Here is a 57,671-nt window from a genome sequence, read left to right as displayed (position 1 = left end):
CAGTGGTAAGAGTTAATACCCATTAGGCGGAAGCCAAGGGATGCATCGATACCTTTTTCGTTAGACCATTCAGGACTAGACATAGCAAATGGCAATTGAGGTAAGTTAAGGCCAAGTTCTGCAGCAATACCGCCGAAGATACCAGAGGAACGCGCATTATCTACACATTCACCCACATGCCATACTGGTGGTTGATCATCGCCCAAGAACTCTTGCAATGCAGGGCTACATTTCTTGTTAGCATCTGTATTACAATAGCCAAGTTTCATCAATGGGAAAGATGCACAACCGTTTGTAAGGATGATACAGCCATTTTTAATAAGTGTATCAACAATATCTACAGTTGCCTTTTCATAGATAACACGAGGGTTAGAACAACCTACTACGTTAACGATACCGCGAACTTTACCAGATTTTAAAGCCTCTGCCAATGGTTTGAAGGAACCATAATGTTTAACAGTGGATTCTGGAGAGAAGCCAACTTCTGCTGTGATTTCGTATGGCGGAATGAATACAGGCATACCTTTACGCAATTCATGCGCTTCAAGAGCACGATCCAAAATTTTGCGAGCCAAATCTTTTGTTTCAGCCAAGTTAGTGTGATGATGATCGTAGCCGATGTGTTCAGCACCTGGTAAACGAGCTGCATCAGATGTAGTGATAACCTTTGTGTTGAAGCAACGTGCTACGTCCATGATAGCAGGATATACGTCTTGTACGTCAGCTACCCAGCAATCGAGTGCGCCTGTACCAAGTACGAGCTCAGCGCCGATAGCATTACACAATGGAATAACATTTTCATAGCGGTACATACTGGATAAGCCAGAGCAGCAAATACCATAGAATTGAATACCTTTAGCTCCGATAGCTTTTGCTTTTTCTAAATACTCTTCGGACGCACCAATCTTACAAATTTGAGAAACCAATGTTGGCAAGTGACCATGAACAGCGATGTTAACATACCCTTTTTTCAAGGCTCCAATGTTAACTTTGGATGTACGGCGACCGCCTTGACCGAATAATGCATCAGTAGCGATATCTGCGGCCACTACGCCTGTGAATGTGAACGCAAGACCACAACGTAAGAATTGTTTCATGTTGCTTTCCCAATCGCCATCTGTACCTACGGTTGTACGATGATATGCATCAAAGGCTTCATTGTATGCGGAAACAGGCAAGATATCCAAGTTTTTCCAAACTTCGCGACGCTCTGCAGGAGCCATAGCTGTAATTGTTTTATATTCACCTGGCAATGCACGGCTCAAATCTTCGAGCAATACATCTGCTAAATCATTAGCCACTTCTTTCAAGGAACGACCTTCTTCAGGGATGTTGAAAGCCTTACATACAGTACGGATTTTTTCTTCCCCTAAAATTGGAATGTCCAATTGGTCATTAGCAGCAGCTTTCAAAGAAATCAAGATTTCACGAGCATGTGCACCATGTTGAGTCAAACCACCTGCAGCAGCACGTGTCATATTACGAGCTACGATGAGGTCAGCATCCGCACCGCAGACACCACGAGGACTCTTAGGTGTAATTTTACAAGGGCCCATGAAACAGATACGACAACATATACCAGCAATACCAAATGTACATTGTGGTTGTTGTTTATCAAAGCGGTCAAATACCGTATCACAACCGATTTGCTCCATACGAAGAATCATTTCACGCACAGCAGGATCTGGTGTTTGTTCAATTACATCTTGTTTTGTAGGCCATGTTTTACGATACTCAGCAACAGCTTTCATGTAGTCATTTACACCATGTTCATGAGGTACCCCTGGTTCATGAGTGTGTGGCACCCATTTATCCGTCGGAAGAGCCTTTGCATGACTATGATCGTGGTCATGTTGATGATCGTGGTCGTGACCATGATGATCATGACCGCCACAGTGGCAATGATGTTCATGATTATGGTCGTGACCATGTTGTTCACCATGATTGTGTTCATGGGTATTTTTATTTTCCACATCTTTACTCATTTGAAACCTCCTAGGGGCCTACATAGGCCAACCAATAAAAACAAAAACATATTCTACTTTTAATTCACTTTAAATCCACTACAATGATGGGTTTTAAATCCTATCTCCTAAATATGTTTTAATCTACTATAAGTATATTTTCTGAAAAGACATTTGTCAATTAGAATTTGAGAAATTTTTGACGCATCTATATCTAAGAATATGATAATTACTATATTTATTTAATTCGATTTTTTCAGTTTCTTTTCATAAATAAAAAGAGACTAATTCCTAAATTTTACAGGAATTAGTCTCTTTATTTTATTGATTAATTGATTGATTTACGTATTAATTTATATATTAATTATTAATTTATTAATATGATCCACCCCTCAGGATATGCCACCTAACTATCTTTATACCTATACACTACAAAAATTGCAGCATGATATGTGCTACTTCAGATAAATGGAAACGTTTTGCCCGATCAGACCTCGCCACAAGAACTAATTGGCGGAAACAAAGTTTCGATGCAAGAGGATAGAATTTAACCTTATCGTCATCCCCCTTTCTATTGAGCGTGCTCGGCAAGAATGTAATACCATAATCATCTTCTACCAAGGACCGGCATGAATCTAGAGTTTCAGAGCCAATGACGGCTTTGGGCACAAAGCATTCCGCTTGGCATAAACGGTTTACCAACGTCCGTAATTTGAGTCCTTCTCTTAGCAAAATAAACGGAAATGCTCCAAAGGGTGCAATTTCTCGAATTCCATCACCAGTCATGAGAGAATCTGCAATGGCTATAGCCTTCTTATTTTCCACACTAATGGCCAATAAAATCTGCTCATCTAAAACGGGATAACTTTCAAGATCCTGAGAATAAATCGGCGTTGGGAATAACCCTACATCTACTAAACCATCACAAATTTGCTGTTCCAAGAAGTGAGATTCACCCTCTACAACATGGAACTCCCAAGACGGTTCAATCTGTTGAAAGCTTTTCAATGTTTTCCCGAGCATATGATGTCCATAAAATTGAGACAAGCCGATACGCACATGATAGGCTACATCTGTGCCTTGATTAATGATAGATTGCGTTAAAGCCTCCGCCTTTAAAACTAACGGCATGCCCTCTTTTGCAATTTGTAATGCCGCAGCCGTTGGCACGACTTTTGTACGATCACGAACAAACAACGTAACTCCTAGCTCTGCTTCAATACGACGAATTCCCTGACTCAACGCCGGCTGAGAAATATATAACTTTTTAGATGCCTTAGAAAATGATGCCATCTCAACGATGGTACTAATATATTTAATGTCTTTTATGTCCATATACGAGTCCTTATAACTATGTACATATACAAGTCTTATAATAAAACATTATTTCTATTATAACTATATATTACTAAAATATACGTTACATATACATGGGGAAAATAAAAAAATACCAAGAAATTTAGTGCCTTACAAACCTAAATTTCTTGGTATGTCTTATAAGTTAAACGAACTACATATAGTATGCGGTAAAACCGCATTCTATTACAGCCCTTTTTAATTTTTAGATTACATTAAAGATTTAAGTACATCCAATACTTCTTGAGGTAATTCGTTTTTATGACCTTTAAGTTTTTCTACATAATCATAGCGGAACTCAAAAGCTTGGTGCAATTGGTGATGATACTCGCGTACTTCGAATGGAGGTTCAAAACCAGGAACCTCTACATAAGAAAGATTTTCGTATTCACAGAACGGTTTAAATTCTAATGTACCTTCTACTAAACGCTCTAATAAATCAAGAGTAACTTCTTTAGGAATTTTATTTTCCAAGAAGAAGCCGGTGTTCATGATGTAGCACTCTACGCCACATTTAGAAAATAATTTTTTGTAGCTTTCATAATCACGAACCAATGGATATGTACGGAATGGATTTGCATATGGTTCGATAACAAGCGCATTTGGATCGACGTGAGCATCAAGTTTTTCTGCTGTAGAACGACGAGTCGCAAGGGTTGCACCCATTGTAGAAGCCAATACAGGATCAGAAATCTTAAGGATTGGTGGCAATGTTTTATCTTTCATAAGCCATACAATCGCATTAACAGGTTCACCTACGTAGTTTACGCGGTTATCTGTCCAGAATTGAGATTTAATAGCACGTCCATTGCTGTTTCGCACATCTTCGGCCAGTACAACCTTACGGCCATCCTCATCCATCGTTACACCTACATTTTGTAGCGTCAACAAGAATTCGTTAGCAGGATGTTCCACAGGATAATCTTGCATTTTGTCAAAGTATGTAGGTTCAAGAGCAATAGAACTCAAATCGTTTGTATTGATAACATACGCATCGTCATGCAAGATAGAAATATCATAACGACCATCATGTTTTTCATGAGTCAATGTGGATTTACCGGAACCGGACAAACCGAATACACCAATAGTGTAGGATTTGCCCCCTTCAAGGTTGTAACGTTTCATACCGCCGTGGCATGCAACATAATCAAAGCGGTTTGCCAAGGACCACGCAAGTGTAAGCGTACCTTTTTTATGCTCCCCGAAGTAGCGCATACCAAGAATCATGGCACAGTTATGAGCAGGGTCAAAAATAGCAAGACCACCTGGATGACCTGGCACAACATAGTCAGGATCAGAGTAAATATAGATATCGCCTTCCGGAATGTCTACACTATCGTTGTAGAATTCTTTTACAGCCGCATCAAAGAACTTAAAGTTCATAAGCCAAGAATATAAAATAGACGCGTGATCTTTTGGAATCATCAAATGAGCACGAGCTGTGAATTTTTTATCAAGACCAACGATAGATTCCGCAGAAATCCACTCTTTATTGCGGCTATCATATACTGCGTCACGTGCAATGTTAGCGAGTTCAACTTCATCTATGCCTTCATCGCCAATAATGCGGCGAGCTTTAGCATAACGGCCAGTAGTTTTACCATCGTTTGTAACAAGAACCTTTGCATCAGCTGGCAAACCTTGCTCTAACGGTTTAAATACTGGCATATCGAGGACGATAACACCTGGCTCTTCAGAGGCTAATTGATACGCTTGTGCCACAGATGTTACAGGAGTTACATTGTTCCCATAGAATGCAGTTTCAATTGTACTGCGCATCATAGAAAATAATGGGTTTGTTTTGATTTCACTTTGCTTCCAAACGCGTCTTGTCGACATAGTATCTAGATCCTCACCTTTAAATATATTAGTAATTTCTCTTGTAAAAGTAATGTTGTACATGAAAACACTGCTAAGGCAAATACTTTCATTATTTTCTATTTTACCCTGTTCAATCAAATTTGTATACATAAAACAGATGATTTATAGGAAATTAATGTATGTTTATTTTGAATTAGTGCAACACATTTGTAATGTAATAAATTAATACCTAGCGGCATGAAACTATTAGTATGCAATGGAACACCTTAAAAACTAGACAGAGTTACAAAGTAACTAGTTATATGTACAAATCAACTAGTCAAATAGCAAAACGAAAAAGAGGCAAAGTCCTAAGCACTTGCCTCTTTCACGTTTGAAAGTACAACTATTTCTTATCTTTATTGATAAATGCATCGATTTTACTAATTAGATCATCTACCTCAAAATCGCCACGTTCTGCCATCATCTTAATTGTTGCCACCTTGGCCATTACTTTTACCATAGGTGTTTTTAATTTCTCGAATTTAGGATTTAAAGAAATCAAATGATCTACAATATCCGGACAATGTTTAATTAGATTAGACAATGTTGTTTTTGCATCGATATGGAATCGACCATTTGCATCAGTTGTTAATGGTTCTTCTTCTACCTCTTCTGCTGCCTCTTGAGCCAAAGATTTTTCCTTACCACCATCGCCTACAAAATCAGTTTTATCCCAAGTCAACAATGTACGAGAACCCTCAAGTTCACGGATATGAGTACAGTCTTGCATCATTTCCAATACACCGCGGAATTTACCATTTTCATCGCGCACCGCTGTGTAGATAACATAGATGAACAAGCCTGGTTTATTGATCCAGAATTCCGCTTGGCTTTGTTCGCCAGAACGGAACTTCTCTACGATTTCCTCTACTATATGAACGGATTTTGCGGGGTGACAATTCTTCACCTCACGGCCGATAACGTTCGCACTGCGAGGGAAAATACGATGTGCCGTATCGCTGTAGAACTTAACTAGTTCATTTTCATCTACATAGGATAAATCTACCGGTAAATGACGGAACAACAAATTAATTTGCTCTAATGTCAATTTACCCGTTGCTACATCGAGGACTGCATCCTTACCAGCGGGCGCCGCACCAACAGGGCCTACATATTTAGATAGCAATCCGGCTAAATCATTTAAGAATTCGTTAGATACAGCACCACCTTGAGCTGAATTATTACCATTCAATTGCGCCGCAGAATCATTGATACCTGGCACTACATATAAGCCTGGCGCATTGATGATAGCATAACCAATTTCATGGTCATTTTTACTCATCCGAACAAACTCTTCGTCACTCAACAATTTATAAGAAGTCGGCAGTAAAACTTCTAGTTCTTTAGAATTCAAATCCCGTAATTTCGCCAAAGTTTCTGGCACAGACGCTAGGAATTCTTCATACTTATCTTCCCGAAGCAATGCATAGGATGCAGAGATAGCATCGCGCACAGCATCATCAAAGGTCCACATAATGCGCGTTGGGCGGTCAAAACCGTGGTCCTCAAGCATTGGATACAGTTGATTTTGCTTACGAGATAGATGAGTTCTCCACTCTGCTAAGGAATCAAAAACACCGAGCCACGGATTTTTGATAAACTTCTCTTGTTTCAACAATTCGTCTGCTTCAAGGGCTACCTTTTCAACAGCGTTGATTTCTTCCAAGTACGCCCACAACGGATGGTTCTCAGGATACTCATTTTCAGCACGCACCAAAACGCCATCAAATAGATCTAAGAGATCATCCATTTTCTCTAGGATTTCTTCGTCCTTGTAAACACCTTTCAAGCTTTGCTCTGCATAGGCAAACTCATCAGGTGTACAAGTACCTAGTTTCTCTTTTAAAATGCGATTGCCCTCTTCTAAGGACAATTTACCATCTAAATAATCTTCTTTAATGGACACAATAATTCTGTAACGTTCATTGTTAATATCTAGCTTTTGTTTTAATGGATTCATATGCTTATACCTCCACGGGCTAATCTATAATTATATTTTTATTATACCATTTTGAAAGTAATTTTCAGTTGCTACAGATACAATTTTGATTTATTTTTAAAATTTACGAATCCAATGTTATGAAAGTGAATAACCTTACTTTATTTTTTAGAATATTTTGGCATACAAAAACTGCACTTCAAAAATTGTGTCCAATTTTTGGAGTGCAGTTCTGTATGAGTGCCTTTGATTAGTTTTTAAAATCAATATATTCAGTTTTAGAAGATGCTACAGGTTTACCATTAGAATCTGTGGCAGGACTAAATCTCCATTTAGAAATAGTATCAACAATGGCTGCATCAAGAGCACTAGAGCCACTAGATGAGACAACTTCAACGTCCCCTACAGAACCATCTTCCTTGATGGTAAAACGTATATCTGCACCATGAGCAGCTTCACCATAGGCAGCGAGCAATGCTCGGTCAATAGGTGGTGTAGCTATAGCTACTGGTGGATCATATGGAGCTGCCAACACAGAAGCTACCATACTCATTACAAACAATGAGCTTAAGATAATACAACGCAACACTTTATTCATCATTTTCTCCTTATTTAGCTTTCACAGCTTGCTTAGGCAGAGTAATTGTCATCCCAATAATGGATTCGTGTGCCTTTTGATCTGTGCCAATAGCAGGGGTAAACTTCCACTGCAAAATTGCTTTTTTTACTGCTTCATCAACAGGAGCATATCCAGAAGAGCGCTCTACGAAAACATTTTTAACATTACCTTTTTTATCAATCAAGAAGCGTACGCGCATATCAGGCGCTACCGTAGCGGTTTGAGGGATTTCAGGCAACTCAGGTTTTACAATAGTAACCTCCCTTGGAGATTCTAAAAACTTCGCTGCATCAGCTGTATAATCACCTACCATGCCAAAAGATGCAACGAGTACTGCTACAGCAGCGTATCGGAATAATTTATTCATAAGAAGCCTCCTTATTAACCTTTTATCTATGCATAATATCATACTAAATAAAGATGAATATTAAAAGAATAAATTCTTATTGATAAAATTTCTCATTTATGATATATTGAATTCAAGATAACTGTTCGAACTCACATATCTAGTTGATATGACAAAAAACTACACAAAGGAGGTTCATCATGAGACGTAGAAAGCGTATTCAAATGAAGGTCATGATGGTACTTGGTATCGTTGCCCTCATTGGGCCTAGCCATCTACAAGCACTTATTCCCTAGATTATTTTGACCTTAGCAGAAGACCGTATAACTGCCACTAGCCGCTACGTTAGTAGCGGCTATTTTTCCGTTTAGATTCAGAGAGATATTTTCCTTCTTCAAATTATTTCATTATTAGAACAAAATATTTCCCTCAAACAAAGTCATTAATGTTTTTAAATTTAGTATCTATTAAAAAGGAGGCTTATTATGAAATTTAATCGAATTTTATTAGTCGTCGTATCATTAGCACTTATAGTATTTGCCCTTGCAGGCTGCGGAAAAGACACAGCCCAAGATAGTCAGAAAAAACTTAATATCGTAGCTACAACGACGATGTTAACGGATTTAGTAAAAGAAATCGGCGGTGACCATGTAACCGTTCAAGGTCTCATGGGACCTGGTGTAGACCCTCACCTATATCAAGCGAGTGCAGGCGATGTAACAGCTATGTCTAAAGCGGATGTAGTAGTATACAACGGCATTCACTTGGAAGGTAAAATGGGCTCCATTTTCGATAACCTAACAAAGCAAAATAAAGCGACCATCCGCGTATCTGACGCCATTGATCCAGCTACATTGCTCGACTTTGACGAAGAAGATGGTGTAAAAACAAAAGACCCTCATATTTGGTTTGACGTTGCTAACTGGAAACTGGCAGCAAAAGCAGTATACGAAGGTCTTGCTAAAGCCGATCCGGCTCATAAAGAAGATTACAAAAAACGCTATGACGCATATCTTACTAAGTTAGATGAAACTGATGCGTACGTTAAAGCTCAAGCAGAATCTATTCCGAAAGAATCTCGCGTACTTGTAACAGCTCATGATGCATTCCAATACTTTGCTCGCGCGTACGGTTTTGAAGTAAAAGGTTTGCAAGGTGTAAGCACTGCCACCGAAGCAGGCACACAAGATATGAATAACCTCGTTCAATTTATCGTAGACCACAAAATCAAAGCTATCTTCGTAGAGTCTTCTGTACCTCACAAAACAATTGAAGCCGTTCAAGAAGCTTCTAAAGCTAAAGGTTGGAACGTCTCCATCGGCGGCGAATTATACTCTGACTCTCTCGGCTCCGAAGGCACTGAAGGCGGTACATATATCGGCATGGTAAAAGCCAATATTGATACAATTACCAAAGCACTTAAATAATCAATTGCTAGATTTTCTTAATTAAATAAGACAAATTAAATTTACGTATACTAACTTAAATAGACTCAAATTTACTTTGTTATTGTAAGTACATGTGCTACTAGCAATATTAGCTAGTGGCACTCATTAATACAAGGAGGTTTCCATGGAATGGGCCGTTGAAGTTGAAGATATGACCGTAGCATATACGACAAAACCCGTATTATGGGACGTAGATATGAAGGTACCCATCGGTTCCTTAGCGGCCATTGTCGGCCCTAATGGTGCCGGTAAGTCCACATTATTAAAGGCCATGCTCGGCCTACTAACAGTTATCTCAGGAAGTGTAAAATTTTATATCGATCACCACTTAGCGATGGACAAAAATGATTACAAGAAAATCGCCTACGTCCCTCAAAGTGGTAGCGTAGACTGGGACTTTCCCACTACCGTACTAGATGTAGTACTCATGGGTCGTTATGGTCATCTAGGTTGGTTTAAGCGTCCTAGCAAAAAGGATAAGGAACTCGCCCTCTCCATGATTGAAAAAATGGGTATGAGCGACTATGTAGACAGACAAATTCGCCAGCTTTCAGGGGGACAACAACAACGCGTCTTCCTCGCAAGAGCCCTCGTCCAAGAGGCAGATATTTACCTCATGGACGAACCCTTCAAGGGCGTCGATAAAACCACAGAACACGCTATTATTTCTCTTTTACAAGAAATGAAAGCTCGCGGCAAAACGGTTATCGTCGTCCACCACGATTTAAATACGGTGCCCCAATATTTCGATTGGGTAACAATGGTAAACAAACAAACTATCGCCTATGGCCCCGTAGCAGATACATTTACGGACGAAGCTATTGAGCGCACCTACGGCAAGGGGAGGATTGTATGACCATACTCCAATCCTATACGACGCAGATGGTACTACTTGGCACGGCGCTCTTAGGCCTCGCTAGCGGTATTGCGGGCACCTTTGCGGTACTTCGCAAGGAAAGCCTCATCGGTGATGGCCTATCTCATGCGGCACTGCCCGGTGTGGTCATCGCCTTCTTGCTCACAGGCATCAAAGATATCGAGGTTCTCATTGCCGGTGCTGCCCTATCCTCTATCACTGCGGCTTGGCTCATTAGCATTACCGTAGAAAATAGCAAAATCAAATTTGATGGCGCTTTAGCCACCATACTCTCCGCCTTCTTTGGGCTCGGTATGGTATTGCTCACCTATGTACAAAGCTTAAACAATGCTGGTCAGGCGGGGCTTTCAAAATTCATATTTGGACAGGCAGCCACCATATTGGCGCGCGACGTGTACATTACATCTGCAGCAGCGCTCATCATCATCGTGTTAACCGCATTATTCTGGAAGGAGCTAAAGCTCATTTCCTTCGATGTAGAATACGCTAAAACACTACAAATTCCCGTCACTTTCACCCTTATTTTATATCGTTCATTATTGATCATGACCATCATCATCGGTATTCAATCGGTAGGGGCTATTTTAATTAGCTCCCTCCTCATTGCACCCGCCGTTGGGGCAAGACAGTGGACGAATAAACTGGGCACCATGTGTATATTAGCAGGATGTTTCGGCATGATATCCGCCATTGGCGGTACTATCTGGAGTACATCGGTCCCAAAATTACCGACAGGCCCAGCTATCATCGTCATTTTATCGATTCTCGTATTATTGAGCCTCATCTTTGCTCCTAACCGAGGTATGCTCTGGCAGTTCCGCAAAAATAGACAGTCAAAGCACGCATTATTGTTAGAAACCACAAGGGCTCCCAAATCCAAGGCACAGCAAAGTATTTACGTAGCAGAGGACGCACAACCTCGCATAGGAGGTGCCCCATGACAGTTCATACAGAGATATTGCTCATTGCCATTGCGGTATCCATCGCATGTGCCATCCCTGGGGTCTTCCTCGTATTGCGTCGCATGTCCATGATGGCCGATGCCATTACGCACACCGTATTCCTTGGCATCGTGCTCGCTTTCTTTATGACGGAAGATTTAAACTCTCCATTTCTACTCGTCGGGGCTACCTTGGTTGGTGTAGGCACCGTATGGCTTACAGAAATGATACACAATACGGGGCTTGTCAACGAAGATGCGTCTATCGGCATCATCTTCCCGCTTCTATTCTCTATCGCCATCATTCTAGTCAGCCTATACAGCGGTAACGCTCATCTCGATGTAGATACCGCATTGCTCGGCGAAATAGCCTTTGCACCCTTTGATCGATGGATTGTGAACGGCACCGACCTGGGGCCTGTATCACTATGGATTTCTCTAGGCGTGGCGCTCATCAATTTAATTTTAGTCATGCTATTCTACAAGGAATTGCAATTATCTACTTTTGATCCGCTACTAGCAGGGCTCTTCGGCTTTATGCCTGCCCTCATCCACTACGTGCTGATGACCATGGTATCCCTCACCGTTGTAGCCTCATTCCAAGCGGTAGGTGCCATTCTCGTCATCGGCCTCATGATTGGGCCTGCGGTCATCGCTTATTTATGGACGGACTCTGTGAAAGCCATGCTTACTAGCAGTATCATCATCGGTATTATCTGTGCTGTCGTCGGTACGGAAGTATCTTTCACCATGGACGTATCCATCGCGGGTTCTATTGCAACCACCATCGGTATCGCACTGATTATCGCTGTTATTGCAACACCAAAGACAGGCTATATCGCCACATACCGCCGTCAACGTCATTTGCGTCGTCACTATCGAGAAACGATGATGCTGTGCCACATTTATACGCATATGGATACACCTATTGCGCACGTTGAAAACGGCATCGGTACCATTCACGAGCATTTGAACTGGAGACCTGACTATACGCATCAAGCTGCTTCACAGCTAAAGAAACAAGGTCTATTATATGTGACAAATGGACACTACGTGCTTACTGATAAGGGTATAGCACAGGTTAAAGAGATTATTTAAATACAATACCAATACTTTTCCCAACAAAAAGAAGCTGAAATCAATGCTGCTCTGCAAAGATTTCAGCCTCTTTTATTTTTAACTAATAGTCTTACATCCTATTAATAACTGGATTCACGTCAATGACTATCTATAACAGATAGTACCAACACTATAATAAGCTCAACGCAATCACAAAGAATCCTATTAATTAATAATAGCTTCTAATGGAATAACATGAGGTAGCCCATTGTCATCGATATAAATTTTTGTTTTAACACGATATACATCTTCCATCATGGCTTCTGTAAAGATGTCTTTCGGTGCGCCCTGAGCGTATACTCTACCCTCTTTGAGCACGATGATTTCATCTGCGAACATAGCCGCCAGATCAAGATGATGCAATGTTACGAGTGTTGTAAAATCATTTTCTTGAGTCAGATTTTTTAGCAATGTTAACAAATCAAATTGCTTGTGCAAATCTAAAGCACTTGTCGGTTCATCAAGAATTAAGATTTTAGGTTCTTTTACAAGGGCTTGTGCCATGAACACAAGTTGGCGTTGACCACCGCTGAGCTCCATGATGCTGCGCGATGCAAAGCGCTGTAAGTTCAACCGTTCCAATACCTCTTGTGTGGCTGCAATATCCTCATCACTTACGCGGAAGGACATGGATCCCATGCGCCCTAGCATAACGACTTCAAAAACAGATAGATTGACTTTACAGTCATTATCTTGAGACAAATAGCTCACTGTACTACTAAAATCCTTTGTAGAATATTGAGATACAGGTTTACCATTAACGGAAATCTCGCCCTTGCCTTTCAAGATACCCATAATTGTTTTTAAAAGTGTAGATTTACCAGCACCGTTAGTACCAATGAGCGCAGTCAATTTACCTGTTTTAGCAGCAAAATCAACGCCCTTTAAGATTTGTCCGTCTTCCGTAGCGGAATAACCAAAGGTTAGATTATGAACTTCAATCATTTGAAATAGCTCCTTTTCCTAGTCAATACCAACGAGAAGAAGAAAGGTACACCGATGATTGCCGTCACAATACCGATTGGGAACATCGCCCCAGGAACGAGCATCTTACTCGCAATAGATGCGAGAGACAAAATCGCCATACCACACACTGCAGAGAGAGGTAAGAAATACCGTTGATCCTCACCCACAAGCATACGTGCAATATGTGGTCCTACAATACCGATAAAACCAATGGTTCCAACGAAAGAAACAGCAACGGCTGTAATGATGGAGATGAAAACAAACACTTTTACTCGTAAGCTTTCAACATTAACACCAAGACCGGAAGCCTTTTCATCGCCTAATTTTAATGCTGTTAAACGCCAAGATTCACGCATCATAAGCGGAAGCATGATTGCTAGCACGATAAGAACAATAGAGATGTTCACCCAATTTGCCTTAGCTAAACTCCCCATCGTCCAGAATACGATGTTTTGAAGGGCCTCAGGAGATGCCATATATTGCATCAAGGATTGAAGCGCTTGGAACAAGAACATCATGCCGATACCGGCGAGAATCATCGTTTCAGAGGAGAAATTCTTAATCTTATTGATGGAATAGATAAAGAAGCTCGTCAAACTAGCAAATACGAAGGCGCCGAATGGAACCATAAAGACGCCTAAAAACTCTAATGCACTAGCGCCTACAACGACCATGAGAGATGCACCGAAACCAGCCCCTGCGGATATACCAAGTGTATACGGGCTAGATAACGGGTTATCAAGGATAGTCTGCATGCCAGCACCAGCAATGCCCAAAGAAGCACCTACGAGCAACGCCATAATGGCCGTCGGAATACGAATCGACCAAATGATAACATATGCGTTTTTGGAAACCTCTACTGGGTCTGTTAATGCGAGCCATACATCACTTAACGTAAGTGATGCAGGACCTACAATAATATCGGTAACAAAACTTACCGCACAAATGATCAGACCAATGATAATAAACATGAGCTTTTTATAGCTCTGTTTCTTATAATCGTACTGATTGTTAGTTTCTGTCACTACGAAAAACTCCTTTTTAGTTCAAATGCATAAACCAAACGCCACCGTAAGAGAATGGAAGGAATTTATCATAGAATTCCTTAAGTGTGCCTTCAGGATCTACATCCTTGAATTCCTCAGGATAGAATGTTTTAGCTAAGTATTCGAATACTGCAACGTCATATACTTCACGAGGTAAACCATGGTGAGTAGAGAATACGTTTTTAGATTGAACGGCTTTCAATTCAGGCCAGCCTTGACGTTCTGTGGTGAAAGCTTTCAATAACTCTTGAGATTTTGCTTCATTTGTATCAAAGCCTAAACGCATGGATGTAGGTTTCTTAGGCCAATAAGAACCGATGATCATGATGATATCTGGATTTCTTTCCAAAATAAATTCTGGGTTAACAGGACCTGCTTTTTGAACTACATCTTTTGTAATAAGGTCGCCACCAACTTGCGTTGCCAATGCGCCCCATGCTACGTTTCCACTATACGCAAAACCTAAACCTTCTGGACCTTCGTTACCTGTTTCAATGTAAACAGTTGGTTTTGGTTTATTAATTTTGCTAATGCGGTCCATAACTCTTGTTAAACGGTCAGTATAGAACTTGTTGATTTCTGCTGCACGCTCCTCTTTACCCAATGCTTTACCGATAGCTTCGATAGATTTTTGGTGATTTTCAAGCTTTTCCGCATGATAATCGATATAGATAGTAGGGATGCCAGCTGCATCAATTTTAGGTTTGTAATCAGCTTCATATTGATCTTTGAAATATAAAGGCATGAAAATAACATCTGGGTTTAAGGAAATTACTTTTTCCACATCAAATGTTTTATCATTTACGTTACCAATGAGAGGAATTTTTTCCAACTCTGGCACTTCAGATTTGTAGCGATCCCACATATCTGTACGCAATTTGCTTAAATAAGGGTCAATACCAACAATAGTCTTAGCCACATCTTTGCCTTGCAACGCAGCCATAGTCAAGAACGCACCACCAGAAGCACTCAATTGAACTACTACGCGTTCTGCTGGTTTTTTCAACGTAACCTTTTGACCAGTTACGTCTGTAATCTCAATAGATTTACCAGTCTGAGCTGCATCCTTTTTTGCATCCCCAGGGCCACCACATGCAGTCAGGAGCATGCTAACAATCAGTAGAAAAACTGTGGCTAAATAAGCCATAAATTTCTTTTTCTTAACCATAGAATACCTCGATTCCAAACTTAATAAGTTCTAATAAACACAATATATAACAGCATTTATTTGGGTTTTACATCATCAGCTCCTTCACGCACAACACAACCCTAATTCATATGCATAAACCAGATACCACTGTAAGAATATGGCAAGAATTTGTCATAAAACTCTTTAAGTGTAGCTTCTGGGTCTACATCCGCAAACTCTTCAGGATAGAATGTTTTTGCTAAATATTCGAATACGGCCGCATCAAATACTTCGCGTGGAAGGCCATGATGCGCGGAATAAACTTGTTTATTTTCAACGGCTTTCAAATCACTCCAACCTTGACGCTCTGTGGTGAAAGCTTTCAACAACTCTTGAGATGATGCTTCGGTTGCTTCAAAACCTAAACGCATAGAAGTTGGTTTCTTAGGCCAGTAAGAACCCATGATCATGATGATATCTGGATTTTTTTCAAGTATAAACTCTGGATTAATAGGAGACGTTTTCTTAATAACATCCTTGGTGATGACATCAGCACCAGCCATAGTAGCTAATGCCCCCCAAGAGTAATTACTACTAAAAGAATTACCAAATTCTTCCGGACCATTCATACCAACTTCAAGGTAAACTGTTGGTTTTGGTTTATTAATTTTACTAACACGGTCCAGAACCCTTGTCACACGATCCGTATAGAACTTGCTGATTTCTGCGGCACGTTCCTCTTTACCCAAAGCCTTACCGATGGCTTCGATGGATTTTTGATGACTTTCAAGTTTTTCAGCATGGTAGTCAATGTAAATCGTTTGTACACCTGCTGCATCTAGTTTTGGTTTAGCATCGGACTCATATTGTTCTTTCAAGTCAACAGGAATGAAAATAACATCTGGGTTCAAGGAAATAACTTGCTCCACGTTAAATGTTTTATCACCGATGGTACCAACTACAGGAATCTTAGCTAACTCAGGCATTTCTGCAGTAAAGTGCTTCCACATATCCGCTCTATAATCCTGTAAGGATGTATCCATACCGGCAATGACCTTCGGTGTATCCTTGCCCATAAGTGCGGAAATCGTAAAGAATGGACCACCCGCACCACTCCATTGTAAAACAACTCTCTCTGCTGGCTTTTTGAGCGTTACCGTACGTCCTGTTACGTCTGTGATTTCGATTGGCTTGTTATTTTGCGCCGTATCTTTCTTTGTCTCACTAGGACCTCCACATGCAGCGATGAGCATACTAACAATTAGGAGGAAAACCGTGGCTAAATAAGCCATAAACTTCTTTTGTTTGAACATAAGTATCCCTCTTCTCTCAACTAAAACTATCACTATAAGTGCACATAAAAAGCCCGTTTCCCCACGAAGAGGAAACGGGCTGTCATCTCAGTTAGACTAACTACCACGCCTAATAAGCTAGCATATAGTATGAGCTTTCAACTATGCATAGCTAGTATAAATTCATCTATATCAATCCCCATCCCTGTCTCTCGCAGGTCAATTGGCAATTGTTAATTAGGCAGTTCTCCTGGCTCCAGTTTAACGTTACTTTGCGCCTTCCCAAAAACTTCAGTGACCGAGAGCATTTCACCCTCTATGCAAAGTACCTCGCTGTTACAGTGGCGTGACCGCTTTGGCTTGTACCAAATTCTCTATTAAGTCAATAGACACCTAACCCAATCATATGTGATTTTCCTCATCGTAGCATGCGGGATATACAGTGTCAATAAACATATAGGGGTACAGCTATTCTTGTAAAATCTATACTTTTCAGCAAAAAAGAAGCTAAAACTCAACCACTAAGCGGAGTTTTAGTTTCTCATTAGGACAATCTGTAAAAATGTCCGTCAAATTCTATAATTTATTTTTATCGATTAATAACTTTTTCTCTACAATTCAAGGCGCATTTGATACCATTTGGCACCGCCGTGATCAGACTCAGACTCACCTTCATTTACAAAACCAAACTTGGCATAATAAGGTATCTTTTCTTTCTTACAGGTTAGAATAACACCCTTACGTTTTTCCTCTCTCGCAAGGTCGATAAACGCCCCAATTAACTTACCACCTACACCGCGATTCCTATACTCTGGCAATGTATTTAAGCCAAATATCATCTGCCATGCACCGTTAGGGTTATGCAAAGAAGCATCGGCAAACATCTCATCCGTTAAGATTTCATCATCAGATACGAAGCCATCAATAAAACCAATTGGTGTATCGCCGTCAAAGGCAATTAAAAACTGCCCTGCATAACGGTCTAATCGTTCCTTAAAAGCCTCACGAGGTGCCGCTTCAGCAGGAGGAAAACAAGTTGCTTCGATATATGTAACTACATCTAAATCTGCGGTTGTCGCTTTTCGTATTAACATATTAATATCCTTCTTTATGTACTTATGCACTTATGTATTTGTATAGAGCACATTTTAAAATGAGTCAGCTAAAATAAATCATTTTTAGTATAAATGGTTTACGCCATAAAGGCTACACGTAGAGATGTTACGTGTAGCCTTTTTCTGCTGAATCTTATATTTACTAAATTTACTTTTTCGTATATTTAGGTACATTGCGATACTGCATCGGCAATGAATCGTCTTTAATCTTAAAACCATGCTTCTCGTAAAAAGTCGCATTCTTGCTTTCACCAATCATAACATTGATGTACAAATACGATTTGTAAGCGTCTTTCACCATTTCTAGCAAGTGCCCTGCAATACCTCGGCCCCGATAATCAGGATGAACTAGCACATAATTGATGAAGCACACAAGTTCGCTATCATCCATGACACGAATAAGACCTATTAAACGATCTCCATCCCAAGCAGAAATCACGCGCGATGAATTCATTAGTGCCTTGTGCAATCTATCAGGATACTTGCCCACCACCCAACGAACAGATAAAAACAGTTCTGCTACCTGCTGAGGGGTAAAGTTTCTTTCTTCGGTATAGGTAATCGCCCTATCGCCCTTAACGATATTAATCATGCTACTGCCTTTTCTAATCCATTTATCAACTATATCTTAGGTGTGTGACACAACTTCCTTAGGATTCCACCAAATTATAGCAGACCGAGAGGAAATCAAACATTTATTGTCCTTAGATTTTGCTATGATTTCTTTTTTGATTTGTTCCTCTGCTGCTGGCGTTAAGTCTCCATAGTACTGTTCGTATATGATCTTTCGGCACTCGATTTCATCTTCTACAGTACGTTCACATCTATAATCAATGATGCTTACATTAGGTGAGCGCCCTTGTGAAAGTAACATATTATACAGAATTTGAAACTCTTGTACATCAGATTTGCTAGCTTCCCGAGGATTCTTCCAATCGGGAATGCCAGCTACGATTGCACAATAGCCTTTAGAATATTGTTCCATTTGTAAAAGCCGAGGCCACACATCAGGGAACATCCAAAGCACAAGAGATATGGTTACCAGATCAAATTGAAAGTCTGGAGAGCCATCTTGGGGTAAGTCCTGAACCAATTCTTCAATGATGTTAATATTCTCAACGTTTAATTCTTTGGCATTTTCTTTAAGGACTGCCACCATGCCCTTTGACGGCTCAATAGCAGTAACAGATTTAATATGTTGAGCAAAAGGAATTGTAAAAGAACCAGGACCAGCACCTATGTCTAACATACTAGAATCAGGTGTTAAGACACTACTTAAAGCAGCATACACCTTCCGTCCAAAGTCGTAGTCATTGCTTTTACGCATAAGAGAAAAATCATTGGCCCGCTTGTCCCAATACTCTAATAATGGATTCGCCCGAATCCCTTTCTCACGATCATAATAACTTTGTTTCCACATTTCATTCCAGAACGAAAAATCGATAACTTGCAGTACCATACGAAACCTCCTGACTTAGTCTAAATTCCTCATTTCTCGGATAAACTCTTCTGCCTCTTGCAGATTCTTAGGGAACTCAAAATAAATACATTGCTCATGTCCACAATAAGGATTACGGAAATCATAGCCGCTCAACAACAAATACTCTATAATCTTCCACTCTTTGTCATTAGATTTTTTAGGGGCTTTGAACTTCTCATTCACAAAGTACATTTTACCTTTACAGGTAGGGCAGGTTTTATTTCTGTTAAACAACTCGTAGTTTGTGCCCTCCGACAAGGAGATTCGGCAGTTTACACATACATTTTTATAGCCCATAGTTATTTACTCCATACGGTTTATGTTGAAAGATTTCTTTTACAATCCCTTCACCAACAATATTTCCGCCTTCCATGATAAAGAACTCAGTACCTGCTCGTATAGCAGAATAATCTACGGTTTCATATACTGGCAAAGCATTCGCTTGAATTGGCTTATCAAAGATGACATCTTCACCATCAATAAAATTGATACTAAGATATTCCTCAGTGCCTTTTATAACGATATGAGGATAGTACATTCCATAATTTAAATTCGGTGGACTTGTTCTCTTCTTACTAAAGAATGTAACTATGCAGCAAATAGTAAAACCTAAATCGCTCATATTAGTCCTCATCAACTACATATACCATATCACCTTTAAAGTATATGTTCATTATACAGTGTACGGGATTTCCTTCGGTCCATAACCAACCTTGCAATACAGCGTGCCCCCAATTATAGGTCTCCGTAATGACCTAAAATTCGCTTTCCCTATAATCCTGTTGATACTGAGGTAACTCAATTCTTTTACCTGTGAAAGTATCTAGAATTGTAGTATTAAACACGAGAATTTCAAAAAAATCTATATCACACGTCTCAAATACAACTTGAGCCTTATGAGTCTGTTCAATACCGTTTTCGTAAGAAAAAATGTAATCAAATGTAAGGATCAAATTATCATCTGCATATTCTATTTTCTGTACCCTTGCATCATGGAGAGAATATTTGGAATGGTTGCCAAAAGATTTTGTAGTTTTCATAGGACCTCTATTTTCAAACAACTATTTAAACCAAAATCTATAACTTAAAATCAGTATACCAATTTTTATAAAAAATACAAAAGCCCCCATCAAAAGATAAGAGACTTATTTAGCTTAGTAATAACTAAAGTTATTTGTTATTCTTATTCCTACTCGATATGTCCTTTGATTTTGTTTTGTATAAAGGGCATAAAATCAAGTTTTTTGTTATCAGATTTAGTCTTATTATCCATTTTATTTCTGTTTATCCGATTTTTTGCAAGCATATTGCAAGCACTAAACTACTCTTTAACTTTCCAAAATGCTCATCTATTTTATCTAAAATAAAACTTTATCCAACTGTAAAGACGAGATTATCATTGTCACATTCTTTGCTTTCAACAATATAGGTTTGTGATTGTTCATATTTGAATGTATTCCTTAACTTAAGCTTTTCCAATTTCTCATTGAGCATCGAGTCAACTCCTTTCGCAATAATGGGTAAAACAAAAGCGACCAACTTCTTACAGTTGATCGCTTCTGGCTTGGTCATTCATTTGGTTATTTCAGACCATTTTTCTTAATACTTTCCCCAAGCATTCGTAGCTCGATGACGTAGAAACAATATCATTGCTTCCTGGAGCATTTATACTCAATCTCCCAAAAATTCCATGCTGATTATAGTAATCTAACAAGACTTGTTCGTAAGTTCCACTTGGCTGAGAAGAGGATTCGCCGGTGTTTAGCCATCTCCAATTACCAATTGCTTCATAGACAAAGCTATCTATTACAATCCCGGACAAATGATAACTCGAAAAGCTATTGTCACGAATATTTCGAATGTGTTTGCAGGTATCGTAGAGTAGTCCGTTGCTGCTTTTGTTTTTCTGAGCCATGGCATCTTGCTCAGCCTTTGGATTTGTTGACTTCCAACTCCCACCAGTATTGGTGTCAGGATACCTGTAACTTCCATCCCAGATTTTGAATGCAGGGACAATTTCAAAATCCATCCCATCTGAAAAAGCAATTTTTACGACTTGTCCATCAGCGCGAACATCGCTTCTTGGATATGCATTAATAATCGCATTTCGTGCTGCTTGCAATAATCTTGATTGACTATTACCACTTAGGTTATTATATCGGTCAAAAAGGTCGCTTGGAAGCTCTACAAGAATATCAATATCGCTCGTATTAATGGCAGTGTTTCTTCCGTAGCTACCTACGTAAAGACTATGCAAAGTATTGCTTGTTGAATTCCAAAATTCGTTGTTAATAGCCTTTGTTATAGTATGGTAACGGAGAGAAACAAGGCTTCTGATTCTTTGAGAAATTATTTCTCCGTACTTTTGAACTCTATTATCCATTCATTCCCCTCCTTAGCGAGATTGGAAGAAATGAATCAGTCTCATCGTCTGAAAAGGTGTTATCTTTTTTTATCTTCAATGCTTCTCTTGCTCTGTCAACAGCTTCATCAGTTGTACTCGGTGCCTCCAAATAAATAGTATCTGTCTCTATTACCAACTCATTATAACTTTTGAGAAGATTTTCAACGGAGTCATTTTGCAACCTAATTTCAGTCAATAACACCTTGTACTGGTCTCTGACAGAAATCAATTTATTTGCGATTGTTTTATGTGAAGCAATTAGCTTCTGCAAATCAAAGGACTTGAAATATGCAGTTATATAAACTGAGGCAAACGAGACTAACGCCGAAACTAACTTCAGCCACAATGGATCAGTAAAAACCATGGCAATAATCCCTACTGATGTAAGGGAAGCAGCACCAATATTTATAGTTTCCATCTTCTTAAACTTTTCCGCATAAATATCTGATTGCTTTTCTTGTATTTTATGCGACCAGACCACTCCACTGTAAGAATCCCTTACGACATCCTCCAGCACTTCATAATTATTAATCACTATATTTTCCATCCCCCTTCATAATTTGTCCAATACCTCGTGACCAATCAATTTTGAGATCAGCACCCTACACGGTAAGCAGCACTGCATCTACGTTTCCATACAATCCAATTTTTTAAGGGTGGTAATTGACTTTGTTTTTCCTTTATTCCTTTGTCCAGACAGTAATCCCTTTTCTAAGTGCAACTCGTCCAAACTTAGCCATCTGTTGGCTACTATTGCCTTTCTGCTGTTTCAATGCATAAATGGTTTTAATCTTAAATCCAAACTGTTCTGCAAACGAGGAACTTAGAAAATCGACTGGAGTAACCTCTCCTCCATATCGGACATTATCATTGACAAACGCCACCATAGCCCCAGGCTTGCAAACTCGATAAAGCTCGGCATAGATAAAGACTAACTCAGTAAAATAGCCTTCCACCATGCGAATGATACCGTTGTTATTTAGATCACCGTTGTCTTTTCATTTTACTAATGCAGCCATTACTTCCGAAAAAGCCTTATTTTCTCTAATCGTCGTATAGATGTAGTCAAACCGTTCTGATTGACCAATTGAAGAATAAAAGTCTTTTAGGTCATCAATTTTTGACTTACTTTCAAGGGTACAAGATAAAAGCCTCTGAGGCATTTTTTTGTTCTCATTTTCACCAAGACCAAGATACACAAGCTCTAATGCGTAAGTTCTTGTGTAATCATACCTATTACAGTAGGGAGGCGATGTGATTACACCCTTAAGCCTGTCCTTCTCAACTAAAGGAAGTTCATACAAGGCACTTCTGGGAATAAAATCAAGTTCAGCTCGTGCGGTATCAATGGCATTTTTTGAATAAGCCCAATAACCACAAGAACATGAGTCAACTCATCAAGAATAGTCGACTTAGAATTAAGAATCTTTGCTCGAACATATTTTTCAAGTAGTAGGTTTTGACTATTCCCACTCAATTGTAGCAGGTGGTTTAGATGTAATATCGTACACGATACGGTTAATGTGTTGTACTTCGTTTACGATACGACGGGAGATTGTATCCAATACGTCGTAAGGGATGCGTGCCCAGTCAGCAGTCATGAAGTCTGTTGTTGTTACGCCACGCAATGCCAATGTGTAGTCGTATGTACGGAAGTCACCCATAACGCCTACGGTACGTGTAGATGTTAATACTGCGAAGTATTGGTTGATGCTGCGATCAAGACCAGCTTTTGCAATTTCGTCACGGAAGATGTAGTCCGCATCACGCAAGATGTCGAGTTTGTCTTTAGTGATTTCGCCCATTACGCGGATAGCAAGACCAGGACCTGGGAATGGTTGACGCCATACGAGGTAATCAGCCAAGCCTAATTCGGAACCGAGTTCACGCACTTCGTCTTTGAAGAGATTGCGCAATGGTTCGATAAGACCTTTAAAATCTACAACTGCAGGCAAGCCGCCTACGTTGTGGTGAGATTTAATAACTTCCGCTTCACCAGTACCAGACTCGATAACGTCAGGATAGATTGTACCTTGCGCTAAGAAATCAACGGAACCGATTTTACGGCCTTCGTCTTCGAATACACGGATAAATTCTTCACCGATAGCTTTACGTTTCGCTTCTGGATCTTCAAGGCCAGCCAATTTATCTAAGAAACGTTTTTCTGCATCTACGCGGATGAAATGCATGCCGGAATCTTTGAAAGCTGCTTCAACTTCGTCGCCTTCGTTTTTACGCATCAAACCATGGTCAACAAAGATACAAGTCAATTGGTCGCCCACAGCTTTAGAGATAAGAGCTGCCGCAACGGAGCTGTCTACACCGCCGGACAAAGCCAACAATACTTTACCATCACCAACGGTTTTGCGGATGTCTTCAATAGCAGATTTCGCATAGTTTGCCATTGTCCATGTACCTGTGAAGCCACATACTTCGTACAAGAAGTTGTGAAGCATTTCTTTACCATGTTCAGTGTGCAACACTTCTGCATGGTATTGCATAGCATATAATTTACGTTCTTTATTTTGCATGGATGCAACAGGGCAATCCTTAGTATGTGCTACGATTTCAAAGCCTTCAGGAACTTTTGCTACATAGTCAACATGGGACATCCAAACAACTTGGTCTTCTTCCAAGCCTTTGAACAATGGAGATGTAGTGTCCACTTTAGTAGGTGTTTTACCAAATTCACGGTTATCCGCTGATTTAACTTCGCCACCCAATGTATGCGCCATAAATTGCATACCATAGCACATGCCAAGAATAGGAATACCAAGTTCAAAAATCTCTTTGTCAATTTTTGGAGAGTTTTCTTCATACACGCTGTTAGGACCGCCTGTGAAGATGATACCTTGCGGTTTTAATTCCTTAATTTTATCCAGCGCTTTGTTGTATGGATATACTTCGCAGTATACGTGATTTTCACGAACACGGCGCGCGATCAATTGGTTATATTGACCACCAAAGTCAACAACAATTACAAATTCCTTGTTTTCCATGCCTTCCTCCATATGCATCTATTTGTGAAAGTATATTCACTATTTATTATGCCCGTACATATCTGTACTGGGGGCGCGTTTTTCCGAGCCAAACGCTAATTTTTCATTACATTTTATTATACCATAGGATGTATAACGACTCCATATATTCCGTATGTAGATTATAAATAAATCTTTAATGTTCGGATTTCTAGTTATTACTCTTTTGGACCCTTCCGTATGTAAGTCAATTTGCTAACAATGCCGAAAGATATCTAGTTATCACTTTTTAGGGGCCTCTCGTTTATACATTTTTACAGCCCCCACGGGACAGATAGAATAGCAGTCGCCACAACTGATACAACCTTTCCCAATGATAAATCGAGTCTTCCCTTCGGTGATGCATTGAACAGGACAATCCTCAGCACAAGCACCGCACTTAACGCAAGTGTCATCAATATTAAACTTTAGATTTCCCATATACATCACCTCCTATGCATTCTTTATCTGTGCCAAGCTTAATATTATCTACTTTTAAATAGTAGAATTCATATTTTAAATATATAAGATCACAAACATCACGCTAGCTCAAGAATATATTCAAAATATTTCAATACAAGAACAGCTATTATAATTGTTTTTTCTTATTTAATTCACCATTATACGCAATAGCGGAATAGATTGCCTTTGCCACGCCTTGGTGGTTATTGTCTGTCGTTTCGTATCGTGCCACTTCTTTAATGTTCAGCTTGCTATTGCCCATGGCCACGCCAGCGCCCGCAAAGCGTAGCATAGATAGATCGTTTTCGCTATCCCCTAATGTCATTACCTCGTCAGGACTTAAGCCCCAATGTTTTGCCAATGCTTCTACGGCTGTACCCTTTGTAGTGTGGGGCAATACAAACTCTAAATTGCCTTCACTAGAGAGCAGCACATCATAGAATCGTTCACGACCTGTACCGTCGTGGGATAAACCTTGGTATTCATCGCGCAAGTCTTGCAAGATACGTTGACGCATCGGTTCATCACCGTAGAAGATTTGAATTTTCTCAGGCCCTTCGTCTAAGGATTCCATATGAGCTAGCAAATCACATACCATGGTCCGCGTAGCCAAGATAAATGGGCGAATATTAGGTCTAAAGAAGAAATTAGATTGCTCTATTTCACATTCAGACATCTTTACCTTTGCTGCTTCGTTGCCTTCCGCCAATGCATAGTGATCGTACGTTGCTCCAGGCAGACGAGTGTCCCCTGTACCGGAAATCTGATTTTTAGTATTAGGCAGATGGTTATCCAGTATGCCATGTACAGTCTTTTTATCTTCCTCAGTACGCTCGCTAGCGCATACTCCTAAACGTTCAGGTGTAATACATCTAGATGGAGGATACATGCCAAAGATTTGGTCTTTCACATAGGCCTCTACATAGACACCATAGGTTAATAGTTTGCGCAATAAATGTAATGCTTGTTCTTTATCAAAACTTACGTGGAATAGACTGCGGTTTTCATCCTTATCCATCACGTAAGCACCATTGGTGCACATGAAATAGCGCAAGCACGGCAGTTTTTCGATAACATCATTCATCTCATTCCAAGCACGGCCAGAAGCAATGGCTACGCGAATGCCACTTTCACGAGCGGCACGAATCGCCTCAATAGCATCCTCAGGAATCGCCTTTGCATCGTTTACTAAGGTACCATCTACATCAGATGCGATGAATCGAATGGGCTTATCCCCAGTAAGGCCTATATAATCTTTTATTTCTAATGTTTCAGTCGTGGCCATACATCCTCCTTCTGTTCCTTCTATTCCCTTTATTCTTTCTATTCTTTCTATTCCTTTTATTCCTTCTATTTAGAATTATTAAATTCGGCTACAATTTCTTCTAAGATTTCTGGGTGTTCTACCAATCGCAATACTGTGCCACCAATGATATTTGCACCGTCGATAATAGTTTGTTCAATGGTAGGCTCTAACATGGCAGCAGCAAATTCTTTAGAATGGCACACCTTTGGCTCACCGGCCAAGCGCAATTTAGGATGGAATGCCGCACATTGATAACTTACATTGCCAATATCTGAGCTACCTCCAAGGGCTGCTGGACCGGGCTCAAAATCGAGGCCCATGTCGGCCATTACCTCTTCGATAAGCGCTGTGCCACGATTGTTTTGGTTCATATCATCATACGGATTGCCATAAAATTCTACATCCACAGTTGTACCTGTACAAAGGGCAGCCCCTTCAAAGATGTTTTTGATTTGCTCAGATAAACAATTCAAGTACTCACGCTCCGTATGACGCACGGTAACCTCTAATTCACCGAAGGCAGGAATCACATTAGATGCGGTACCTCCAGCAATGATCCACGTGCCGATGCGCGTTTCAGGGCGCACTTGTTGGCGCATCATATCCATAGCATGGATGGCGAGTTGCACACCATTTACCGCATTGATGCCATTCCAAGGCTCTCCGGCTGCATGGGCTGGCTTACCGTGATACTTAGCACGGAAACAATCAAGTGCCAAAAATTGTGAATTAGGCCGTGTTTCCTCGCCGTCGAGATGCACCATGATGGCAAAATCGTATTCTTTAAACACCCCTGCATTGCACATATCCACCTTGCACCCCATCGCTTCTTCGTCTGGTGTGCCAATAATATCGATGTCCATGTTGAAAGCTACGCTCTCTTCTTGCATTTTATGTAGTGTTAATGCAGCCAACACGCTCATCGCACCGCTGGCGGAGTGACCGCATGCATGGCCTACCTCAGGTAGTGCATCGTATTCACAAAGTATGGCTAAACGCCCTTTGGGATTATCTACTTCCACGGCCGACGCCTTGAAGGCAGTCGGCAAATTACAGAATTCATAGGTTACGTCCATACCATATTTTTCGAGAACAGCGCCTATGGTTTTGACGGACTCAAACTCCTGACTGGAAATCTCAGGATTCTTGGCTAATGTGTAATTAATGGCAAACGCATCAGGTGCGAAGCTTTTACAAAGATCAGCAAAAGTAGTTGTAAGGGACATATTGCCTCCATGTATATAACCACATTATTGTAAAGGATTATGATACTCTACAATAAAGAATAGAAAACTCGTTTACTCTTAATTATACAATGTTATTGCCTATTGGTGTAAAATTCCGTACAATATAAACAGAAATGTATAAACCATGTATATGGATGTTTGAGGAGGATACTATGTTTAAGTTCAAAAAATTGACAGCCATCGCCCTCGTAGCGGTAGCAGCAATGGGTTTATTGGCTGGTTGTGGCAACGACAAACCTAAAATGACACAACAAGAAGGTGTATTGCGTGTAGGTTCTGAAACTACATTCCCACCATTCGAATTCACTGAAGGCGACAAATACGTTGGTTTCGACGTTGATTTGTCCGAAGCAATTGCTAAAAAACTTGGTTTAAAAATGGAATTCAAATCCATGGGCTTTGACGCTTTGATTCCAGCTGTTCAATCTGGCGATATCGACATGATCGCAGCAGGTATCAACGCTACTCCTGAACGCGAAAAAGTATTGGACTTCTCCGATGTATACTTTGATCAAGGCGGTTTCATCACAGTTGTGCGTAAAGACAACACTACTATCCACAATATGGATGAATTAGCAGGTAAAACTGTAGGGGTTCAAATCGGCACAATCCCTGTTGAAATGGCTCAAAAAATTCCTAATACAACAGTAAAACAAATCGATTCCAATGCTAATATCTTCATGGAATTAAAAGCTGGTACAATTGATGGTGCTATCATCGATAACGCTGTGGCTATGTACTACCTCAAACAAGGTGCTGACCAAGACCTTAAACTCGTAGGTGAGCCTACACAATCCCCTGGCACAGTACTTGGCGTGAAAAAAGGCAACAAAGCTTTACAAGAAGCTGTTAACAAAGCTCTTAAAGAACTTAAAGAAGACGGCACTTACCAAAAAATCTACGACAAATGGTTCGGCGATTACAACAAAAAATAATATGTATTCCTAAGAACTAGAATACATAACAACCCCTCTGAAAGATTGCAGACATCACATAAAATTTGTGACAGCAGATTTTCTTCAGAGGGGATTTTTTATCATTTGAATCCAATACATGCTGAAGACTCTGTATTATGCATAGATATAAATTAGAAATAGGTTAGTATATTGTGAGAACAGGTAACCGATAGCAATATGATATCAATAGAGAACATACAGATATACTAGTATTTTCTCTTTTACGGTACCTCGCGTTCGTTATATAATAAATATGTATTTACTGTATACATGTATAAAAGGAGGCCTAATGGCACAGTACTTTACGGAACGCCTGCAAAAGGTCTTCCACATGATTTTTACATCCTATAATCAAAACATGGCTCAAGAAGGCTTACGTCAATTGGAGCTCATCGTCAATAATCAGCAAAATTCCAATCAACTAAAAGATAGAGCCTTGCGAAACGACAAGACAAGCCGTCTTGAAAGTGATATAGACACTAAAGAGGACGCTCTCAAGATAGCCAATGATCCAGAGGCTCGAGAGCTAGGTGATACGTATGCCCTCTTGGCGCGCGTCTATGCAGGGCCTCGCTTTACCTGGGAAGAATCTAACTTCCCAGAGGATAATATGCGCACCTATCAATGCTTGCATGATAGCATTCGCCGCTGTAGCCCTATCGGCACATTACAAGCCTTGCGTATTAAAGGCTCCATCACGCCTACTGTGGAGAAGGATATGCAAATCTCCTTCGATGATGCTTTCCGCGTTGTCTATGACCATGCGAATCGAGGCGATACCTATTGCCAATATGTTATAGGCAATGTCTTTTTCTGGCGCGATGATAATCGCATCGACTCCGCTGAAGCTATGCTAACACCTCCGCCCATGAGCTGGACTAAACGCATTCAAAGGAGCCTTACAGCAAACTCTGTGCAGGATCGCATCGCCGCTTTGCAAGGCACTGTACCAGACGAAACATTGCAAGAAAATGCATCTAACCTTGCGAAAAAGTGGTTTAACAAGGCCCTCGATAACGGTCTTGCTATGTTCCAAGGGAACTTGCGCAATATCTATATCGACGAAGCCGATTTCAGCAATGCGCGCCGTGTTGCTAGGACTGCGGCCGAACTTGGCAACCCTGCCATGATGCTATATACAGGCCTCGACTGCCACGAAAACGGTAAATTCGAGGATGCTTTCACGTGGTTCACTAAAGGTGCCTCCTTAGGTCAATCTGAAAGTATCGCAGAATTAGCGGATTATTACTATCATTTCTATGATGCTAAAGTGTTACGTTCTACGATTCCCTACGATCCGGTAAAGGCTATTGGCCTCTACCGCCGTGCGGCAACAAAACAGTTTAGTGATGCAGGATATACCGCCTTACAGGCAGCCTTTGGCTACATCTTTCACATAGGCCACCTGCCTCTCGACTGGGGACTCATTGCAGATTTAACACATATGGCGGCTACAAAAGATCGCTTTATGTTCGCCTTGCCCTATATTGGTTATATGCGAATCCACGGTTTAGGGGTGACGAAAAACATTCGCTTCGGTGTACAATCGTTACTGCGAGTCTTAGATGAGGAGCAAAGAGCCTTTGAAGAGGAGAATCGCGTTCTTTTCTACGATATTACGCGCGCTTTAACACGTGTTGCCTTGGGCTATGCCTACGAAAAAGGCTATGTAACAGGCAAGCCAGATTTAACTCAAGCCGTATCCTACTACGAACAATCCCATCAATATATCTTGTCGCACAAAACCAATTTGGATCCGGAGCTAAAGGATATTCCTATCGATGATGAAGCAGAAGAACGCTTAGCAGCCTTCGAGGAGGTCGATGGTCATTGGCAGTACAAGGAAGGTATTACTGAGTCAACTACTACGGTGCGCCCTGCACCTACCACCTGGCCTCAAAATGCGGCCCGCTTATCTGTAACTATGGACGACTTCCTCTGGGATACGACCTTGTACGACTGGCAAACCATTGAAACAGCCTTAGAGTCACAAGAAGAAATGAAGCTCAGCTTTTACAATCATTTCCTATCCGTTCCAGATACGTTGCGTAATATCTTTAAGGTCGATGTAAAACGGATGTTACGAGATCACTATCAAATAAGGCTACATGGTTATGATCCATCAGAAGGACACGAAATTATCTACAAGTCCATTTACGACAAAGAGAATACCATAAGCCTATTGAAAGAGCTTTACGATAATCATCAAGTGCCTAGCATCGAGGGTAATTGGACTATCGAAAAGAACGAAGAAAAGCCGACCTGGCATTACGTGCTCGATGTGGATCAACAGCCGTTTTTGCTAGAGGAATACGATGATGCAAACGCTATGATTCAAGCTGCATTACAAGGATTAAAAGAGAAAAAGTACGAACAAATTAATATTCGTACCCATGACTTTGTAGGCCCATCCTATTTCATTTTTAAAGGCAAGCAATCGACCCCATTTAGAGTGCAGCTCTATCTGAAAGAGTCCGCCCGTCATACCATCGATGATGATGGAAACCAACAAGACACGCCTGGTAAGACCTACTTATTCGAACAATATGTGGGGAACGAAGTGTCCTTAAACTATTGGATTCAAAAAACGATAAATACCTTGGAAATCCCTGAACTAGATAATTGGAAACAGTTAACAGTACCAAAGGATTTACAAACATAAAAAAGACCATCCCCAGTGAACTGCAATCCAAAAATTGTATCCAATTTTTGGAAACGAAGTTCAGAGGATGGTCTTTTTTTATTATAGTGTTTTTACAACATCGGCACAACGTGCACAAAGTGTAGGATGTGCGCTATCTTGACCTACTGTATCGCGGTGGATCCAGCAGCGTTCACATTTTTCGAGACCAGAGGCAACAACAACTGTGGCAACGCCAGTTTCTTCGTCTTTTACAGCTTCTGCTGGTGCAGCGCCATTCACGATGTGAGCTTCGGATACGATAACAAGTTTAGCCAAGCCTTCTTCACCAAGGGCGTTCAATGCATCGAATGCAGCGCCTTCAGCATATACTGTAACGGATGCATCCAATGGATGACCGATTGTTTTGTCTTGACGAGCAAGTTCCAATGCTTTTTGTACGGATGTACGCAAGTCTAACAATTGGTTCCATTTGTCAGCCAATTCTTGATTGAAGTGTTCTGGATGACCTTGTGGCCAATCTTGAAGCATAACGGATTCGCGCATGCCCTCTTCTTTAGGCATGTATTTCCAAACTTCTTCCGCTGTGAAAGAAAGTACTGGAGATACCATAGCTACTAATGTTTTCAAGATTTCGTACATCGCTGTTTGAGCAGAACGACGAGCTACATTATCTTTGCTTTCAGCATACATTGTATCTTTCATTACATCAAGGTAGATGGAACTCAAGTCTACTGTACAGAAGTTATGAATTGCATGGTACAACATGTGGAATTCATAGTTTTCGTACGCATCAGTAACCTTTTGACGTACTTCTTCTAAGCGCAATAATGCCCATTTATCAAATTCGGACATATCTGCGTAAGCCACTTTATCGGTATTTGGATTGAAGTCATCCAAGTTGCCGAGTAAGAAGCGGAATGTATTGCGGATCTTACGGTATACTTCGGATAATTGTTTTACGATGTCTTTGGACAAACGTACGTCTGCTTGGTAATCCGCAGAAGATACCCACAAACGCATTACATCGGCACCGTATACATCGATGATGTCGCTTGGAGCCACTGTATTACCTACAGATTTAGACATTTTGCGACCTTCACCGTCCACAACGAAGCCGTGAGTCAATACGGAGTTGTATGGTGCTTTACCTGTTGTGGCTACTGCAGTCAACAAGGAAGAGTTAAACCAACCGCGATGTTGGTCAGAACCTTCAAGGTACATAGCGCATGGTACATCAAGATCGTTTACTTCGAGCACGCCAGCCCAAGAGGAACCAGAGTCAAACCATACGTCCATGATGTCTGTTTCTTTTTTGAACTCATCATGACCGCAATGAGGACATTTGAAACCTTCTGGCAATAATTCTTTTGCACTATGAGCCCACCATGCATCAGAGCCTTCTACAGCTACTTTTTCTTGTAATGCTTTGATAGTATCATCGTTAATGATGTGCTCGCCGCAGCTTTCACAATAGTAAATAGGAATTGGCACGCCCCAAATACGTTGACGGGAAATTACCCAGTCACCACGATCGCGAACCATGTTGAAGATACGGTCATGACCCCATTTAGGAATCCATTGCACTTGATTGTCGATTGCATCAAGAGCTTGTTGACGGTACCCATCTACAGAGGAGAACCATTGTTCTGTAGCGCGGTAGATTACAGGATTTTTACAACGCCAGCAGTGAGCGTATTGGTGGCGCAAGCTGGATTTGTGAAGCAATGCATTATTATGCGCCAAGATTTTGATAACAGGCACCTCTGCATCGTGAATTTCCACGCCAGCCAATGGGAATTCAGTATCGCCATAACGGTTGTCATCTACTTGTTTAGTATAGTTACCAGTTTCGTTAACAAGGGAAATGATAGGAAGCTCAGTTTTACCTTCCTTGTTATAACGCATAACGATGTTAAAGTCGTCTTCACCGTGTGCAGGCGCTGTATGTACGCAACCAGTACCGGCTTCAAGTGTTACATGGTCACCGCATAATACAGTAGATGTACGTTCTACGAATGGATGTTTGAATTCCGCCAATTCTAAGTCTGCCCCAGAGAAGCGGTTTACAATTTCGTAGTCTTCGATACCAATATCTTTCATAGCTGCGTCAACAAGTTCAGTAGCCATCAAGTAGTATTCGTCGCCAGCTTTCACCCAGCCATATTCAAGCTCAGGGTTAACGGAAATAGCTACGTTGGCAGGCATTGTCCAAGGAGTAGTTGTCCAGATAACAGCAAATGCTTGTTTAGGATCTACGCCAGCTGGCAATGTCACCTTTTTCTCGGATACGTAAGGGAATTTTACGTAGATAGAGAAGGATTTTTTCTCAGCATATTCGATTTCTGCTTCTGCCAATGCAGTTTCGCAGTGAGTACACCAGTATACAGTTTTAAGACCTTTATAGATGTGTCCGCGTTTTGCCATTTCGCCGAAGATACCAAGTTGTTTAACTTCGAACTCAGGACGCAATGTCAAATACGGACGATCCCATTCGCCTAATACACCAAAACGAATGAAGTCTTGTTTTTGTGTTTCTACACACTCCAATGCATATTCCTTACATTTATTGCGCAAATCCAATGGCGCCATTTCATGACGGTTAAGACCTGTGTTTTTGATAACCGCATGCTCGATTGGCAAACCATGCGTATCCCAACCTGGGATATAACGCGTATAGTGACCAGTCATAGTCTTGTATTTCATGATAATGTCCTTCAACGTTTTATTGAGGGCATGACCGATGTGCAATTTACCGTTCGCATATGGAGGGCCATCATGCAAAATGAAAGGTTTTGCGTCTTTACGCAATTCCAAACGTTTTTGATAAATTTTATTGTCTTCCCAGAACTTTAAGATTTCTGGTTCGCGCTTAGGCAAATTGCCGCGCATTGGGAATTCTGTTTCAGGCAAATGTAACGTCTTACCGTAATCCATGATGTGCTCCTTTTACATAAAAAAAATCGCCCGCCCCCGAAGGGACGGACGTCATATCCGTGGTACCACCCTACTGACTCTCGTTACTTGTGAAAGCTAACGCCACCGCATTTCTGCGATTGTCACACCATGCTAGCACATGATTGTAACACATAAGACGCAACTCATCTCTCATATTGTGAAAGCCACTTAAACATATAACGGTGTTCACCGGCGGCGTTGCCGCTTGCTCCAAAGTGATCCGCACATCTCTAGATTTCCAAACCTTTCAGCCCATGAGTTTGGTCTCTACAAAATCCGTCTGAGACATGCCGTCTTTTTCAACGCAATATTCATATAATAGATAATTATAGGACTCAAACGGGGAAATTGTCAACTAGGAAACCATGACTCATCAAGAAGATAACAATTAAATTTTATCAATAGCAATCAAACATCTCAAAACAGAATACGTCATCTAATTAAATTCTATCAAATCCATCATATGGTAAACTATACGTCTTATAATCATATCCAGTAATCCGCCACATCTTATTATCCATTTGAGTCATTTCTATCGGAAATACTTTAGTTTCATTAGTCTTAGTATCCAATGCACGAATTTCTATATTAACAACTCCATCATTCTTATTTTTTTCTTCTATAGAAATTAATTCATATCGCCCTATCTCTTTTAACGTCTGTAAATTATCTTTAAATGGATCTTTGGGGTCAGCTCTATGAGGTATATGTGTTCTTAAATCTTGGTTAAGTAATACCTCTTTTACATCTAAATAATAACTATCTATTGCTGTAAACAACAACGCTTCTCCAAGATTTAAAATCTTAGTTTCTCCTTTTGAATTAGTTTGAGATATATTCCGTCCATCAGATTCTTTTAACAATTTTTCAATATACGGATCATATACCTTATGCAAAATTCCTTCACCATCAACCATCGTAAAAAATGTATTCGTATCCCCATCTTGAATTGCTTTATAAAGTACTTGAAGCGAATATTCTGGAGATTGCTTATACACAAATTGATAGTACAATCCATATCCAGCACTCACAAGTACGCCAATTACCACCATAATACTTAGTATACTTTTTGCAATCCCAAGTTGTTTAAACTTCATTAACATTTCATTAACCCTTTCCGCACTATATATTGCCTATAATTATATAATTAATGTACAATATATCACGACTAGCATTTTATAGATAGTTAAAATTTGTAGTGTGAAAGAGAGGAATACTATGAGACAATTATCACTTATGATTCTAAGTTTATGTATGTTACTACTATCTGGATGTGCCACAATAGATTCAGATGTAAAAATTGACAGTGATGGTAGCGGTACTTGGAACGCTCAAGTAAAATCACAAGCTGGCCCGTTGCCGAAAGACTCTATTACGGAGATTATAAACGAATACAATATTCAAGACTATACAATCAAGGCTCTTGACGATCAAGGAAAAGAGATTACTGTAGATGATGGTGACAAAACACCTTATAATGTTTGGACCGTTAAATCAAAGTTCAACAACGTAGAAGAACTCAATAAAGTTAGAGATGCCATGACATTGAGAAATAAAAATCAAGGGCCTTTACTCGCCTTAGAAAAAACAACTTCTGGTAGTTATATTGTAGATTTAGGAACTTCTCAAGGCAAAACGACAGTTACCGTATCTGGTGAAATTGATCCAGTAAGTGTTCAAACTGGAACATTAACAGATAAAAACACTGTTACCTTCACTCAAAATAGTCATATTCGTTTTATCTTTAAACCAAGCCACAGTTGGTTATTCTATATTGGCATCGGCGTAGCTATCATTGCTGTCATTGGTGGTGGATACATCTTCTACTTACGTCGTAAATATTATGGCGATGCAGCATAAGGAGACTATATGAAACGTAACTTTATAATTACACTATTACTCACTTTTACAATGCTCTTCGTAACTGCATGTGGTAGTGATAATAATGACAAAAACAATAATGCTAACAGCAAATTTGAAGGTACTTGGATTGCTTATAATAAAACTGATGATAAAGATGATATTCAAGAATTAATCATTGAAAATATCGATGGACAACTATTGGTATCTTTATATGATTACTCCTATTATCCTTTAATGGATTACTTTTCTAGTGGACTCGATGAAGCCGACAGCACTAAAGGCGGTGGGGATACAGCTCCAGCTAATGCAGATTACATCTTAACAAAATCTAATGATTCTTTACACAACATGCTTATTTCTGCCAATGAAAATAAATTAGACGTAGGTCCGAAACCTATTATTTATAATGAAAAAGATGGTACCTTAGTTTTCGACAAAGTAATCTTCAAAAAACAATCTGATGATAATTCTGTTAAAGCATATTTACCAGACTTAAAAGAAGATATGAAAAAACTTGTTGTGGAAGAACGTAAAAAAGATACATTTGGTAGTTTCAAACCAAAGCCAACAATTCAATTTGATTTTTCCTTTAATGATTCTATTTTAGATACCCCCAAATAAGGAGATATAGCATATGAAATACATTCTTAAACTCGGCTTAATTATGGTTATGCTGTTATCTACTATTATTATTGTAGGCTGCGGCAAAAGTGAAAACGAAAACAAGTATTTAGGAACTTGGGTTGGCTATGATGGCAACAATGTTATGTACCGTATAACATTCCAAGAAAATGGCAAAGAATATATGGTAACAGAAGATAAACTAGCTTATAAATCAGAGAAGAACTATCCTAAACCCCATGGAAGCCTTTTCCCATCATTTGATGATAGTGTAAAGCAAGCCAATAATACGTATAACATCAACTTTATTCTTCAAAAAGACTCTCGAACAACAACAGCTAAAGAGATTACACCCAAAAATGAAAAAGATGATAAAGAAAAAAATAAGTATAAAAATCAACTCAGCTACGATGAAGGTCGTACAATCATTAGATATATCGAAAAAGACAATACTTTATTAATTAATGGTATTCGATATAAAAAAGAAACATCTCCAGATGTAACTAATGATATTTTAAAGCAAATGCAAAATGCTAGACGGATTGAATTAGAAACAAAATTCCATAAATATGGTAATCGTGCTATCGGTTCTAACCACAATCTTGTCATTATTGATAAAATCACATTTGATGATAGTTTGTTAACTAATAATAAATAAATCCTACTATTATAAAATGCACCCCAAAATTGTATCCAATTTTGGGGTGCATTTTATAATAAGGTTATTTTTTATATAGTATTCTTTTACATCGCACTAGTCATAAGTAGTTTATCTACCAAGAACCAGAGTACAAAGATAGCGCAGAATAGTCCTGCAGTTAGTCCCATAGATGGCGTAGTATCAATAAGACCTAATTCACGGGCCATTTGTTTTGTTACGACCACTTGACCTGTAGGGGGACCAAAGCGATTTGGTTGGCTTTCACCAGGCAGAGCCATAAGGATCAACAGGATAATAGTCCCTATTACAGGGATGAATCCAATAAATACGAGGCCCCCTGAGCGGCCTTGATCGTGTAAACGTCGCACTGAAACAGCCACGCCAGGGATAACCATAATCACGGACAAGAGGACAAGGATGACCAAACCAAAACCTACGCCTACTACGCTAGATAGTGGACTAATATAGCTCAAAAAAGCACAAGTAAATAGAATGGCCACAAACAACAATTGATAAACTAACAAGAAATGCCAATATTCACTACGACTTGCACGACCATCAAAATCAGCATATTTATAAACCAAACATTGTTTAAAGTTTTCAATCAAGCCTAGATTGTATTTATCTAACGAGATTTGTGGTCTACTAACATGCCCACACTCTGGGCAGTAACAATCTGTTTTCAACACTGCATGTCCACAATAGGGACAAGATTTCATAATAAACTCCTTCTAGCTACAAACAGAAATCAGCAAAGATTACGATGTCCTGCTGTACTTAACACATATAACAACTAAGATATTCTTTATTTATTAATATCTAAGTTTTTAAATTCATCTGAAATTCATTTTACTATAAAGTGTTATATTGTCTATAAAGGAGATGTTAAACTTTTATAAAATAAAATAATGAGATTGTTAATAAATACAGGTGATTATTATATGTATCCATTCCCATTAATACCATACCATAATATCTCTCTAATGATATCGGCAATAATAATAGATTGGATAATAAAGATGGCAATCCCCATCGCCCAATCTTGACGACGGGATGGAGTTTCTTCTAGTCCTGTAGCCTTGCTAACCTCAGGAGTAATAGGTGTATATCCGGTTCTTTCACCATATGAATTCTCTCTTTCATCACCACGACGCAATTCGTAAACGAGGAATATAAAGAATCCTATAACAGGAATAAATGAGATTAGCTGTGTCCAACCGCTCCGACCAATATCATGCATACGCCGCGCTGTGATAGCTATATTGGGAATTATAAAGAAAAGAGATACCCCTACAGCAACATTATCAATAAGTGTTTCATAATTAGGAAAGCCCAAGGTACTACAAAGTAAAGCTAAAATCCCAAGTAATCCTTGTATCAAGGTAACGCCTGCCACGAATCGCCAATATTCACTACGGCTAACACGGCCGTTAAAATTAGCATAATTTCTAATGCCTAATTTGAAGGCATCAGTATAATTCAAATCATATATATTTATGGTTGACATAACCTAATCCTCCTCCGCGGCTTCAATAGCAACAATGCCCCAGCCTTTGCCTTCATTATGCAAACGAACTAATAGAGGCTCTAGATTATCTTCAAAGGTAACGGTAAAGCCCATATAATTTACAACAATATCATCATCTTGGTCTTGGGAAACATAGTCAAGCTGTATCGCTTTCACCTTATGAACCTCGTCCTTAGCCATGGCTTGTTCCCATAGTTCAAAGGTACCATATCGTTCCATAGCACGAGCGCTCAAATAACGATATGCACCATGATAATCCTTTTTGTTGAGGGCTTCATAATAATTACTTACCACAGTACGCCCCTCTGTTGTAGCCGTTTCACTTTGTAAAAGACGATTTGCTTGTTTCGTTAACGAACTAGGTTCCAAATTGCCATAAGCAGTCTCTTCTACCATAAAATTATGATTAATCATTGTACTACCTGCACTAGTGGCTAGGCATCCTAATACTAATATGGCCACAATAAAGAGGCCCGATACGGAACGTTTTTCCTCTGATTCATTAGATATAGGCGATGTGCGCTTACAGAACAGATACAATAATGCAAGCCAGCCTAAAAAAGGAACCAATAGTAAAATCATCAACATTGGATCATTATTAGAGTCTCGTAACCGTCTTGCCATTAACATAATCTTCGGCAAGCATAACAGGATGGACAGTACAAATAATACGCCGCCACCGATAGAGACAACATAAAGAAATCCGTACGGTATGTAGGTTGCAAGACCTGTAATACATATAATTAAGCCATATACAAAGGATATAGCACTTATGGTGAGCCAAAAATCGGCTGTATTGGTACGTCCCTTACTGTTCGCATAGTTTTCCACTAGCTCACGATAGAGGATTTCGTATACTCTCTGTTTCATAAAACTCCTACCATAATCTTAGATAATAAACATATATAGATATTCCTATTATACTATGATTTATCAACTTAGTTGATTCATTTTTTGTTCACGAAATATGCCTATACTACAGATATATTTCTTACAACTAAAATTCGTACAATCAATTATACAGGAGATAATTATGAAAGCTAAATTAATGAAAGCAGTAGCCTTGGCTAGCTTAGGTGCCTTCTTAACAGTTGGTATTGGTGCCAATGTAGCCCAAGCCAAAGATTACCACTTCAAAATCGGTGAAAATCATCGCATGGTAAAAAATGATGATGGCACAGTAGATAGCAGCGCTCATCCATGGTACAAAGTAAATGATAAAAAGAAAAAGCACAGAAAGCATAGAATATCTGAACGTGAAAAGCATGATAAAAATGCAACAGCAAAACGCAGTGAACAACATCAACGTTCTGAATCCTCTAATGACTAAGCCTTGTGCATAATACATATTACTAGCCCTAAAAACACAAAACTAAATTAACCAACCAATGAAAAGGACGTTATACATTGTATAACGTCCTTTTGTGTTATCCCCTATATAATTTTTCCCAAGGCTATATGAGTTATTATGTTATGCGCCAGCCTTTAGAACAGCTTGTTTCATGGATTGTACGTAATCAAACAACGCTTGGTCCGCATGTTCGCCATGTTCTGCTACGATTTTAACGATAGCAGAACCTACGATGGCTCCATCGGATACGCGCGCCATAGCTTCTGCTTGTTCTGGCTTAGAAATACCGAAACCAACAGCTACAGGAATATCCGTATATTTGCGAATCGTTTCAACAATGGATTTAATATCCGTCTTGATTTCACTGCGCATGCCTGTAACGCCAAGGGAAGATACACAGTATACAAAGCCTTCTGCATCTTTAGCAATCATTTCGATGCGATTTTCAGATGTTGGTGCAATTAAGGATACCACTTCAACACCATGCTTATGAGCCACACTAGCGAGCTCGCCTTTTTCTTCAAATGGCATATCTGGCACGATAACACCAGAGATTCCTACCTCTTCACAGAGGGTAAAGAATTTTTCACGACCGAATACGTAAATAGGATTCAAATAGGTCATGAACACGAGTGGCACTGTTACTGCCTCTTCACCTGTACGCAAACGACGCACCATATCGAAGATATCGTTGATTTTTACACCTGTAGAAAGCGCACGCGTGCTTGCCTCTTGAATAACTGGGCCTTCCGCTGTTGGGTCAGAGAAGGGAATACCAATTTCTACCATGTCCGCACCGGCTTTCACCATAATACGAATATAACGTTCTGTATTCTCAATACCGTGGTCACCAGCGCTAATGAACGGGATGAATGCCTTGCCCTTTGTGAAAGCGTCTTTAATTTTACTCATGAAGATCCACCCCTCTGTATTTCGCCATAGCCGCCACGTCTTTGTCGCCACGACCGGATAAACAAATAATAATGATGTCGTCCTTGCTCATAGTAGGAGCAATTTTACGTGCATGTGCCACCGCATGAGCACTTTCAATGGCTGGAATAATACCTTCCAAGCGAGATAAGTATTCAAAGGCATCGACTGCTTCGTCATCTGTAACAGGCACGTATTCAGCACGACCGCTATCGTGCAAGTACGCATGTTCAGGGCCGATACCAGGGTAATCGAGGCCTGCAGAGATAGAGTATACTGGAGCGATTTGTCCATCTTCGTCTTGGCAGAAGTACGATTTCATGCCGTGGAAAATACCAACGGAACCCTTTGCGATTGTCGCCGCATGTTCTTCTGTATCGATGCCACGACCTGCCGCTTCACAACCGATTAGACGAACACTTTCATCTGGAATGAAGTGATAGAACATGCCCATCGCATTAGAGCCGCCACCTACACAAGCCATAACAGCTGTTGGTAATTTTCCTTCTGCTTCGAGGATTTGCTCACGCGCTTCACGGCTGATAATGGATTGGAAATCGCGTACAATCATAGGGAATGGATGAGCACCCATAACGGATCCCAGTACGTAATGCGTATCGGACATGCGATTTGTCCATTCGCGCAACGCTTCGGAAACCGCATCTTTCAATGTACTAGTACCTGTTGTTACAGGATGTACCTTAGCTCCTAGCAATTCCATACGATATACGTTAAGTGCTTGACGTTCACAGTCCTCTGCACCCATGTATACTTCGCATTCCATGCCCATCAACGCAGCGATAGTAGCCGTTGCCACACCGTGTTGACCTGCGCCGGTTTCAGCAATAACACGAGTCTTACCCATTCGTTTTGCCAATAACATTTGGCCGATTACGTTATTCAACTTGTGAGAACCAGTATGATTTAAGTCCTCACGTTTTAAATAGATTTTGGCGCCTCCAAGGTCCTTTGTCATGCGATCTGCATAGTATAAAAGGGATGGACGACCTGTATATTTTTTATGTAAATCCTCAAGTTCGTGTACGAAATCAGGATCATCTTTGTACTTGTTGTACGCCTCTTCCAATTCGATGACTGCATTCATCAATGTTTCTGGCATAAATTGACCCCCAAAGGAGCCAAAATAACCATGTCTTTGTTCACTCATATAACTTACCTTTCTATATTCCATTCCTGCTAGCACGCCATATTATGGCATTGCTATTGTTCTCACAATGTTGGTGAAAGCTTTTATCTTCTCATCGTCTTTCACGCCATCTGTTTCAATACCACTACTGATATCGATGCCGTACGGTCGAACCGTACGAATGGCACGCGCCACATTGGTGCTATCGATACCTCCAGCCAGCATAAATGGTCGTTCAAACTCGTCTAAGCAAGACCAATCGAACACTTCCCCCGTACCACCGCGCTCGTCTTTGTGGTATGCATCAAATAATAGCATATCTGCTCTGCTATCGATCCACGCCTCTGCATCTGCAGCACTACGGATTTGAACAGCCTTCCAAACCTCTACATTAGTACGTTCTTTTAAGGATTGGATGAAAGCTTCATCTTCATCGCCATGCAATTGCACCACATCAAGATTGGCTTCTGTAGCAATGCTAACGAGATTATCTAGCGTTTCATTGACGAAAACACCTACCGTTTTAATCTCATCATTATTAGACTGTTCAGCACCATTGTTATATCTTTTAGTATATTGCTTATGTAGTTCTTCAACCAATGTTTTAGCTTGGTCTACAGTGACTTGTCGTTTACTTGGTGCAAATACAAGGCCCATGTAGTCTGGTTTTGCCTCTACTACAGCAGGGATTGTTTCCACCTTTGAGATTCCGCACATCTTAACCTTTGGTGTGTAGTAGGTTGAACCATAAAGATATGCTAATTTCTCCACCTTGTTAGGAGAACGCATGAAGGTTTCCCCCATCAAAGCTACTCCGATATTGTTATCGCGCAAGACTTGGATGTCCTCTGGAGTTTCTAGCCCGCTTTCAGATACGAAAATCACATCGTCTTGCACGAGATTGCGTAAGCGCACACTGTTTTGTACGTCTACGGTGAAGTCTTTCAAATTGCGGTTGTTAACACCGATAATACGCGCACCGCAATTGATAGCCATTTGTACCTCATGCTCATCGTGCGCCTCTACTAAGGACGATAAGCCAAGCGAATCTGCTAGTTCACGGAATTTTGTCAGCGTCGGCACATCAAGGCATGCGCAGATCAAGAGGATGGCACTAGCCCCCCACACCTTCGCTTGGTAGATTTGGTATTCATCGATGATGAAGTCCTTACGAAGTACAGGGATTTTTACGGTACTAGCAATCTCTTGTAAATATTTTTTGTCACCTTTAAAAAAGCCTGGCTCCGTCAATACAGAGATAGCCGCTGCACCTGCTACCTCATATTCTTTGGCGATGTCTAAATACGGGAAGTGCTCAGCAATTATCCCCTTAGATGGAGAGGCCTTCTTTACTTCGCAAATGAAATTGAAATCTTGCTGACGAAGGGCCACTTCAAAAGGAAATCCTCTATCAGCAAGCAATGCCACAGCCGCTGCTTTCACAGACTCTGGAGATTCCACCTGTTTTTCTTGGGCTACCCGAATTTTGGTAGCCTCTATAATCTTATCTAAAATCAATGGTCATACCTCTTGGGTTGCTTTCACAAACTGTTCCATTGTCGCAAGCGCCTTACCAGAGTCGATCATATTCTTCGCCTCTTCGATGCCCTCTGCCAATGTAATACCGTCTTTCGCAAGGTAAATCGCCATACCCGCGTTAAGAACAACCGCAGTGCGTTTACCGCCTTGCTCACCACCGAGAACGCGGCGAGTAATCTCAGCATTCACCGTAGCATCGCCACCTTCAAGCTCAGTTTTATCAGCGTATTCGAAACCATATTCCTTAGGATCGAATTCGTAGCTTGTGAAAGTACCATTATTAATTTCGCATACGTACGTTTTATTGCTAGCCGTAATCTCATCAAGGCCGTCAAAGCCGTGTACCACAGCACCACGTTTAACCCCAAGATTAGCCAATACGCGAGCCAATGGTTCTACTAAAGATTTATCATACACGCCCATCAATTCTACAGTAGCACCTGCTGGGTTTGCCAAAGGTCCAAGGATGTTGAATACTGTACGAACGCCCAACGCTTTACGTACAGGACCTGCATATTTCATAGCTTGGTGATATACAGGGGCAAACATAAAGCACATATTCGCTTTGTTCAACACCGCCTCGTTTTGCTCGCCGTTAAGCTCTAATTTAGCACCCAACGCTTCGATTAAATCTGCAGCGCCACATTTACTAGATACACTACGGTTACCATGCTTTGCTACAGGAATACCTGCTGCAGAAATGATGAAACCAGATGTAGTAGAAATGTTGAATGTATTAGCCTCGTCACCACCAGTACCTACGATTTCCACAACGGTGCCATTATGAGGCACGGAGCCAGCCTTCTCGCGCATAACCTCAGCAAACGCCGTAACCTCATCTACAGTAGGGCCCTTTGCGGCAAGAGCACACAGGAAACCAGCCATAGGAACCTCGGGTACATCACCGCTCATAATCTTGTTCATTGTATCTTTAGCAAGGTCGTAGGATAAATTCTGACCGTGCGTTACTGCATATAATGCGTCTTTAATCATTTTATAGCTCCTTACTTGTTGTTCATTTTCTTTGGTTCAACGTTAATAGGGCATATACCTACTTTAATGCTACATGTGATTCACGTGGACCTATGCCCTCCACTGGCCGGGTCTGACTACGGCCTGCGGCCTTCGCAGGGCCAAAGTCGGGCCTAGAACCCCGTGAACTCACATAAACACTAGGACACTTAATCTTTTTTATGCCCTACTCACTGTCACACACACAATAAAATGAACAACAATTCAATATCTCTTAAATGATCCTGCGCATTATATGGAGTAACGCACAGGTCATCCCTTTATAGGGAGAGTGGGAATGGTGGTGCTACGCACCACTTTCTCTTATATTAGGGGTTCTGATTCGCATATTTCTTTAGAAAATATAGTTACTGTTCGATATATATATTGTAGAGGGGCTATTAAGTAGGTAATGCCAAGGTTGAGTTGGCAGGAAATAAGGTCTTAAGGAACGACTTGGCGGCCCCACGTAGTGGGGCGGTGGCCACTTGGAGTTCCGAGAGACCTTATTTCTGCCCTATCGTTCTAGGATCTATAAATAGCCCATCGAATACCTAAATTAAACAGTGGTTATTTTTCTAAGAAATTGCGAATCATTTGTTCCCCGTTTGGTGTCATGATGGATTCCGGATGGAATTGCACTCCATAAATCGGGTAGTCTTTGTGTTCTACGCTCATTACTTCGCCGTCGTCTGTAATGGATGTGACGATGAGTTCGCTTGGCATGGTTTCGTCGATAATTGCCAAGGAGTGGTATCTAGCGACTTCGAATTGTTCAGGCAAACCTTTAAGGATTTTGGATGGATGTACTTGTTTCGCCACGCTTTGTTTGCCGTGCATCACTTGTTTTGCGTAGGATACGGTGCCGCCGAATACTTCGCCGATGGCTTGGTGTCCCAGGCATACACCGAGGATTGGGAATTCCCCTTTGCATTCACGCAATAGGTCTTCGTATACGCCCGCATCAGCTGGTCTGCCAGGACCTGGTGAAAGTATCACATAGTCTGGTTTCAACGCACGGATTTCTTCAACTGTTAATTCATCGCTGCGGATGACTTTAATATCTGGATCGATAGAGCCTACTAATTGATATAAATTAAAGGAAAAGCTATCGTAATTATCTATAAGGAGTACCATTATTCTACCTCCTGTGCATTTGTAATTGCGGAAATCATGGATTGGCCCTTGATCAAGGTTTCATTAAACTCGCTTTCAGGAACGCTATCTCGAACGATGCCTGCACCAGCGCGAACATAGACCTTACCGCCTTTATTCATAGCCATGCGGATGCCGATACATACATCCATGTTACCGGAGAAATCTATGTAACCTACGGCGCCTCCGTATACACCACGCGGGCTTTTTTCAAGTTCGTGTAAAATTTCTATAGCACGAATCTTAGGCGCCCCAGACAACGTGCCTGCTGGCAGTGTAGCACCGATTGCATCGAGTGCATCTTTGCCGTCTTGTATGTCACCACTTACAGTAGATGTAATATGGATGACATGGGAGAAACGTTGCAACATATGTAACGCCTCTACTTTCACAGTACCAAATTTAGAGATTTTACCTAAATCGTTACGGCCAAGGTCAACAAGCATATTATGTTCAGCCAATTCTTTTTCATCATTGATAAGTTTTTCTTCAATAGCAAGGTCCTCTGCTTCATTTTTGCCACGGCGCATCGTACCTGCAATTGGGAATGTGTACATTTTACCGTCTGTCAGTTTCACCAAGGTTTCTGGAGATGCCCCTGTGAGCTCTACATCACCACCGGATAGGTAGAACATGTACGGAGATGGATTCAAGGTACGCAATACGCGGTATGCGTTTAACAAGCTCCCTTCAAACTCGGCTTCGCGGCGGTTAGATACAACACATTGGAAGATATCCCCTTCTTTGATGTAGTGCTGTGTCTTTTTAACAACGGCTTCAAACTCATCCTTTGTGAACTCAGAGGTAAACTCTGTTTTAAGAACGCCTTTTGGAACATCTGCCTCTTTGCCGTTTATAACGAGATCAGCAAGAGTTTTCAATTCGAGCTCAGCCTTGTTGTAGTTGCGTTCTAAATCATTTGTGCTGATGTTGGCAATCAAGTAAATTTTATTTTTGTAGTGGTCAAAAGCGATAACCTTATCAAAGAGCATAAGGTCTACATCGTTTACCATCGCAGAGTCATCATCTGGCGTTGGGAAATCCAATGTTGGCTCGATGTAGCGAATATATTCACATGCGAAGTAGCCTACAAATCCACCTGTAAAGGTTGGTAGTTCTTCCAATCTAGGGCTTTTATATTGGCTCAAAATATTGCGAATCTCTACTGCAGGATCAGAACACTCAAAGGTACGAGTCGTACCGTCTTTGATAGTCATTTTATGGTTTTTGCAGAATAACTCAATCTTAGGATCATAGCCCAAGAAGGAGTAACGGCCCCAATGATTACTATTATCCGCACTTTCAAGCAAGTACGTATGACTGCTCACTTGTTTTAACGCTTTCAACACGCTAATCGGCGTGCGTACGTCGGATAAAATTTCCATATATACAGGCACGATATCGTAGCCTAGTGCGATAGCTTTCACACGGTCAAAACTAGGAAAAATCATGAGAACCTCCATCTGGCATTTGCCAATAAAAAAACTCGCCCATGACAATATAACGTCAAGGACGAGTTTATAGTTCTATTATTACAATATGATTGTATGTGCTATAAATCGCGGTACCACCTTGTTTGAATGCAGTGCATTCCCCTTTCGCAGGATACTAACATATCCCTCACGACTAACGCTCGTGTGACGTCGCACCATACTAGGAATGACTGTGAAAGTTCATTCTGTTCCATGCGCCCTCGGTGGTCCATTTAATAAGCTGCATACTACGGGTTCTCAGCTAATCCCGCTCTCTGTGAGTGCATTTCCTATTTTTATCTCCACCTCATCGGTTTCTTTCAGGCGAGTATAAAATTATAATCTGATTATAATGTTTCTATAGAATGAAAGTCAAGAAGTTTTAATTTCTGATTGTTGTTCAGCCATAAAAAGATCTTTAACATACAATCTTATATATCATATTTTATGTATTATAATGCATAATAAAAAATACTATTACTTTCTTTATCATATAACGCAGAGGTTTTATTATACAGCAGATACAATACATATATATTGATGATAGGAACAAACAGGACAACAATCCAAAATATACTACTATTACTATCTTTCAAACGTCTACAGATCATTACAATAATAGTATATATAAGATAAAAGTATAGAACATATCGCAAAGCATAGTTTTCGATATTATAATTTAATATCATATTGTATATTATAAACGCTAAATATACATTGAACAGATTCCATTGGCGAACTGTGCTTCGTCCATTAAGCCAAAGACTATCAATTAATATGCTTTTATAAAGATCTGTTAAAAGAGACCTTTTATCTTGGCGACTATAAAAAGAGTTTATAGCTTTAATTTGAGACGTAGTTAAATCATTACGCTCACCCCAGAGTACATCTATAACCTTATTACCAAAAATGATTCCCTTAAGTTCAACAGTATTATCTCGTAACCAAAGTTTCCTAGGTACTACAGAAAACAACAACATTGAACACAAAAGACATGGATAGAATATATCTGGCACATCAACGCCCCATAATATAATATTGTTGGACTCAAAAATAGCTTTTCCGTAAGAAAGGTCAAAATGCTTTCCACCCAATAATATCAATAATAAAAATACAGTAATTATGATATTTAACCAATTAAATCGCTCTTTTTTATAATATTTCAAGCTAGCATAATTTGTAAAAGCTACAAAAAGAATATAAATAACTGTGCCCACATAATATATAATGTCATAAATTCCTTGAGTATATACTATCTCCGGAAGAGTGGATAAAATAAAGATATTTATTCCTATACCAATAAACACCAATAAGTTTATAGAAAGGTATGTCTGTATATTGATTGTAAATAATTTAATTGTCTTGAAACATTGAACTAATGTTAATAATTCAAGTTTAAATTTTATTAATTCAGAATATAAAAGCTGTCTCATTGCTCTTTATCATATAGCAAGAAGTATAATATTTACATTATTCAAAAATATCATACTTCTCAAATATAAATCTCCTATTCCTTCATTAACAACCAACACAACCAAGAAATTTCATTTAATTATCTATATACCACGATTTTTTAAACAAAAGATGATAGCTAACAAAAATATTGATATACGGAATAAAAAGGCCAATCATCCACAAGCCGCTTAATAGAGAATCGTGAAGTCTACGTATACCTAATGTAATCATTGCGATGACTGGCCATATTAGGATAATCATAAAGCCCCAATGAGGTATATAAAGAGAGATGCCAAGATGAACAATTAACGAAACTACAGCAATAGCCATATACATAATGATATCCATAAAAATGCAAGATCCTGTAAGACCAACCCAAAAGGCTGATACAGAGGATCTGCCATTAACATCAACGAGTTTAGCAAATAAAGCATCCCATACACAACTACACATATAGTCAAATCTTCTAGCATCCTTATCTTCACTAATGATGGAGCTTCTATCGTAGGCAATAATATAGTTATTATATCTATCACGACCTTCATCTAAGCCATATTTATTAGAATCTGGCACGCTAAGAGGCAAGGCAAAGCAAGCTAAGATGAAATACTGCCAAAAGAACCCATCCCAATAAAAGCTTGCATTTACAATAGTCTCGGATATAGACGCCCAACTAAAACTCATCCCCCAATACACCCATAAACTTAGATATGCTATGGGAACCAAGATCATATACCACAAGGATGAACCACAATCATTTAGTCTACGTTTAAGTATAAAAATAGTTGCAATTATATGTATAATCTGTAGACTTCCAAAATAAATATAAGACAAATACTGACTACCTTGAAGTGGAGTCCCTTGAATAATCCCTATCAACAAAACGAATATAAGGTAAGCTAAAAATTTACTAACCATTAATCCACACACAGCCCACAAATATGCTAATCTGCCTATGCGTTGATTCACTCGTAACATTTCTATATTTTGTTTAAATAGTGAAATTTCATTATCTAGCCACATTAAAAAATTCTCTCTTCGCTCTCATAACAATTTTCTAATCCTCTTTATTCTAATATAAATATATGTATATTAAAATATTAACCTTATGGTCTAAAATATTTATATTGTTTACGCTAAGCACTAATAGTATACTGAAATTACATATGTTATCAGTTCCCACTAATTATTTTGTGGAAAAGAGAGCCTAAGTTTTTAGTTTACCTATCAAGTACTGGATTCAAGATACCATTGCAAATGACAAACTTCCTGACTTAATATTAGGAATGAAGTTAAAAAGATATAGAATTACTAATTTTCTGATACTATAAATCGTACTAAGACTAGTGAAGGAGAGATAATTTGGAAACGTGGAAACGTACGGTGTATATAAGTTTAATATGTGTATTCTGTACATCCTTCGGGGTGAGCCAATTAGCACCTATTCTCCCTCTATATTTTCATGATTTAGGTGTTCAAACGCCATCGGCTATGTCTCTCTGGTCAGGTTTAGCAACTGGTGCAACCTATTTAGTCGTATGTTTAGTGGCACCCTTTTGGGGGCGTGTAGCAGATAAGAAAGGTCGTAAAATCACATTAATACGATCTAGTTTTGGTATGGCTTTATGTAATTTATTGCTCGCCTTTCAAACAACGCCTGAAGGGGTTGTAATCATTCGTCTCATACAAGGTTTAGTGAATGGTTTTTATTCTGCAACCATCACATTAATTGCCTCAGAGTCCCCCATCGAACGAACTGGTTGGGCACTTGGCCTATTAGCTTCGGCCAATCTAGCGGGCTCTCTAATTGGACCTTTATTAGGTGGATATATTGCTGATACCATAGGTATTCGTAATGGCTTCATCTTAGTTGGCATTCTCATGGGTTTCGCCGGTTTGTTAGCTACTATTTTTATCCATGAAAATTATGTACCAAAGCCTAATGTTGAGAAACTGTCTATTAGCAAGCTAAAAGAACAAATCCCTGAATTTAATAGTATTGTAACATTGTGTGTAGCATCATTTATTTATGCTATATGCATCATGTCCTTACAACCTGTTATCTCCGTATATATCAAAGGCATTGTTCCGAGCAATACTGAAAATCTAGCATTTATTGCAGGCGCTGTCTTCTCAGCTATGGGTATTGCGCAATTAATAAGTAGTTCTCCTCTCGGTAAATTAGTTGATAAAATTGGTCCTCGCAAAGTATTAGTCGTATCTCTTATCTATGTGGGCTTATTTAACATCCCTCAAGCCTATGTGACTGATGTTTACCAACTAGCACTCATTCGATTTTTACAAGGCTTCGGCCTAGGTGGTATGTTGCCGGCATTAAATACCTATCTTTCTTCAAAAACACCTCGTGAGTTTACGGGACAAGTATTCTCCTACAATCAATCAAGTTTATTTCTTGGTTATTTCTTAGGTGCTGTCGGTGGTGCAAGCCTAATGGCTTGGCTAGGTTTCACTACCTTATTCTGGGTAAGCGGTGGTCTATTTATAATCTCCGCTCTCTGGATTGGTTTAAAACTTAAATAATACATACATAAAGCAAAAGAAAACCCTTCTATGTATCTGATTGGTAAAAGTTATATGCTCACGCATATGACTCAATCTAATCAGTGTTAGAAGGGTTTTCTTTTACAATATAGTTTTATTAGACTAGAGTAACAATAGCATGATGACTACTGTCGCAATAATACAAGGCACAGCATTGCGTTTCGCCATTTCCATAGGGTTAATACCTGCCAGTCCCGCAATGATGATACCTGCACCAGCTACAGGGCTCATACTACGACCGATACCAGCACCGATTTGAGCCATGGATCCAAGTTGCATAATACCATAACCAAAGTCTGCTGCATGAGGTGTGACAGCACCGTTAAAGGCAAGAGCTGCTGCATTACCAGAACCAGAGATAACAGCCAATAAGAACGGACCAAATGCTGCCCCTATTTGAGCAATTTGTTGAGAGTTCTTCATACCATCGATGAGCGCACTAGTAAGCCCGATGAGTTGCATCCCTGCTGTGAAGCAAGCTGCTGCAGCCATAAGGCCAACGACATCACACATACCATCGCCAGTACCACGGAAGAACTTCTTAACAGCTTCTGTCACATTAGGACGCACGGCAATGATACCAATAGCAGTACCGATGAGCATAGATACAGGAACAGAGATTTCTGGGATAACCGCAACTTGTTTACTACCTAATACAAGTAATACAAGAGGAATAATGGGAATGATTGCATAGAAATAATTTACTTTGAATTCTTTACCTTCCGCTGCAGTATCGTTTTTCATTACATACCCTGTATGCTCCTTCTTAACGATAGCTACGATGTTAAGCAAAATAGCGGCTACTACGATACCGATAATTGCTTGCATGGAGAAGCTGGCAATAACTGTCATTACGTCTACCCCCGCTAGTTGTGCCACTTGAGGGTTGAACATAAGGCCTGGACTCAAGGAACTACCCCATGTACCTAAGAAGATAGCAGAACCAGCCATCGCTGGATGTACTCCAGAACGAATGAGGGCAGGAATTAAGAGTGCACCTACGGCCGCAGCACAGCCTGCCGCTGTAGGCAATGCAATATTGATCAGGAACGTAATAATAACAGCGCCAGGAATGATGATTTTCGTCATCTTTTTGAGGCCTGCAGAAATGAAATACACCATGTGCTCTGTACATTTTGTATATTCCATAACATAGCTAAAACCTAACACCGTACAGATTGTTGGTACAAGACCTGGATTCGTAAGTTCTTTCACAAAGGCCGTCGTACCAGCACCAAGCTGCCCACCAATAAAGCACATCAGTAAGCCCGATAATAGTAAAACGAGCCGCGTTTCAAACTGTTTAATAATAGCGATAAACGTCGCTACTACGATAACAATACCTGTAATAACCATAACCCTCCTATCCGTGTACATAGGATGCAAGATAGCTATATCCCCTCTATAAACGCTTTACACCCAATACACAAACTAACAACACTAAATACAATAGTCCTATCTATGTCTTACACCTAATAGGCCTAACTATAGTAAAAGTAATCACTTAATTATATACAGTATAACTATATAACTATATAACTACTTATCTATATAACTACATAAATACATAAAGAAGTATATTAAACAAGCTTTGTTTCTTCCAAGCTAAGTTTTCTAAGTACCTTGTCAAGCACCGCTGCACCCGTTACAATATCATCCATTTCAGCAAATTCTGCAGGATTATGACTGATGCCATCACGGCATGGAATAAAGATCATTCCCGTCGGAACTACCTCCGCCCAATGCATCGCATCATGACCGGCACCACTCGGTATTGTCATGTACTCCACACCGACAGACTTAACAGCTTCTTCGATTTCTCGAATCATCGCCGGGTGCATCTCTACTGGATGGTCCTGTGCAATTGTTTCAATTGTATACGATAATCCACGTTTCTCGGCAGTAATGTCAATAAATTCTTTAACAAGAGTAACTACAGAATTACGAGCTACCTTAGAAATACTGCGAATATCTACCCCTAGCTTCACAGCACCAGGAATGACATTCATCGCCCCTGGTGTAACCTCCACAACGCCAACAGTTCCCACCACGGGTGGTTCCTCTTGCATAGATGCAATCTCCTCGATGCCGAGGATGATTTTTGAGGCTCCACATAGAGCATCATGACGCAAGTTCATCGGCGTAGCTCCACTATGATCGGCATTGCCTCGAATGGTCACATAGAATCGCTCTGGCGCGGCAATACCAGTCACAATACCAATCGTTTTCTGCTCGTGCTCCAGTACCTTGCCTTGTTCTATATGGATTTCTGTGAAAGACTTTACAGGTCGTTTATATGCCATTGTTTCAATCCCATCGGGGTTTAAATTACGACCTTTCAAGGCTTCGTACAAAGAAATTCCTTGTTTATCTACCAAGTGGTGTAAGTCTTGTAATGTCAATTCACCGCGCATGGCCTTACTGCCTAGTGTAGCATTCCCAAAGCGACCAGACTCTTCACACATGAAGTCCACTACAGCGATGGTATGATCATGTTCATAACCATCGTCGATCATGCTACGAATTACTTCAATAGCAGATAACACGCCGACCACACCATCGTAATTGCCTCCATTGGGCACGCTATCCGTATGAGACCCCACCATAACAGCTGGTAAATCTGGTTTCTTACCAATCTTATAGCCAATGACATTACCAAAATCGTCTATTTCAACGGATAAACCCGCATCAGTCATGCGATCTATAATATATTGACGTCCTGCCCAATCTGCATCGGTGAAAGCAAGGCGATTAATGCCCTCACCAGGAGCCGTCAATTGGGCCATAGCCTCAAAATCCTTAACCAATCGCTCTCGTTGAATCATGTAACACCTCACAATCTATTACATCAATTACTGACAAACCATATGATGCTAGTATATAAAGCTTATTTTAAATAGTGAGCTGCAATGGTACCTAACGCTACAATACCGTTTAACATATCTTCTTCATCGATATCAAAGAGCGGATTGTGATGCGGTGCTTTAATGGCAGATCCCACAACCATATAGGTCGCTCTACCACCGCGATCGATGACACGATTCAAGAAGTACGCACAGTCTTCACTACCGCCACCGCTGTAATCGAAGGGAACCTCTTTAAAGATCCCAAGTGGTTCCACGATAGCTTGTACTTCACGAGCTAAATCATCGCTGATGCGACCTGCCGGAGTTTCTCCTTGTTTTGTGATTTCAAAGGTACAATCGTGCATTTCTGCAGCACCTTTAATAATAGTCTTCGACCGTTCAATCATGTAGTCATTGATTTCTGTAGTGGCACCACGAGTTTCTAGTTTAAGAACTGCCACATCAGGCGTCACATTGCGGCCTGTACCGCTTTCAAAAACACCTACATTCATGCGAGAGGCCCCTTGACTATGACGAGCGATGGCTTGTAAGTTAAGAACCGCTGTACAGCCGGCGAGCATTGCATTTTGTGCCTTTTCAGGGGAGCCCCCGGCATGAGCAGAATAACCGTGGAACACCACATCAAGTTTTGTAGTGGCCAAGAAGCCATGATCGCTACAAGCAAAGCAATTGGATAATTTTTCGTTAAACCCAATATGCATGCCGAACATCAAATCTACATCATCTACTACGCCCGCTTCCGCCATCGCTTTAGCACCGCGCACGCCTTCCTCTGCTGGTTGGAATATAAGTTTAATAGTGCCTTTGAATTCATCCTTGTGAGTAGCCAAGTATTCGGCAAGACCTAACCCCATCGTCATATGTGCATCATGACCACAGGCGTGCATCGCTTTATCGTGACAAGAACGGAATCCTTCCTTTGTAGGCACATGGCTATCCTTTTTAGCTTCGATAACATCGTTAGAATCCATATCTACACGAAATGCTACTACAGGGCCTTCGCCGCCGAACTTCATAGTTGCAACAATGGCCGTTTTACCATAGCCCATCTTTTCAACAAGCTCAGGATTTGCGCCTTCTTTGATGGCTCGATCCATAGCAGCTTTCATAACCTCATCACTAGGCAATCCCATGCGAGAATCTAAATCAAGTATATCCGCCCCTAACGCCACATCATAGCCCAAAGAAATAAGCGTATTCGCCACCTTCGCAGCAGATCGATACTCAAGCCAAGCAGGCTCAGGGTACATATGAAAGTCGCGACGCATAGCGATTAACGCATCGCGCCGTTGTTGTACGAAATCTTTTACAGACATAAATACCTCCTTAACAAACTAATAATCACGTATACATTTACTATATGAATAGATAGGTAAATAGTCAACTAAATGGGGCATGTATACAGTATCTAAAATATACTGTATGTTATAACAAAAAACACATATACCACGAAACGTTTTCTGTGATATATGTGTGCTTATCAATTTATTCTAATATTGTTTTATTCAGTTTTGTCAGTACCTCTCGTTTAATAGTTCGTTGTCTATCCCAAGCAATGATAACAACGGTAGCAATAATCATAGCCATACCAATTAGCCCTAATAGACTAAATTCATTTCCTAAAAAAGCCCACCCAAAGAAAGCCGCCGAAATAGGTTCAATAGATGACAAAATAGAGCCTGGTACGGCCCCAATTCGTTTAACCCCTTCTAAATAGGCATTAAAAGATACTATCGTCCCTAGGAATATGACATTGAAACAACCAATAACAGTCCATACGTCCCACACTGCATATGAATTCGGTTGATGGAATAATATCGCGGCTACAATACCACTAATAAGCATCCCAAACCCTACAATAGGCAATGTGCCATATTTGTAGAGTAAATCAACAGGAGAAATACTATATACGGCTACACCCACAGCAGATAAAAGCCCCCATACGAGAACCGCCATTGGGAAGCTTTCAATAGAAAGACCATCACCATTCCCCATTAAACAAATGGTCCCCACTAAGGCCAGTATAACAGAAACCATTTCCCCCTTGGATGGTCGTTTACCATAGCGAACCAGCAGGTAAATAATAATCATAGACGGCGCCAGATATTGTAATACCGTTGCAATGCCAGCTCCAGCTAAAGCAATGGATCTGAAGTATGTATATTGACATAATGCCATTCCAAATACGCCAAAAACAATGAGCCCTAGCGTATCCTTTATACTATGAAATACATTAAAGATAGAGTTTCCAAATCTAAACCATGCATAAATAACAGTTAGTAAACCTGCTGTAATCAATCGCATAGTTACTAGCCATTCCAAATTCATATCTCTAAAATTGCTTAAGAACTGTACGGATGCACCTGATACGCCCCATAAAACAGCCCCTAATAGAGTTATAATAACACCAATAACTTCATATTGTTTCATGCTAGTCACCGAGCAAAGATACGTGAACTTTCACAACCACCTTACGGATTTTAATAGGTTTATCGTTTACAGCAAGCAAAGGCCGATGAACATCAGAGGGGAAGAATACAGTGTAGTACCCTTCTGGGCAATGGATTTGCCCTTCATCAACCGCTTCATTAGGATAAAAATAGCAATCTCGATCTGGATAGGACTCCACAGGTTTAACGAGACCTTTATCTACGAAAAAGCCCATGTTTTCCTCGCCGCTCACCATAAATTGGATATCTACATAATTACGATGCGATTCCGGTTTTGTAGCTTCAAATAGCTTTGTTTCTACATCGTCTACGTTGGCATACATCATGTCGCCCTCAATGGCATGACGCCCTCCAGGCAACACTTTCAAATCTGTATTTTTCAAGAAATCCAAAGCACGCACGATGGCTTTAGGATAGCCCATTTTTGTATAATCTGCGGTAATACTAGAGAAAAACATACACAATCCTTTCACAATATCTATGGATATGGCACCACAATAAACCAATTATATTACCTTTTATGTTAGCACATATATACATAAAGAACTAGCTATTCTCTTATGTAAAAG

51 protein-coding genes, 1 pseudogene and 1 riboswitch (1 of these 53 cut by a window edge) are annotated in these 57,671 nt (G+C 40.1%); of the genes and pseudogenes, 11 read left to right on the top strand and 41 right to left on the bottom strand.

Annotated features, from left to right (window positions below; all coding sequences use genetic code 11):
* The 6 genes from cooS to B1A77_RS03885 form a co-directional block, all read right to left on the bottom strand.
* Positions 1-1,985, bottom strand: partial view of an anaerobic carbon-monoxide dehydrogenase catalytic subunit gene (gene cooS / locus B1A77_RS03910; protein WP_077708012.1) — the 5' portion only. Its footprint begins 175 nt before the window's first position; 1,985 of the gene's 2,160 nt are visible here — the first part of the coding sequence; the start codon lies at positions 1,983-1,985; the stop codon falls past the left edge of the window.
* A 408-nt stretch (positions 1,986-2,393) separates the two neighbouring features.
* Positions 2,394-3,299: a LysR family transcriptional regulator gene (locus tag B1A77_RS03905; RefSeq protein ID WP_077708011.1), complete on the bottom strand. Its 906-nt coding sequence runs from the start codon at positions 3,297-3,299 to the stop codon at positions 2,394-2,396.
* Between the two features lie 231 nt (positions 3,300-3,530).
* Entirely contained in the window at positions 3,531-5,159 is a 1,629-nt protein-coding gene (locus B1A77_RS03900) for a phosphoenolpyruvate carboxykinase (ATP) (RefSeq protein ID WP_077708010.1), read from the bottom strand.
* Between the two features lie 367 nt (positions 5,160-5,526).
* The gene (locus B1A77_RS03895; protein WP_077708009.1) at positions 5,527-7,143 is read right to left on the bottom strand and encodes a PAS domain-containing protein; all 1,617 of its coding nucleotides are present in this window, start codon (positions 7,141-7,143) and stop codon (positions 5,527-5,529) included.
* 229 nt (positions 7,144-7,372) lie between these two features.
* On the bottom strand, positions 7,373-7,720 hold the full coding sequence (locus B1A77_RS03890) for an energy transducer TonB (protein WP_004697914.1): 348 nt from the start codon (positions 7,718-7,720) through the stop codon (positions 7,373-7,375).
* Positions 7,721-7,730: 10 nt separating this feature from the next.
* Positions 7,731-8,108, bottom strand: coding sequence for an energy transducer TonB (locus B1A77_RS03885; protein WP_077708008.1), 378 nt, complete (start codon positions 8,106-8,108; stop codon positions 7,731-7,733).
* Between the two features lie 464 nt (positions 8,109-8,572).
* Here B1A77_RS03885 and B1A77_RS03880 point away from each other — a divergent pair, with 464 nt between their 5' ends.
* From B1A77_RS03880 to B1A77_RS03865, 4 genes are all read left to right on the top strand, one after another.
* The gene (locus B1A77_RS03880) at positions 8,573-9,514 is read left to right on the top strand and encodes a metal ABC transporter solute-binding protein, Zn/Mn family (RefSeq protein ID WP_077708007.1); all 942 of its coding nucleotides are present in this window, start codon (positions 8,573-8,575) and stop codon (positions 9,512-9,514) included.
* 145 nt (positions 9,515-9,659) lie between these two features.
* Positions 9,660-10,391, top strand: coding sequence for a metal ABC transporter ATP-binding protein (locus B1A77_RS03875; RefSeq protein ID WP_077708006.1), 732 nt, complete (start codon positions 9,660-9,662; stop codon positions 10,389-10,391).
* Positions 10,388-11,353, top strand: a complete 966-nt coding sequence (locus B1A77_RS03870) for a metal ABC transporter permease (RefSeq protein WP_077708005.1) — start codon at positions 10,388-10,390, stop codon at positions 11,351-11,353. Before B1A77_RS03875 ends, B1A77_RS03870 begins: the two co-directional genes overlap by 4 nt.
* The gene (locus B1A77_RS03865) at positions 11,350-12,450 is read left to right on the top strand and encodes a metal ABC transporter permease (protein WP_077708004.1); all 1,101 of its coding nucleotides are present in this window, start codon (positions 11,350-11,352) and stop codon (positions 12,448-12,450) included. Before B1A77_RS03870 ends, B1A77_RS03865 begins: the two co-directional genes overlap by 4 nt.
* 186 nt (positions 12,451-12,636) lie before the next feature.
* On the opposite strand, the gene B1A77_RS03860 is transcribed toward B1A77_RS03865, so the two are convergent.
* The 17 genes and pseudogenes from B1A77_RS03860 to B1A77_RS03775 all read right to left on the bottom strand — a co-directional run bounded on the left by B1A77_RS03860 (position 12,637) and on the right by B1A77_RS03775 (position 27,914).
* Positions 12,637-13,416 carry an ABC transporter ATP-binding protein gene (locus B1A77_RS03860; RefSeq protein ID WP_077708003.1) on the bottom strand — a complete coding sequence of 260 codons (780 nt, stop codon included), beginning with the start codon at positions 13,414-13,416 and terminating at the stop codon, positions 12,637-12,639.
* A complete protein-coding gene (locus tag B1A77_RS03855; RefSeq protein ID WP_077708002.1) occupies positions 13,413-14,462 on the bottom strand; it encodes a FecCD family ABC transporter permease in 1,050 nt (349 codons plus the stop codon). Before B1A77_RS03855 ends, B1A77_RS03860 begins: the two co-directional genes overlap by 4 nt.
* 16 nt (positions 14,463-14,478) lie before the next feature.
* The gene (locus B1A77_RS03850; RefSeq protein WP_077708001.1) at positions 14,479-15,651 is read right to left on the bottom strand and encodes an ABC transporter substrate-binding protein; all 1,173 of its coding nucleotides are present in this window, start codon (positions 15,649-15,651) and stop codon (positions 14,479-14,481) included.
* Positions 15,652-15,752: 101 nt separating this feature from the next.
* Complete coding sequence (locus tag B1A77_RS03845) at positions 15,753-16,925, bottom strand: ABC transporter substrate-binding protein (protein ID WP_077708000.1); 1,173 nt, start codon at positions 16,923-16,925, stop codon at positions 15,753-15,755.
* Positions 16,926-17,127: 202 nt separating this feature from the next.
* A riboswitch (cobalamin riboswitch) is annotated at positions 17,128-17,316 on the bottom strand.
* 199 nt (positions 17,317-17,515) lie between these two features.
* Positions 17,516-17,998, bottom strand: a complete 483-nt coding sequence (locus tag B1A77_RS03840; RefSeq protein ID WP_024061320.1) for a GNAT family N-acetyltransferase — start codon at positions 17,996-17,998, stop codon at positions 17,516-17,518.
* A 169-nt stretch (positions 17,999-18,167) separates the two neighbouring features.
* Positions 18,168-18,611: a GNAT family N-acetyltransferase gene (locus tag B1A77_RS03835; protein ID WP_077707999.1), complete on the bottom strand. Its 444-nt coding sequence runs from the start codon at positions 18,609-18,611 to the stop codon at positions 18,168-18,170.
* Positions 18,612-18,647: 36 nt separating this feature from the next.
* Positions 18,648-19,478 carry a class I SAM-dependent methyltransferase gene (locus B1A77_RS03830; RefSeq protein WP_077707998.1) on the bottom strand — a complete coding sequence of 277 codons (831 nt, stop codon included), beginning with the start codon at positions 19,476-19,478 and terminating at the stop codon, positions 18,648-18,650.
* Positions 19,479-19,493: 15 nt separating this feature from the next.
* Positions 19,494-19,796, bottom strand: a complete 303-nt coding sequence (locus tag B1A77_RS03825) for a hypothetical protein (protein ID WP_077707997.1) — start codon at positions 19,794-19,796, stop codon at positions 19,494-19,496.
* Positions 19,786-20,121, bottom strand: a complete 336-nt coding sequence (locus B1A77_RS03820) for a hypothetical protein (protein ID WP_077707996.1) — start codon at positions 20,119-20,121, stop codon at positions 19,786-19,788. Before B1A77_RS03820 ends, B1A77_RS03825 begins: the two co-directional genes overlap by 11 nt.
* Position 20,122: 1 nt before the next feature.
* Positions 20,123-20,539: pseudogene (locus tag B1A77_RS03815) on the bottom strand (hypothetical protein).
* 545 nt (positions 20,540-21,084) lie between these two features.
* Complete coding sequence (locus B1A77_RS03810) at positions 21,085-21,882, bottom strand: SMODS domain-containing nucleotidyltransferase (RefSeq protein WP_077707995.1); 798 nt, start codon at positions 21,880-21,882, stop codon at positions 21,085-21,087.
* Positions 21,875-22,450, bottom strand: a complete 576-nt coding sequence (locus B1A77_RS03805; protein ID WP_077707994.1) for an SLATT domain-containing protein — start codon at positions 22,448-22,450, stop codon at positions 21,875-21,877. The genes B1A77_RS03810 and B1A77_RS03805 overlap by 8 nt, the downstream gene beginning before the upstream one ends.
* A 451-nt stretch (positions 22,451-22,901) precedes the next feature.
* A complete protein-coding gene (locus tag B1A77_RS03795) occupies positions 22,902-23,207 on the bottom strand; it encodes a hypothetical protein (protein ID WP_077707992.1) in 306 nt (101 codons plus the stop codon).
* Positions 23,208-23,366: 159 nt separating this feature from the next.
* Complete coding sequence (gene guaA / locus B1A77_RS03790) at positions 23,367-24,902, bottom strand: glutamine-hydrolyzing GMP synthase (protein WP_077707991.1); 1,536 nt, start codon at positions 24,900-24,902, stop codon at positions 23,367-23,369.
* 261 nt (positions 24,903-25,163) lie between these two features.
* Positions 25,164-25,361 (bottom strand): 4Fe-4S dicluster domain-containing protein, encoded by a 198-nt coding sequence (locus B1A77_RS03785; RefSeq protein WP_008715202.1) that lies wholly within the window; start codon positions 25,359-25,361, stop codon positions 25,164-25,166.
* A 148-nt stretch (positions 25,362-25,509) separates the two neighbouring features.
* On the bottom strand, positions 25,510-26,667 hold the full coding sequence (locus B1A77_RS03780) for an HAD hydrolase family protein (RefSeq protein ID WP_077707990.1): 1,158 nt from the start codon (positions 26,665-26,667) through the stop codon (positions 25,510-25,512).
* A gap of 65 nt (positions 26,668-26,732) precedes the next feature.
* Positions 26,733-27,914, bottom strand: a complete 1,182-nt coding sequence (locus B1A77_RS03775) for an amidohydrolase (protein WP_077707989.1) — start codon at positions 27,912-27,914, stop codon at positions 26,733-26,735.
* 173 nt (positions 27,915-28,087) lie between these two features.
* Here B1A77_RS03775 and B1A77_RS03770 point away from each other — a divergent pair, with 173 nt between their 5' ends.
* A complete protein-coding gene (locus B1A77_RS03770; protein WP_077707988.1) occupies positions 28,088-28,870 on the top strand; it encodes a basic amino acid ABC transporter substrate-binding protein in 783 nt (260 codons plus the stop codon).
* Between the two features lie 310 nt (positions 28,871-29,180).
* Entirely contained in the window at positions 29,181-31,553 is a 2,373-nt protein-coding gene (locus B1A77_RS03765) for a tetratricopeptide repeat protein (protein WP_077707987.1), read from the top strand.
* An 81-nt stretch (positions 31,554-31,634) separates the two neighbouring features.
* Here B1A77_RS03765 and ileS read toward each other — a convergent pair whose 3' ends face one another.
* Together ileS and B1A77_RS03755 are read right to left on the bottom strand one after the other, a co-directional pair.
* On the bottom strand, positions 31,635-34,469 hold the full coding sequence (gene ileS, locus B1A77_RS03760; RefSeq protein WP_077707986.1) for an isoleucine--tRNA ligase: 2,835 nt from the start codon (positions 34,467-34,469) through the stop codon (positions 31,635-31,637).
* Between the two features lie 461 nt (positions 34,470-34,930).
* Positions 34,931-35,587 carry a hypothetical protein gene (locus tag B1A77_RS03755; RefSeq protein WP_149026231.1) on the bottom strand — a complete coding sequence of 219 codons (657 nt, stop codon included), beginning with the start codon at positions 35,585-35,587 and terminating at the stop codon, positions 34,931-34,933.
* Between the two features lie 121 nt (positions 35,588-35,708).
* Between B1A77_RS03755 and B1A77_RS03750 the strand changes: the two genes are divergently transcribed.
* From B1A77_RS03750 to B1A77_RS03740, 3 genes are read left to right on the top strand one after another with little or no spacing between them, the layout of a single operon-like run.
* On the top strand, positions 35,709-36,350 hold the full coding sequence (locus B1A77_RS03750; RefSeq protein ID WP_077707984.1) for a hypothetical protein: 642 nt from the start codon (positions 35,709-35,711) through the stop codon (positions 36,348-36,350).
* Positions 36,351-36,359: 9 nt separating this feature from the next.
* Positions 36,360-36,974 carry a hypothetical protein gene (locus B1A77_RS03745; protein WP_077707983.1) on the top strand — a complete coding sequence of 205 codons (615 nt, stop codon included), beginning with the start codon at positions 36,360-36,362 and terminating at the stop codon, positions 36,972-36,974.
* A gap of 13 nt (positions 36,975-36,987) precedes the next feature.
* Positions 36,988-37,632, top strand: coding sequence for a hypothetical protein (locus tag B1A77_RS03740; protein WP_024062209.1), 645 nt, complete (start codon positions 36,988-36,990; stop codon positions 37,630-37,632).
* A gap of 86 nt (positions 37,633-37,718) precedes the next feature.
* Here B1A77_RS03740 and B1A77_RS03735 read toward each other — a convergent pair whose 3' ends face one another.
* The 3 genes from B1A77_RS03735 to B1A77_RS03725 form a co-directional block, all read right to left on the bottom strand.
* The gene (locus tag B1A77_RS03735; RefSeq protein ID WP_077707982.1) at positions 37,719-38,354 is read right to left on the bottom strand and encodes a DUF805 domain-containing protein; all 636 of its coding nucleotides are present in this window, start codon (positions 38,352-38,354) and stop codon (positions 37,719-37,721) included.
* A 218-nt stretch (positions 38,355-38,572) separates the two neighbouring features.
* Positions 38,573-39,142: a DUF805 domain-containing protein gene (locus B1A77_RS03730; RefSeq protein WP_024061336.1), complete on the bottom strand. Its 570-nt coding sequence runs from the start codon at positions 39,140-39,142 to the stop codon at positions 38,573-38,575.
* A gap of 3 nt (positions 39,143-39,145) precedes the next feature.
* Positions 39,146-40,033, bottom strand: coding sequence for a DUF805 domain-containing protein (locus tag B1A77_RS03725; protein ID WP_024061337.1), 888 nt, complete (start codon positions 40,031-40,033; stop codon positions 39,146-39,148).
* Between the two features lie 163 nt (positions 40,034-40,196).
* Between B1A77_RS03725 and B1A77_RS03720 the strand changes: the two genes are divergently transcribed.
* On the top strand, positions 40,197-40,493 hold the full coding sequence (locus tag B1A77_RS03720; RefSeq protein WP_004697907.1) for a hypothetical protein: 297 nt from the start codon (positions 40,197-40,199) through the stop codon (positions 40,491-40,493).
* A 141-nt stretch (positions 40,494-40,634) separates the two neighbouring features.
* Here the strand turns inward: B1A77_RS03720 and trpA are convergent, their stop codons facing one another.
* The 8 genes from trpA to B1A77_RS10225 form a co-directional block, all read right to left on the bottom strand.
* Positions 40,635-41,426, bottom strand: coding sequence for a tryptophan synthase subunit alpha (trpA, locus tag B1A77_RS03715; protein WP_077707981.1), 792 nt, complete (start codon positions 41,424-41,426; stop codon positions 40,635-40,637).
* A complete protein-coding gene (gene trpB, locus B1A77_RS03710) occupies positions 41,419-42,612 on the bottom strand; it encodes a tryptophan synthase subunit beta (RefSeq protein ID WP_077707980.1) in 1,194 nt (397 codons plus the stop codon). The genes trpA and trpB overlap by 8 nt, the downstream gene beginning before the upstream one ends.
* Positions 42,613-42,654: 42 nt before the next feature.
* Complete coding sequence (trpCF, locus tag B1A77_RS03705; protein ID WP_077707979.1) at positions 42,655-44,109, bottom strand: bifunctional indole-3-glycerol-phosphate synthase TrpC/phosphoribosylanthranilate isomerase TrpF; 1,455 nt, start codon at positions 44,107-44,109, stop codon at positions 42,655-42,657.
* A gap of 3 nt (positions 44,110-44,112) precedes the next feature.
* Complete coding sequence (trpD, locus tag B1A77_RS03700) at positions 44,113-45,123, bottom strand: anthranilate phosphoribosyltransferase (protein WP_077707978.1); 1,011 nt, start codon at positions 45,121-45,123, stop codon at positions 44,113-44,115.
* A gap of 588 nt (positions 45,124-45,711) precedes the next feature.
* Complete coding sequence (locus tag B1A77_RS03695) at positions 45,712-46,278, bottom strand: anthranilate synthase component II (RefSeq protein WP_077707977.1); 567 nt, start codon at positions 46,276-46,278, stop codon at positions 45,712-45,714.
* Positions 46,278-47,747, bottom strand: a complete 1,470-nt coding sequence (locus tag B1A77_RS03690) for an anthranilate synthase component I family protein (RefSeq protein WP_077707976.1) — start codon at positions 47,745-47,747, stop codon at positions 46,278-46,280. Before B1A77_RS03690 ends, B1A77_RS03695 begins: the two co-directional genes overlap by 1 nt.
* A 473-nt stretch (positions 47,748-48,220) precedes the next feature.
* Entirely contained in the window at positions 48,221-49,201 is a 981-nt protein-coding gene (locus B1A77_RS03685; protein WP_077707975.1) for a DUF805 domain-containing protein, read from the bottom strand.
* Between the two features lie 115 nt (positions 49,202-49,316).
* On the bottom strand, positions 49,317-50,141 hold the full coding sequence (locus tag B1A77_RS10225) for a DUF805 domain-containing protein (protein WP_418369006.1): 825 nt from the start codon (positions 50,139-50,141) through the stop codon (positions 49,317-49,319).
* Positions 50,142-50,585: 444 nt separating this feature from the next.
* On the opposite strand from B1A77_RS10225, the gene B1A77_RS03675 reads away from it, so the two are divergent.
* Positions 50,586-51,764, top strand: coding sequence for an MFS transporter (locus B1A77_RS03675; RefSeq protein ID WP_077707973.1), 1,179 nt, complete (start codon positions 50,586-50,588; stop codon positions 51,762-51,764).
* A 123-nt stretch (positions 51,765-51,887) separates the two neighbouring features.
* On the opposite strand, the gene dcuC is transcribed toward B1A77_RS03675, so the two are convergent.
* The 5 genes from dcuC to B1A77_RS03650 form a co-directional block, all read right to left on the bottom strand.
* Complete coding sequence (gene dcuC, locus B1A77_RS03670; RefSeq protein ID WP_077707972.1) at positions 51,888-53,141, bottom strand: C4-dicarboxylate transporter DcuC; 1,254 nt, start codon at positions 53,139-53,141, stop codon at positions 51,888-51,890.
* 224 nt (positions 53,142-53,365) lie between these two features.
* A complete protein-coding gene (locus tag B1A77_RS03665) occupies positions 53,366-54,610 on the bottom strand; it encodes a M20 family metallo-hydrolase (protein ID WP_077707971.1) in 1,245 nt (414 codons plus the stop codon).
* Positions 54,611-54,672: 62 nt separating this feature from the next.
* On the bottom strand, positions 54,673-55,968 hold the full coding sequence (locus B1A77_RS03660) for an amidohydrolase (protein WP_077707970.1): 1,296 nt from the start codon (positions 55,966-55,968) through the stop codon (positions 54,673-54,675).
* A 169-nt stretch (positions 55,969-56,137) separates the two neighbouring features.
* The gene (locus tag B1A77_RS03655; RefSeq protein ID WP_077707969.1) at positions 56,138-57,082 is read right to left on the bottom strand and encodes a DMT family transporter; all 945 of its coding nucleotides are present in this window, start codon (positions 57,080-57,082) and stop codon (positions 56,138-56,140) included.
* A gap of 1 nt (position 57,083) precedes the next feature.
* Positions 57,084-57,560, bottom strand: a complete 477-nt coding sequence (locus B1A77_RS03650) for a NanQ anomerase/TabA/YiaL family protein (protein ID WP_077707968.1) — start codon at positions 57,558-57,560, stop codon at positions 57,084-57,086.
* Positions 57,561-57,671: the final 111 nt, after the last annotated feature.

The sequence above is a fragment of the Veillonella parvula genome, assembly GCF_002005185.1.
GTDB classification, from domain to species: Bacteria; Bacillota; Negativicutes; order Veillonellales; family Veillonellaceae; genus Veillonella; species Veillonella parvula_M.
This window is presented reverse-complemented; position numbering and strand designations above follow the sequence as displayed.

Excerpts from the sequence above, each read along its gene's own strand:
- B1A77_RS03905 (WP_077708011.1), bottom strand. The coding sequence starts at position 3,299 with ATGGACATAAAAGACATTAAATATATTAGTACCATCGTTGAGATGGCA.
- B1A77_RS03900 (WP_077708010.1), bottom strand. The coding sequence starts at position 5,159 with ATGTCGACAAGACGCGTTTGGAAGCAAAGTGAAATCAAAACAAACCCA.
- B1A77_RS03895 (WP_077708009.1), bottom strand. The coding sequence starts at position 7,143 with ATGAATCCATTAAAACAAAAGCTAGATATTAACAATGAACGTTACAGA.
- B1A77_RS03890 (WP_004697914.1), bottom strand. The coding sequence starts at position 7,720 with ATGAATAAAGTGTTGCGTTGTATTATCTTAAGCTCATTGTTTGTAATG.
- B1A77_RS03885 (WP_077708008.1), bottom strand. The coding sequence starts at position 8,108 with ATGAATAAATTATTCCGATACGCTGCTGTAGCAGTACTCGTTGCATCT.
- B1A77_RS03880 (WP_077708007.1), top strand. The coding sequence starts at position 8,573 with ATGAAATTTAATCGAATTTTATTAGTCGTCGTATCATTAGCACTTATA.
- B1A77_RS03875 (WP_077708006.1), top strand. The coding sequence starts at position 9,660 with ATGGAATGGGCCGTTGAAGTTGAAGATATGACCGTAGCATATACGACA.
- B1A77_RS03870 (WP_077708005.1), top strand. The coding sequence starts at position 10,388 with ATGACCATACTCCAATCCTATACGACGCAGATGGTACTACTTGGCACG.
- B1A77_RS03865 (WP_077708004.1), top strand. The coding sequence starts at position 11,350 with ATGACAGTTCATACAGAGATATTGCTCATTGCCATTGCGGTATCCATC.
- B1A77_RS03860 (WP_077708003.1), bottom strand. The coding sequence starts at position 13,416 with ATGATTGAAGTTCATAATCTAACCTTTGGTTATTCCGCTACGGAAGAC.
- B1A77_RS03850 (WP_077708001.1), bottom strand. The coding sequence starts at position 15,651 with ATGGTTAAGAAAAAGAAATTTATGGCTTATTTAGCCACAGTTTTTCTA.
- B1A77_RS03845 (WP_077708000.1), bottom strand. The coding sequence starts at position 16,925 with ATGTTCAAACAAAAGAAGTTTATGGCTTATTTAGCCACGGTTTTCCTC.
- B1A77_RS03840 (WP_024061320.1), bottom strand. The coding sequence starts at position 17,998 with ATGTTAATACGAAAAGCGACAACCGCAGATTTAGATGTAGTTACATAT.
- B1A77_RS03835 (WP_077707999.1), bottom strand. The coding sequence starts at position 18,611 with ATGATTAATATCGTTAAGGGCGATAGGGCGATTACCTATACCGAAGAA.
- B1A77_RS03830 (WP_077707998.1), bottom strand. The coding sequence starts at position 19,478 with ATGGTACTGCAAGTTATCGATTTTTCGTTCTGGAATGAAATGTGGAAA.
- B1A77_RS03825 (WP_077707997.1), bottom strand. The coding sequence starts at position 19,796 with ATGGGCTATAAAAATGTATGTGTAAACTGCCGAATCTCCTTGTCGGAG.
- B1A77_RS03820 (WP_077707996.1), bottom strand. The coding sequence starts at position 20,121 with ATGAGCGATTTAGGTTTTACTATTTGCTGCATAGTTACATTCTTTAGT.
- B1A77_RS03810 (WP_077707995.1), bottom strand. The coding sequence starts at position 21,882 with ATGGATAATAGAGTTCAAAAGTACGGAGAAATAATTTCTCAAAGAATC.
- B1A77_RS03805 (WP_077707994.1), bottom strand. The coding sequence starts at position 22,450 with ATGGAAAATATAGTGATTAATAATTATGAAGTGCTGGAGGATGTCGTA.
- guaA (WP_077707991.1), bottom strand. The coding sequence starts at position 24,902 with ATGGAAAACAAGGAATTTGTAATTGTTGTTGACTTTGGTGGTCAATAT.
- B1A77_RS03785 (WP_008715202.1), bottom strand. The coding sequence starts at position 25,361 with ATGGGAAATCTAAAGTTTAATATTGATGACACTTGCGTTAAGTGCGGT.
- B1A77_RS03780 (WP_077707990.1), bottom strand. The coding sequence starts at position 26,667 with ATGGCCACGACTGAAACATTAGAAATAAAAGATTATATAGGCCTTACT.
- B1A77_RS03775 (WP_077707989.1), bottom strand. The coding sequence starts at position 27,914 with ATGTCCCTTACAACTACTTTTGCTGATCTTTGTAAAAGCTTCGCACCT.
- B1A77_RS03770 (WP_077707988.1), top strand. The coding sequence starts at position 28,088 with ATGTTTAAGTTCAAAAAATTGACAGCCATCGCCCTCGTAGCGGTAGCA.
- B1A77_RS03765 (WP_077707987.1), top strand. The coding sequence starts at position 29,181 with ATGGCACAGTACTTTACGGAACGCCTGCAAAAGGTCTTCCACATGATT.
- ileS (WP_077707986.1), bottom strand. The coding sequence starts at position 34,469 with ATGGATTACGGTAAGACGTTACATTTGCCTGAAACAGAATTCCCAATG.
- B1A77_RS03755 (WP_149026231.1), bottom strand. The coding sequence starts at position 35,587 with ATGAAGTTTAAACAACTTGGGATTGCAAAAAGTATACTAAGTATTATG.
- B1A77_RS03750 (WP_077707984.1), top strand. The coding sequence starts at position 35,709 with ATGAGACAATTATCACTTATGATTCTAAGTTTATGTATGTTACTACTA.
- B1A77_RS03745 (WP_077707983.1), top strand. The coding sequence starts at position 36,360 with ATGAAACGTAACTTTATAATTACACTATTACTCACTTTTACAATGCTC.
- B1A77_RS03740 (WP_024062209.1), top strand. The coding sequence starts at position 36,988 with ATGAAATACATTCTTAAACTCGGCTTAATTATGGTTATGCTGTTATCT.
- B1A77_RS03735 (WP_077707982.1), bottom strand. The coding sequence starts at position 38,354 with ATGAAATCTTGTCCCTATTGTGGACATGCAGTGTTGAAAACAGATTGT.
- B1A77_RS03730 (WP_024061336.1), bottom strand. The coding sequence starts at position 39,142 with ATGTCAACCATAAATATATATGATTTGAATTATACTGATGCCTTCAAA.
- B1A77_RS03725 (WP_024061337.1), bottom strand. The coding sequence starts at position 40,033 with ATGAAACAGAGAGTATACGAAATCCTCTATCGTGAGCTAGTGGAAAAC.
- B1A77_RS03720 (WP_004697907.1), top strand. The coding sequence starts at position 40,197 with ATGAAAGCTAAATTAATGAAAGCAGTAGCCTTGGCTAGCTTAGGTGCC.
- trpA (WP_077707981.1), bottom strand. The coding sequence starts at position 41,426 with ATGAGTAAAATTAAAGACGCTTTCACAAAGGGCAAGGCATTCATCCCG.
- trpB (WP_077707980.1), bottom strand. The coding sequence starts at position 42,612 with ATGAGTGAACAAAGACATGGTTATTTTGGCTCCTTTGGGGGTCAATTT.
- trpD (WP_077707978.1), bottom strand. The coding sequence starts at position 45,123 with ATGATTAAAGACGCATTATATGCAGTAACGCACGGTCAGAATTTATCC.
- B1A77_RS03695 (WP_077707977.1), bottom strand. The coding sequence starts at position 46,278 with ATGGTACTCCTTATAGATAATTACGATAGCTTTTCCTTTAATTTATAT.
- B1A77_RS03690 (WP_077707976.1), bottom strand. The coding sequence starts at position 47,747 with ATGATTTTTCCTAGTTTTGACCGTGTGAAAGCTATCGCACTAGGCTAC.
- B1A77_RS03685 (WP_077707975.1), bottom strand. The coding sequence starts at position 49,201 with ATGAGACAGCTTTTATATTCTGAATTAATAAAATTTAAACTTGAATTA.
- B1A77_RS10225 (WP_418369006.1), bottom strand. The coding sequence starts at position 50,141 with ATGGTTAGTAAATTTTTAGCTTACCTTATATTCGTTTTGTTGATAGGG.
- dcuC (WP_077707972.1), bottom strand. The coding sequence starts at position 53,141 with ATGGTTATTACAGGTATTGTTATCGTAGTAGCGACGTTTATCGCTATT.
- B1A77_RS03665 (WP_077707971.1), bottom strand. The coding sequence starts at position 54,610 with ATGATTCAACGAGAGCGATTGGTTAAGGATTTTGAGGCTATGGCCCAA.
- B1A77_RS03660 (WP_077707970.1), bottom strand. The coding sequence starts at position 55,968 with ATGTCTGTAAAAGATTTCGTACAACAACGGCGCGATGCGTTAATCGCT.
- B1A77_RS03655 (WP_077707969.1), bottom strand. The coding sequence starts at position 57,082 with ATGAAACAATATGAAGTTATTGGTGTTATTATAACTCTATTAGGGGCT.
- B1A77_RS03650 (WP_077707968.1), bottom strand. The coding sequence starts at position 57,560 with ATGTTTTTCTCTAGTATTACCGCAGATTATACAAAAATGGGCTATCCT.